Below are 55,957 nucleotides of genomic sequence, written 5' to 3'. Positions count from 1 at the left end.
GACCTCAAGCGGCGAGGAAGCGCAGCATCACCACGGTGTCGAAGTGCCTCGTCTCGGTCAATCGGAGCTGGATGCGCTTGTCCAGCGACGGGAAGAACGGTGTGCCGCCGCCGAGCACCACAGGCGACAGGAAAATCTGGTACTCGTCGATGAGCCCGTGTGGCATCAGCGAGGCGGCGAGGTCTGCGCCGCCGACCTCCATGACGCCATCGCCGCCTGCCTTGAGTCTGCGGACCTCCTCGACCGCGTTCTCGCTGACCAGCGTGCTGTTCCACTGCACCTCGGTGAGCGTGCGAGAGAAGACGACCTTCGGCTTCTCCGTCCACAGCTCGCCGAACTCACGCTCGATGCGCGGCGCGTCCGCGGGCACGTGCGGCCAGTACTCGGCCATCAGCTCATACATCCGGCGGCCGTGCAGCGAGATCTCGAGGTCGCGGAACCGGTCGTTGTGGAACTGGTGCAGTTCGTCATCCGGATCGGTCCAGTCGATGTTGCCGTCGCGATCGTTGACGTAGCCGTCCAGGGACACACCGAACCCGTAAATCAGTTTCCTCATAACCGAGTAGACCTCCCGTGCACTCGAAACTCGTCGGTGCGAGTGTGGTCAATCTTTGGTGTTTTTGCGCTGGTTTGCATTGAAGCGCGCCTTCTTCTGACGATTTCCGCACGTGTTCATGTCACACCATTTGCGGGTGCGGCTCTGGCTGGTGTCGAAGAAGGCGGCCCGGCAGGTCGGCGATGCGCACAAGGCCAATTTTCCGTCGCGTTCGCCTGCGATGATGCTGATCGCGTCGGCGGCGATTACGCCCAGGGCATCTTCTACGCGGGAAGCCGAGCTGAGTCGCCATTGACGATTGCCCTCGTGCGTCAGGACGGCCGCGGCCCGACCATGGATGCTGCAGTCATTGATGACTCGAACAGCAGACGCGGGAAGAGCTTCTCGGTTCGCGGCCGCTGTCGCCGCGGCGTGAATTGCTTCCCTCAGTTCCCGAGCGAGTTCGAGTTGGTCAGTGCTGCAGGACTCCACGGCGAGGCCGTTCACCGCGAGCCAGTCGATGAGTCGCCGCGGCGTGGGAATGCGCTCTACCCGGTCGCCCTGACGCTCTGTCAGCGTCGCCGTGAAGCTGGTCGCCAGCACGCTACCGAGGCGGAAGTCAAGGAACCCAGCAGGCATGGAACCACCTTAGCCGGTTGCACGGGCACACGAAGAGATGCTAGAACCGTCTTAGCCGGTTCACGACAGGCCGTAACCGGCTACCCGACGGCCAGGAGGTCTCATGCCCCGTCCGACCAGCGACGTGCACGCATTCGAAGCCCACGCAACCGACGCCGACCTCGAGGATCTGCGCGCGCGATTGGCCGCGGCGCGACTACCGGAGACCGAGACCGTCTACCGCGCCGTGCCCGACCCGCGCCGATGGGACCAGGGCGTTCCGCTCGCCGACCTCATCGATGTCGTGAATTACTGGCGCACCGAATACAACTGGCGGTCGTTCGAAGAGCGCCTCAACCGCATCGGCCAATTCCGCACGACCATTGATGATCTGAGAATCCACTTCCTGCACCGCCGATCCGCGCGCGCAGATGCCACTCCACTGATCTTGACGCACGGCTGGCCCGACAGCATTGTTCGATTCATCGATGTAGTAGACGAACTGGCAGATCCGAAAGACGCAGCCGCGCCGGCGTTCCACGTCGTGGTCCCGTCGCTGCCGGGCTTCGGTTACAGCGACAAGCCTGCCACCACCGGGTGGGGAACCGAAAAGATCGCGGCCGCATGGGTGGAACTGATGGGCAGGCTCGGCTACCGCAAGTTCGTCGCCCACGGCGGCGACTGGGGCGGCAATATCACTACGGTTCTCGGCGGCAGGTTCCCGGCGCACGTGCTCGGCATCCACTCGACATTCGCGGAGGCGCCGCCCGGGTTGCCGACGGACGGGCTGACGGCGGTCGAGCGCGAGTGGACCGAGGAAACCCGTGACTTCTGGCGCCACCACGCGGGGTACGCGAAGCAGCAGGCCACCCGACCGCAGACCATCGGCTACTCGCTCGTCGACTCACCGGTCGGGTTGCTCGCCTGGATCCTCGACAAGTTCGCCGAGTGGACAGATACCGAAGACAGTCCGTTCGAAACGATTTCCATAGACCGCGTTCTCGACGACGTCACCCTGTACTGGCTGACGCGGACCGGCGCATCGGCGGCCCGGATCTACTACGAAAGCCACAACTCGCTGGACCCCGAACTCCGGGTCGACGTCCCGTCAGCACTCACTATGTATCCCCGCGATGTCGAAAAGTGCCCGCGCCCTTGGGCACAGGAGCGGTACCGGCAGATCGTCCGATGGAGGTCGCCCGAAACCGGGGGCCATTTCCCATCACTGGAGGTTCCCGAGTATTTCGTCAAGGACCTGCAGGAAGGTCTCGCGGCAGTGCTGACCGCTGCTCGGTAGCGATCTGCGCGGAATTCGTATCGATGGTCGGCTCCGGCGGACACTCGGGCGGAACCCGTGCCCGGCGTGAAGTGCTGATTTCAGCCGCGTTCACAGACGAGGCGCCCGAGAGCCCGGAGCGCTAGGGGACTCGGGTGAGCTCCGCGCCCGTCGACACGATTTCGAACAGGTCGCCCCCGAGGTGTTTCACCTGCTCCCCCGAGGCCAGCTCGAAGCTCATGATCGGCGGCGATCCCGGGACAGATACCGCGTGCTGATATTCGTTGACCGAATAGACGCGACCTTCAGCGTCCTTGGTATCGAACTGCCCGACCAGCAATGCTCCCACCGGCCCGTCCCCCAATCGTATTGTCCAACAACAAAATCAGTGCAATCCAGGTCAGTAGCATCTTACGCGCGTCTACGTCCCCAGCGAAGCGTTGCACGGACATCGATCGGAGCCGGCATTTGATGCATCGAACTCAGCGGAGGAATGAGGTCAGCAGCGGGATTGTTTGGGCCGGGCAGTCCTCGTGGACGGTGTGCCCGCAGCCCGGCAGGGTTGTTGCCGTGGCATTCGGAATCCGGGCGGCCAGTGCGTCGGCCTGCGCAGGCGGCAGCCAACTGTCCTGCGCGCCCCAAACCACGAGCGTGGGTGCGGCGACACCGGCCAGTCCGGTGTCGGTGAGCCGGAAGTCCAGGTTGCGCCACAGCGACAGAAACCCGGCGCGGTTCGCGGGGCGGGAGAACGGCGCGTAGAGCTCGTCGATCACCTCTTCGGTGACGAGGTGCTGATTGTGGAAGGTGCCGCGGATGCTCTCGGCGTAGAAGGAGCGGGTGGTGAGGTTCGTGGCCAGCTCCCCGAGCAGCGGTGTGGTGAACAACGGTGTGACAGGCGCCTTTTCGGCGTCGAGCCCCGGCGAATCGAGCAGTGCCAGCCGTTCGACCCGGCTGGGATGCTGTTGAGCGAAGTACAGACTCCACGCACCACCCCAGGAGTGGCCGACGATCGCCACCCGGTCCAGGCCCAGGGCGTCGAGGACGGTTTCGATCGCCTGCGACATCGCGGGCAGGGTGTAGGCGAAGTCGTCGCGATGGAGTTCGGTGAAACCCTGACTGGGCAGATCCACGGCATAGACGGTGTGTTCAGCCGCCAGCGCCGGGATCACCTCACGCCAGGAGTAGCCCCATAGCCCACCACCTGCGACAAGCAGCACGGGAGAGCCGGTGCCGGTGCGGGTGTAGTGGAATCGGGCCAGGTCGGTATCGACGTACCGCGACTCCACCCGGGTCAGATACTGAGATCGATAGTCCGAGGTCGGCGGCTCCCAGGCATAAGCCACGGGAACAGCAATGCTCGCGAATACGCCCAGCAGCGCGACCACCGACAGGGCCAAGCGCCGGAACACCATTCCAGATTTCATGGAGGAACCTTTCGACTAGCAGCTACCGAACAAGACGAGCGAGCAGTCGTGGTTGTGACGGGGTGTGGGGTAGCTCACCGCATCACAACCACGATCCGACCAACCGGGTGAGCCGGGCAGGCGGACTCCGAGTTGCGGAGCCCGCCTGCACCAGGGCCGCATCGCAGGAATCTCGGCGGTCATTTGCGAAGTCGGGCAACCGTCCAGTTCAACTTCGGGCAAATCGGCACTTTCGCCAGCAGAATTGCTGTGAACAGCCGGAACGTTTATCCGCACCGCCGAGACGCGATACTCTTTGCCCCTCTTCGACTTCCACGAGCAAATGCGTGGATTGATCTGTGCCCGGCGCGAATTGCGGTGTACAGTTCAACTACTTTTCCCGAGTCCCGAAGCGCGGCTCGCTGCCTCTGGGTGCCGTCTCTGGAGTGATATATGCCGTTGAGTAGCGATAAGTCCGATGCGCGTTCGGCGCGAAAGCGTTCTGATTACGGGCCGAACGCCGCCGCGCCGAGCCTCGGTGGCGGCCTGGCCAAGCCGCCGGATCTGATGGGTCAGTGGGTGAAGTCGGTGACGTCCGGCCGGGCGACCGTCCAGCGGTTGGGCGGGGAATTCCCCACGGTGTCCGCGGAGGTGATCGACGCCGCCGTCGCTCGGGCGCGCGCCGAACTGCATCCACTTTTGGCCGACTCGCTCACCGAAATGACCGAACTTCTTGCGCGCGAACGCATCCGGCGCATCGAACGGGCCACGAACAGCCGTTCGAGATGAAAAAGCCGCGCCCGGAAAACGGCGCGGCGAATTCGACGGGCGGGCTCGGCAGGGAAGGACCAGTCCCCCACGGCCGAGCCCGACTCGGCGATGCTGGTGGACTTACATGCTCGCCTTCTTGTAGGCGTCCACCACCTCGGCCGAAATCCGCCCGCGGCTCGACACATCAATACCCTTCTGGCGTGCCCATTCACGGATGACACCCGTCTGCTCCCGGCCGGCCGTCGGCCGCGACCCGTTGCTCGTGCCTCGCGGCGCACGTCCGACCTTGCGGGCCGTCGACGTCCACTCCGCGAACAGACCGCGGAGTTGCTTGGCGTTGACTGCCGACAGATCCATCTCGTACGCCACGCCATCCAAGGTGAAGTGCACTGTTTCTTCGGCCTGGGACTTGCCGTCGTAGTCGTCGACCAGTGTCACAACGACCTTGCGTGCCATGGAGTTTCCCCTTCGTAGAATGCTGGAATGTGTAGAAGCGACAATCGTAGACCCACGCAACAACATGTGGTCGCTGCGGTTCCGCGTCGTCGCTGTACTGATCGGCACAACCGAACTCGATGGGAAAATATCCGTGGCTGACACCGCCGGCACCGACGCCGTTCGCAGGCATGATCCCGCCGTACGCGGCTTCGCCAGCGACAACCACGCCGGGATTCACCCCGAGGTGCTCGCGGCGCTGACCCTGGCCAACGGCGGCCATCAAATCGCCTACGGCGGGGACGAGTACACCGCCCACCTCCAGGAAATTTTCGCCGGGCACTTCGGCGAGCGAGCCACGGCGTACCCGGTATTCAACGGGTCCGGTGCCAACGTCGTTGCGCTGCAAGCGCTGCTGCCGCGCTGGGGCGCGGTGATCGCGGCGGAGTCCGCGCACATCAACGTGGACGAGTGCGGCGCGCCGGAGAAGCTCGCCGGAATCAAGATCCACACTGTCGCCACTCCTGACGGCAAGTTGACCCCCGAACTGATCGACCGGCAGGCCTACGGGTGGGGCGACGAGCATCGGGCCCAGCCCTCGGCCGTGTCCGTCACCCAGAGCACCGAGTCCGGCACCGTGTACACCGCCGATGAACTTCGCGCGATCTGCGAACACGCCCACGAGCGGGACATGCTGGTCCATGTCGACGGTGCCCGGCTGGCCAACGCGGCCGCCTCGCTCGGCGTGCCGTTGCGCGCGATCACCACGGATGTGGGGGTCGACGTGCTGTCGTTCGGCGGTACCAAAAATGGTCTGCTGCTCGGCGAATGTGTCGTGGTGCTCGACCAGGAAGCCGTCCGGGATATCCGCTATCTGCGCAAGATGTCGCTGCAATTGGCGTCGAAGATGCGTTTCGTCTCGGTGCAGTTCGAGGCGCTGCTCGGCGGCGATCTCTGGCTGCGCAGTGCCGCGCACGCCAATGCGATGGCAGAGCGCCTCGCGGCCGCGGTTGCCGGTATCGACGGTGTGCGGATCGTGCGCCCGGTGCAAGCCAACGCGGTCTTCGCGATTCTTCCTCGCGAAGTGACCGAGCGATTGCAGAAGCGTTATCGCTTCTATCTGTGGGACGAACGCACCGGCGAGGTCCGTTGGATGTGCGCCTTCGACACCACCACCGACGATGTCGACAGTTTCGCCGAGGCGATCGCCGACGAGATGAGCCGGGTGTGAGCTAACCGCGCACGGGGGTTGCGCGGCGCATCGAGCGGCCTGTTCGCCGTAGCAGCAGCGTATCCCCCGCGAACGCGCCGGGACCGATCATGGCGATGAGGAAGAACGACCAGCAGAACAGCACAGCGGTCTCACCGCCGTTCTGAATCGGCAGAATCGCGCTCTGCTTCACATGCACGAGCAGAAATGCGTACGCCATCGCGCCGGAACAGAGCAACGCGGCGATGCGGGTGCCGATACCCAGCGCCACCAGACCACCCCCGCCGATCTCGATCACCGCAGCCCACCAACTCGGCCAGCTCCCGACCGTCGCGACATGACCGCCGTGCGGGGCCACCGGCCACGCGAACAGCTTGGAAAGCCCGTGCGCGACGAACGAAAGCCCCACGAGAATCCGGAACAAACCGAGCACGATCGCACCGCGACCACCAGGACCAGCCCCGGCACTCGCATCGGTAGCCAACAGATGCATGACACAACCTCGAATCCGGAACGCGGATGATCGCCAAGTGCCACCCGTATCTGTCACTACGATCCGCAGCGATGAATCGTTCAGCAACTGGGATCCGCCACCCCGCTATCCCCAGTTCGCTCGCACGCAATCCAACTACCGTTCCCCCGGTCCACTGGTCAGACGATCAGGAGGAACTGGTGGTGGCATCGAGCGAGACGCCACCAGCCTCGTTTCCTCCTGATCGTTTGCCCAACTGCGCATTTCGGAAAAGCGAAGTCAGCCCCGCGACTGGGGGACGGCTTGGTATACGAGCACCGTATTTCCGTCCCCCACCATGACTCCCATGACGCCCCGCGACTGTGCGGCATCGGCGACGAAGCCTGAGAAACCGCCCGGCAGCGGACCGCGACGGATCTCTGGCTCGAGCTCCGCCGACTCGAGGTCGACGTCGAAGGTGACGTAAATGGCGTTGCCCAGCAACGGATCCAGTAGCTGTGGGAGCGGGCTGTTGGACAAGGCGGCGGTGTCGGATTGGTTGAGATCCACGCCTATGACGCCCAATTCCGGATCATGGAACGGTTCGAGCGCCGCTGCCGGCCCGGCAGCGGCGCCGATCCCGAGCACGGCTAAGCCGAGTGTTGCGACAGCGGTACGAATACGCATCGTCAAGAACTCCAATTGTTCGCTGCGCCAACCGAAATGGTGCTGGCCCCAGTCGCGTCACAGATCGACGCAACGGATAGAACATAGCAACGCGCAGAGCCGAATCGGGTTCCTACACAACACCTCCACAACAGCTACACATTCACCGGCATGCCGCCTGCCCAGCGACCCGAGGGTGTAGATGTCAACCGCACAGCACGAGTTGGGTAAAGGCGTGCATGGCTTCGTCGATGGGGTGGGGCTGGGGCTGCTGCGAGGCGTCGATTCGGTTCCAGCGCTGCATGTTTACCACGAGGGACAGCTGCCGTTTGCCGTCGGCACTGGTCATGGACAACCCGCCGCCACCCCAGACGGAGCCGTCGTGACCCCAGTAGATGCCGCGACCGGGCACCGTTGTCTTGTGCAGGCCGAGACCGTAGTCGATTGTCTTCCCCTCGAACGAGATGACCGGGACGGTGCGTTGCATCTGCGCCAGCGACCCGGGGCTGACGATTTCACCGGCCAGCAGCAGGCCGAAGAAGCGGTTCAGGTCCCCGACGGTAGAGATCAGCGAAGCCGACGGGCCCACCCATGACATATCGAAGACGCTGTAATCGACTGGCGGGTCTATCATTCCGAACCACGCCTCGTAATGCAGTGAGTGCGGTCCGTTGACGTATGGTCCGGTAGGCAGCTCGGTGTCCCGCAGCCCGGCGCGCTCGATGACATTGCTGGTGATGCATTTTTCCGCCGAGGTGCCGGTTACCAACTCCAGAAGTTGGCACAGGAGAAGGTAATTGGTATTCGAGTACACGCCCGGCGTGCCGCCGGGAGTTCCGGTGGCAGGCGCTGCGACTCCCAGCTCGATCAGGTCGGTCCGGTCGAACTTCGTGAACCGGTTGTCGTCCAGGCTCTTCGGTGTCGTCTTCGCCACGACAGGGAAGCCCGCGAGAGATGGGTAGGCATACGGGAGGTACTCGGCGAGACCGCTGGTGTGGTTGATCAACATCCGGACGGTGATCGCCGCACCGCGATCGCCGGGAACCAACTGCGGCAGGTAGTGACCGATCGGTGTGTCGAGCGCTATTTCACCGTTGTCGACCTGCTGCAGCACAGCAGCGGCGGTGAACGCCTTGGTGACGCTGCCGACACGGTGCCGCATGTCGGCCGTCACGGGGCGGCCGGTAGCGACATCCGCGACTCCGGCTGCGCCGCGCCAGCTTTCACCGTCGTCGCGCACCTCGGCGAAGAGTCCGGGCATGCCCGCACGATGCACCGCCGTCAAAGCGGACTGTAGCTCTGCGGGATCGAGGGTGTTGGTCACGATAGGTGTCCTCTCGCTGTCGATAGGGTGACTGCTCGAGTCGCGGCGTGCTCGCCGACGCACCCGAGGTGAACACCACTATCGACCGGGAGGTCACGCTCGGTATTGGAAAAAATTTCCCCAGGCCTGGTACCGCTGCTGGGCGATGGTGGGCAGATAGTGCGTCTTCAGTGCCCCCGGGGTGTGGTCCGAGAATATCGATATGTCTCGGCACAGGTGGGCCTGATCGGTGTATCCGCAGTCCGCCGCGACATCGCACGCCGGTCGGCCCGCCAGTAGACCGTCGACCGCGTGCCGGAATCGGACCAGCATCGCCGCCCGCTTGGGTGTCAGGCCGATCTGCGACTCGAACCGCGACCACAGCCGCTTGTTGCTCCATCCGACAGACGAGGCGAGCGTACCGATCTTCACCTGACCGCGCGCGGAGAGTATGCGGTGCCAACCGGTGAGCACCTCGGGATCGGGCGTCCGGATCGGCCTATCGGACTGTGCCAGAAACGATTTCGTCAGAGCGAACCGCTCGTCCCAGGCGCGGGCGGATGCGAGTTGCTCGCGCAGCCGCCGAGCCCGCGGTCCCCATAGGTCCTCCAGGGCGACAGCGCCCCGGCCCAGATCGATGGGGGCAACACCCAACAGCGAATACGCACGGATCGGCGACAAGCGAACCTCGATGCATTCCACCTGCTCGCTACGGATGCGCATGGGTTCGATGGGAAGCCCGGCAACGAAACCGTCGAGTGACCGACGCCCGTGCGCGTCGTCGACGATCAGCTGGTGGTCCCCGAATCCGATCACCACCGTGACCGCCGCCGTCCCGGCAACCCGAAGGTCCAACCCGGTGCCTGCCGTGTCGCGATAGCCGATCATCGCGGCGCCCCGCGGCACGGCCTCGGCGGGACCGGCGAAGTCCCAGCCCAGCTCGGGCTCGCCGCCGAAATCAACAGCTGTCACCCGTCCAGGCTACGGCTCCCGGCCCTTCGTCCTGGCCGCGGTCAGGGCTGGACCGAACAGCCGGCGGCAAATGAGTGGGCACTCTGCGCTACCCCGGATAGCTTGTGGTTCATGTTGGTTCGCGAGTACACACCGGACGACTGGCCGCAGGTCTGGCCCATCATTCGGGAAATCGTCAGGGCTGGTGAGACGTTCGTCTACGACCCGGCGATGACCGAGGAGCAGGCGCGCGAGATCTGGACGGTGGGTCCGCCCGCGATCTGCGTCGTTGCCGTGACGGATGCGGGCGTGGTGGGTACCGCCAATGCGTATGCCAATCGGCCGGGCCCTGGTGCACACGTGTCGAGCGCCAGCTTCATGGTCGCCGCCGATGCCCGCGGCAAGGGCGCCGGAACGGCGTTGTGCCGGTTCGTGCTGGACTGGGCGAGAGAGCGCGGTTTCGCCGGCATGCAGTTCAACGCCGTAGCGGAATCCAATCACCGGGCCGTCGATCTCTACCAGCGTCTCGGGTTCGAAGTCGTGGGCACCGTACCCGGCGCGTTTCGCCATCCGACCCTCGGCCGGGTCGGTCTCCATGTGATGTACTGCGAGTTCTGAGTCCGCGGTCGTCCGGCCAGCCGGACGTTCAGAAGACGAAGCCGCGCAACGCCAGGAACCGCATACCGCCGACTGCCGCCATGATGGCGATCACCGCGCCCGACTGTGCCAACTCGCCGAGACCAGGGGCCCAGAACTCGAGACCCGCCAGGGCTGCGGTGCTGACCAGCAGGCCGATCAGGGCCAACCCGCCACCTTCCCACTGCGCGGTAAACCAGTCGACCCGTCCGGCCGCATTGAAGGTGAGCCGGCGATGCAGTTCGTTCGCAATCACCGTGCTGACCATCGAGCCGGCGACATTGGCGAGCAGCGGGCCGAACCCGTTCATGGCCAGGAACAACAGGAAATACGCGATATTGCTCGCGCCACCGACCAGGGCGAAGCGGATCAACTGAGCGAAAACATGATCACCACGCAGCACGCGGGAGAGTCGGTCGAGGCATTCCGCGCGCAGCATCGAGTAGGAGCCTGCGCCGATGCCATCGAGGATCGCCGTGTTCTCGTATCCGTTCCGAAATCCGGAAGCCGCAATAGCTGTGCTGTTCACTCGACCACTGTCGCCAGCCCGGCTGACACTGACCTGACGCCGGACTGACATACCGTCTGACACGGCACAATGCCTGGTAACCAGATAAGAACCGCGGGACTGCGGACCGAGCGCGCGCCTGCCCATCGACCGCAGTTACACCTTAGGTCCGACTGGCACGAAATACCCCACCCCACCGGCCTCCGGAGCAGCCAGCAGCTCTGCCTGGAATCGACGTGTCGCGGCTAGCGAATGGGGTTGGCCTGACGGGCGTGGTCGAATAGGTAGGGGTCGTGTGCGTTGACGAGCATCAAGTCCGGTTCGGCGGCTGCCCAGAGTTGGCTCAGGCGTTGGTGATTGGAGCGGACTCTGGGCCAATCGAACGCCATCATTCGCTCCATCGCGGTCATGAGTTTGGGTGCGGAGTTGGTGCCGTCGAGTTGGCCGCGATGGTAGAAGGCGTCCCCTACGTGCAGCACCCAGCGATCGCCGGCGTCGACGGCGATCGCGGCGTGGCCTCGGCTGTGGCCGGGGAGGCTGATCAGCACGATGCCGTCGGCTATGTCGGTGAGTTCCTTGGCGGCGGCGAATCCGCGCCACGGTTCGCTTGCTGCGGGGTCGTGTTCGACGAGCCGGGGTCCATGGATGCGGTGTGGGGCGAGATAGCGCTGTCTTTCGATCAGTGTCCGGGGGTGCTGGGATGCGAGTGCCTCGGCTCGTGTCAGATGCACTTGTGCCCAGGGGAAATCAGCCAACCCGCCGACGTGGTCTGCGTCGAAGTGGGTGAGCACGATGTGGCGAACGTCGTGCGGGTCGAATCCCATGCGCTGGATCTGGTTGATGGCGGCCTCATTCGGGTCGAATATCGGCCGGACGAAGAAGCGGCCGGGACCGAAGCGCCGGCCAGGGGCTTGGGCGTCGTGCACGCCGAGGCCCGAATCCACCAGGACGAGACCGTGTTCGGTTTCGACGAGCAGGACGTGGCAGACGAGTCCGTCGGGAGTGGCGATGGGTCGCATGGTGCCACAGTTGAGGTGATGGACTTTCATCGCGATCCGTCCGAAAGGTCGGCGCGTGCTGTGTTGACCAGCAACGGGTTCGGGTTGCTCGACATCGCGAGTAGTCCACGCAGTGCACGCAGGACCAGCGGCCACTTCCGAGGGTCGCGCAGGTTCACTCCGCCGATGAGTTGTTTGAGCATCGACAGCGCGTCGAAGTAGATGCGCTCGACGATCAGGTTCTCGTTCTCGTCGAAGACGAAGTACGCCGTCATCCTGGTGCGATGCCCGGCCCCGGTGGGCGGGATGCCGCCTAGCGGCCCTAAATGTGTTCCGAGTAGCCAGAATTCGACTATCACGGCATCGGCGCTGTGCCGTAGCGCGATGATCTCGTGGTCCTGGTCGGGGAAGGCGACGCGGGTGTCATGGTAGTAGCCGCGCACCTCCGCGTCGCCGTCGTGCACGGTGAGCGTGGGAATGATTTCGTAGTGCGGGTGCGGGAAGGTGGCCAGCACGTCGTCCCACTGCTGGCGCACCTCGTCGTGGAAGTGGTCGAGGACGAGCTTTTCGCGGGCGCGCAGCACCTCGCGAGACGGGATGGCGAAACGGTCGGTCATGGCGAGCTCCTGAGCGATCAATGATGCGCGAGGTGGCTGCGATGCCCGCCCCGACGCTCTATTCCCACGCCGTGGGAATGTCAGGTAGATTAAACCCACAGCGTGGAAATAATCAAGAGGTGATGAGCAATGACCGGTGTGGTCCCGACCCGCGCAGATCCGCCGCGCCGAGGGCGGCCGCCGAAAGCGCAGGCACAGTTGTCGCGCGCCGCAATCCGGGATGCGGCGCTCGAGGTGATCGACAACGACGGCATCGGTGCGTTGGCAATGCGCTCGGTCAGTCGCGTTCTCGGCGTGGACGCCAAAAGCCTCTACCACCATGTCGCGGGCAAGGACGATCTGCTCGACGCCGTCGCCGAGCACGTACTGGCGCAACTCCGGATCCCCGCGCCGACAGGCTCGATCGAAACGGACCTGCGGGCACTGGCTCACGAATTCCGCCGCGTCACCCTCGCCCACCCCGAGGCCGCGACCCTCGTCCTGACCCGCCAACTCTCGTCGTCGGCCGGACTGGCGCCGATCGAAACGCTGCTCACGGTATTACGCAGCGCCGGAAGCACTCCCGAGGAAGCCGTCCACCTGCTGCGCACGCTACTGGCCACCTTGATCGGCACCTTGCTGCGCGAGGTGTCCGCCGGACCACTCTTCGGCACCACCGACCCCGACGAAATCGCCCAGCGCCAGCACACCCTCGAAAATTCCGGCCTGCCCCAGGTCGCCTCCGCCGCACCACATCTGGCGCGATACGACCGCGATCGAGAATTCGACTACACACTCGATCTCATCATCGACCTCGTCAACGCCCGGCTCGGTCCGCGGAAGTAGTCGCGACAGAACGGAAGCAAGGCTTGCGGGTACTGTCACGGAGTGGGGAACGAATGCCTGATTTGCGACAAGCACCGGGGCGTCGGCCGATTGGTCGGCCCGGTGATCTATGCGAATGATCTAGTGGTGGTAACCCATCGCCCGCTCTCGGAAGGCTCGCCGATGCCGGGCTACCTTTTCGTTGAAACGACCCGCCACGCAGCCACTTTGGCCGATCTGCACGACGCGGAAGCAGCCGCCGTCGGATGGGCGGTCCGCCAGTCCGCCGCCGCCCTGCGAACCGAGCTGGCTCCCGATTTCGTGTTCTCCGCCATCACAGGACGCAGTGTCGCGCACTTCCATCAGCATGTGTTCGTTCGGCCGCAGGGCACCCCCGATGCGGTGGGCTGGTTCGACAGCGACTCCTGGGCCGAGGGACCGCGCATCGACGAGCCGGCGCTGGCTGAGTTATGCGTGCGCCTAGCCACCCACTTCCAGCAAGACAGCGAGCCGAATCAGCAAGGAATCGACCATGTGACAACGGATCAAACAGGGATGTGCTCGCAGCCCTCGCGGGTGCAGTAGAGGCTGCCGACCGGGTTTTCCTGCCCTGCTGCGAACAGCGAGACATCGACACGATGCACGCCACCCTCGGTTTTGACGAAGAAGCGGTATGCGATGGGTTCGGTGCGGCCGGGTTGCGCGGTGGTGCAGTCGCCGCCGGCGCCGAGTTCGCCCGCGCTGCCCGCGTAGCAGATCTTGCCGACGTTGCCGGCCGCCTTGAACCAGCCCGAGGCGTAGGCGGAATAGCCTGAGCCCCAGTAGATGTCGCCTTCGGCGTGCGCACCGGCATGGGACAGCTCCCAGTGCGTTACCCGGTTCGCCGCCGAAGGCTCCGCCTGCGGTTCGGCAGTTGCTGTAAGGCAGACAGAAACCACCGACATCGTGGCCGCCGCGGCTAGGACTACCGACAACTTGCGCATGCTGAGTCCCTCGTTCCATCGAACCTGAAACGTCGGGGTCCGAGCTCTCGAATAGCCTGTCCCCCACCATCACTGATGCCACAACAATATTGCCGACCGCCGATCGTGCATCCCCGGTTACCAAGTGGGGAACAGCACGGTGCGTGCCATCCGGAGGTGACTGCCTGCGTGCCCGTCGACTGCGGCAGACTGTCCGCCAGGGTTGCAGCGCCGCGGCGCCGGAACAGCCGCCGGCCACGATGGAGGCGGCGCCAGCGCTCCATTCGTGCCCGGGACCGCCCGCGCGACTATCGACGACTGAAGCGTTCCACCAGCCGAGCGTAGCTATCGTGCCCGTGACCTGCCTCGAGCGCCTCGGCGACGAGGTTTCTGGTGTAGGTCGGCAGGTCGAGGTCGATTCCGCGCGTACGGCTTTCGGCGATCAAGTCCTCGAGGGAGGGCAGGTGATGCTGGAGTGCGCCGTAAGGTGTGGCGAACTCCGCGCGGTCGATTTCGGTGGCGAGCATCGGGAACAGGGATGGCAGCGCCGACAGGGACGGCTCCGCCAACTGGCTGAAGTCGCCGATCCGGAGACCTGCGTTGCCGAGAAGCGCTGCGGCGTGGAGGAATCCGTTCAGCAGTCCCCACATGATGTCGTGGACCGCCATACCGTACAGCACGGCAACACCAGGGTCGCCGGACACATGGGTGGCGCGCCCGCCGAGCACCTGGAGCAACGCTTCGTATCGGTCGAACACCGGACGAGGACCGCCGTAGAACACCACCGCATCCGGTGAGCCGACGGCCGGCGCGATGGTCATGATCTGACCGTGCAGGTAATCCGCGCCGAGCTCGGTCACCAATTGCCCAGTGGTCCTGGCCTCTTCGGACGTACCGTCGGTCAGATCCACCACGGTCCGTCCCGCCGCTGCCGACCCTGCCCCACGCAGCAGCTCCGCCGCCACCGTGCCACCCTTGACATTGACGATCACTACCTCGGCCGCGGCAACGGCCGCGTCGGGCGTCGCGGCCCACCGCGCCCCCTCGGCCACCAGCGGATCAGCTTTGCTTTCCGACCGGTTCCACACGGTGACCGGATGATCGGCCGCCATCACGGCAGCAGCCAGCGCCGACCCCATCTCACCCAAACCTAGAACCGCGACCGACACTGCTTCTGCATTCTCATGTTCACTCACGAACCGGACACTAGAAGCTGAACCTATGTTCAGGTCAAGGCCGGAAATCGTCCACCTCATCGACCGATCGGCCCCGCACCAGAGGCGTTGGCGGCCAACCGATCACGAATGTCCACCACTCGGGCGGCCCGGATGACAACGATCCTCGACGCGGTACCGCTTGCTGCCGTGGACAGCTCGCAAACAATAAGGATGCGCCCAGAGCCTCGGTTCGACAGCATAGGTGGCATGGGCTGGAACTTCACCGACGATGTCGAGCAGTATCTAGGGGCGGCCGGCGAGTTTCTGCGGTCCCGGCCCGCCGAACACAATGTCGCGTTGACCGTGAGCGCGACCGTTGCCGCCGGCAGCGTGCCGGGGCATCCGAACCCGCCACTGTTCGGCTGGTTGTCGCGCGAGGGTCAGGTAGGCGGAGCGATCGTGCATACCCGCCCGTCCGCACTGGGCCTGTTCGGACTTACCGCCGACGATGCGGCCGAGTTGGTCGCGGCGCTGAAGGACGCCGGCCGGGAAGTTGACGGTGTCGTCGGCCCGATCGGTGTCGTGCAGGCCTTCGCCGAGGCCACCCAACGCGGGTCCGAGGTCGTTGAACAGCAACTTCTCTACCGATTGCGGGAGCTGGTGGCGCCGCGCCCGACGGCCGGGCAAGCCCGGCTCGCCCAGGAGTCCGACCGCGCGGTGCTGGAGGATTTCACCAAGGTGTTCGCGGACGAAGACACCTCGGCGCCGTTCGATGAGGTCGGTGAGCGGCTGTCCTACAACGGCATCTGGTTGTGGGAGGTCGACGGACAGCCGGTGTCGGTCGCATCCCTCTCGCGCAGCGTTGCCGGGATCGTGCGGGTCGGCCTGGTGGCCACCCCACCGGAGCATCGCGGGCATGGCTACGCGGCGGCGGTGACGCACCACGTGTCGCAGGTCGCGGTGGACACCGGAAACCGCGAGATTCTCCTGTTTACCGACAAGTCGAATCCCACGAGCAACGGCATCTACCAGCGGTTGGGTTACGAGGTCGTCGAAGAGCAGATCCAAATGCGGCTCGGCGCAACGTATCAGGACATTGTCGGCCGATAAGCGGTGAACCTCCTCGGTCTGCGGTGGACATGAGATCTCACCCCACAGTCCGATCTCATGTCATACCAGGGGATTACGAGTAACGAGGCGCGAGCGGATAGTTTCGGGGTATCGAAAGCGGCGCTCTGCCATCGATCGGCCAGCAGGGTCGGCGAAAAAGGGGTGGCGTCGCCGAATCACCTCTCAGGAAGATCTATGACGACACCTGCCTTGGCCCCCGAGTCATCGTCCCGGTCAGCACACCGCGGCGACTACGCCCGTCTGTTGCGTCGGATCTCCGAAGCGGGGCTGATGGATCGGCGGCCTGCCTACTACGCCGTTCGGCTCAGTCTTGTCGGAGTCGCATTCGTAGCCGGCTGGGTGGCGTTCGTCCAGATCGGCGATTCGTGGTGGACGCTGCTGGTGGCGGCGTTCATGGCGGTGGCGTTCGCGCAGATCGCGCTGGTCATGCATGATGTCGCGCACCGCCAGGTCTTTCGGCTACGGAAGCCGACGGAGCTGGTGGGACGACTCGTCGGCAACGCGGGCATCGGTCTGGGTTACGGCTGGTGGCAGGACAAGCACACGCGCCATCACGCCAACCCGAACCACGAAGAGCTCGACCCCGATGTCGCGCCGGACATTCTGGTCTGGTCACAGCAGCAGGCGAGGTCCAGCCGCGGTCTGCCGCGTCTCATCGGAAGGGCGCAGGCGTACTTGTTCTTTCCGCTCCTGTTGCTGGAGGGCTTGAACCTTCATGTGGCCGGTGTGCGTGCGCTCAAAGATCGTTCGGTCAAACACCGCGGCTGGGAGGGCGCACTGCTGTTCGGCCACTTCGCCGTCTACCTGGCCGCACTGTTCGCGGTACTGCCCGCCGACAAAGCCTTGGCCTTCTTCGCTGTGCACCAAGGACTTTTCGGCCTGTACATGGGCTGCATCTTCGCCCCGAACCACAAGGGCATGCCGACCCTGACCGGCGACGACCGCCCCGACTACCTCCGCCGCCAGGTGCTGACCTCCCGCAACGTGCGGGGTGGCGCGCTGACCGACTTCGCCCTCGGCGGGCTCAACTATCAGATCGAGCACCATCTGTTCCCGAGCATGCCGACCCCGAACCTGCGGCACGCCCGGTTGATCGTCCTCGACTACTGCAATGAAATCGGCGTGCCCTACCACGAAACGGGTCTGATCGCCTCGTACCGCGAGGCGCTGCGACACATGCACCACGTCGGCGCACCCTTGCGCTCGCCCGATCGGCACTCGGATGCCGAAGTGCCACAACACGATCGCTGAAGCACCGGCTGGGCAGCACGAAAACCGGGTTCCGCAGCGGATGTCGGCCATCACCGAGCAGGCACGAGCTCCTCGATGAGTTTCTCCACCCGCCAGCGGATTTCGTCGCGGATGGGCCGGACGGCGTCGATGCCTTTGCCCGCAGGATCGTCGAGTTTCCAGTCGCGGTAGTCGACGCCAGGAAAATACGGGCAGGCGTCGCCGCAGCCCATGGTGATGACCACGGTGGACGCTTCGACGGTGTCCGGGTCGAGGATTTTCGGTGCTTGGCCGGTGATATCGATGCCGACCTCGCGCATGGCCTCGACCGCGGCGGGATTGAGGGTGTTGCCGGGAGCGGACCCGGCGGACCGGACCTCGATCGCGTCGCCGGCGAGGTGGGACAGAAAGCCTTGCGCCATCTGGGAACGTCCGGCGTTGTGCACGCACACGAACAGCACACTGGGCACGGTCATGATCGGGTCACCTGTTCGGTCTCGGTAGGTAGGTCCGGGGATACATTGGGCCGGAAGCGCTTTCGCAGCGCGAGGGAGACATAGACCAGTCCGACGAGGACGGGCACCTCGATGAGCGGGCCGACAACCCCGGCCAGTGCTTGTCCTGAGGACGCGCCGTAAGTGGCGATGGCGACGGCGATGGCCAGTTCGAAGTTGTTGCCCGCCGCGGTGAATGCGAGCGTGGTGGTGCGTGCGTAGCCCAGGCCCATCAGCGCGCCGAGGGCGTAGCCGCCGCCCCACATGAGCGCGAAGTACGCCAGCAGCGGGACAGCGATGCGTACGACATCGAGGGGCTGGGAGGTGATCTGCTTACCCTGCAGAGCGAACAGGATCACGATGGTGAACAGCAGCCCGTAGAGCGCCCACGGCCCGATCGTTGGCAGCAGGCTCGATTCGTACCAGGCGCGCCCTTTGGCCCGCTCGCCGAAGCGCCGGGTCAGGTATCCGGCCAGCAGCGGAATGCCGAGGAAGATCAGCACCGATTTGGCGATCTGCCACGGCGAAGTGTCGATGTGGGTTTGCTCGAGACCGAGCCAGCCCGGCAGCACCGACAGATAGAACCAGCCGAGCACCGCGAACATCACCACCTGGAACAGCGAGTTCACCGCGACCAGCACAGCGGCGGCTTCGCGGTCACCGCAGGCCAGGTCGTTCCAGATGATCACCATCGCGATGCAGCGAGCCAGCCCGACAATGATCAGCCCGGTGCGATATTCCGGCAGATCCGGCAGCAGCAGCCAGGCCAGGGCGAACATCAGCGCGGGCCCGACGACCCAGTTCAAGATCAGCGATCCCCCCAGCATCCGCCGGTCACCGGTGACACTGTCGAGGCGGTCGTAGCGCACCTTGGCCAGCACCGGATACATCATCACCAGCAACCCGAGGGCGATCGGCAGCGAGATCCCGTCGATCTCGACCGCGGACAGCGCGTCACCGAGCCCTGGGATCAGCCGGCCCAGCAACAGTCCGGCCACCATCGCCGCACCGATCCAGACCGGCAGGAACCGGTCCAGCGTGGACAGCTTGCCGACGACGGGCGGATGGTCGGGCGTGGCGCTCACGCGGATACCACCAGACCGGCCTCGGTCGCCAGCACATCCGAAAGCCGTTGCAGTGCTTCGGGAACCGCCCGGTAGTACACCCACGACGCACGGCGTTCGCTGGTCAGCAGTCCCGCCTCGCGCAGCACCTTCAGGTGATGGGAGATCGTCGGCTGGGTCACGTCGATACCCTCGGAGACCTCACACACGCAGGCCTCACCGCCGGCCCGCGCCGCGACCGCGGACAACACCCGCAACCGCACCGGATCGGCCAGCGCCTTGAACTGCGCGGCCAGCTCGACGGCGGCCGCAGCGGTCAATGGCTGACGAGCGAGCGGCGTGGCCGCGCATCCGGGCGCGGCCAACGGCAGCGCGGGTCCCTGATTCGACATGCATCGATATTGACGGATATCGAATCAGGAACGCAAGCGAACTTCCGGTGAACTCCCCCACTCCGGCGTGAGCGCTGGATGCCGGTCAGCCGCAGCAGCCCGCACCCGACGCGACGGCCTTGCCCTTGGCCTCGGTACCGCAGCACGCCCCCTCGGCAGCGGCCTCCTCGGCCGTGCCGCAGCACACCGCCGTCGCCGCGGCGTCCGTGGTCGCGAGTTCGGGTGCGGTGCCGAAGGTTTCGCTATTGGACAGCACCGTGTACACCTCCCACCGCTCGGCATCCGGGGCGGTGACCCACACCTTGTCCTGGGTGGCGAAACAACATGTCGTGGCGATCTGCTCCTCGGTGAACAGCCCGGCCTGCGACAGTCGCGCGATCTCACCGTGCACGCGCTCGGAGGATTCGACCTCTACCCCGAGGTGGTTGAGGCTGCCGCCCGAACCCGGGTTCTCGATGAGCACCAGCTTCAGCGGCGGCTCGGCGACGGCGAAGTTCGCATACCCCGGCTTGCGCTTGGCCGGCGCGGTATTGAACAGGGTGGAGTAGAAGGCGATTGCCTGGTCGAGGTCGTCGACGTTGAGTGCGAGCTGAATACGGGACATGGCAGCAACCTCCAGGTTGTGAGACATATATCGAAGAAGTGGTACGGCCGAGTCTGCACCACCTTTTCGACATATGTCAATAAGCTCGGTAGAGTTGTCGCCATGCCCAAGGCACTGCCCGTCATCGACATGTCCGCCCCGGTGTGCTGCGCCCCCGTCGCCGCCGGACCGGTAGACGACGACGCGGCCCTGCAGGTCGCGCTCCGACTGAAGGCCATCGCCGACCCGGTTCGCGTGAAGCTCATGTCACTGCTGCTCACCTCCCCGCACGGCGAGGAGAACACCGGCGACCTCGCCGGCACCGCCGGGCTAGCCGAGTCCACCATCAGCCACCATCTCACCCAGCTGCGCAACGCCGGACTGATCGCCTCCGAGCGCCGCGGCATGAACACCTACCACCGCGCGCGCCGAGACGCCCTGTCCGCGTTATGCCTGGTGCTCGATCCGAACTGCTGCCCCTAACCGCGCGAGGAGATCTGCTGCACGCCCCAGCTGTTGCCGTCCGGGTCCTCGAAGAAGACGAAGCCGACATTGTCGAGGGGATCCGGTGTGGGCGAAGGGTTTTCGCCGAGCACCTGGATATCGCTCACCGCGACACCGCGCGCAACGAGCTCCCGGTGCGCCTGCTCGATGTCGGGCACAACCAGCTGAAGACCCTTCACCGAGCCCGGTTCCATCCTCGGAACCGCACCTTCGCCGATGACGATGGAGCAGCCGGAGCCCGGTGGCGTGAGCTGCACGATGCGCATGCCGTCGCCGACCTTCGTGTCGTGGTCGACGGCGAATCCCAGCCGCTCGCTGTAGAAGTCCTTCGCCCGATCGATATCCGATACGGGGACGATGACGACCTCGAGGGTCCAGTTCATGACGCTTCCTTCCGAAGGGGTACAGACCTCAGCGGTAGAGACGACCCGACGCCGCGAAATTCATCGTCCGGCCCGGTCCTGTTACCTTCTCCCGCCGCCACTCGTCATAGGTGTGTCGACCGCATACGCGCGGCAGGCGCACCGACGAAACCGGAGAACAAGATGCTGACCAACATTATGTACGTGACGATCAACGTCACCGATCAGGACCGCGCACTGGAGTTCTACACCGCGGGGCTCGGCCTGGAGAAGCGGATCGACTTCCCGGGACCCGAGGGACGCTTCCTCACCGTCGGGGTTCCCGATAGCCCGGTGCAGATCATTCTGTGGCGGCATGCGGCGGGCCTGGCGCAGCCGGGCAACGGGGGACAGCCCGCGCCCGGCACTGTCGTACTCGAATCCGAAGATCTGCGAAAGGATTTCGAGATCCTGCGCGAGCGCGGCGTCACCTTCACCCAGCCCGAACCCGAGGACTACCCGTTCGGGATCCGCGTCGAGGCGACGGACCCGGACGGTAACCGGATCTCGCTCCGTCAACCGCCGAAGTCGTGACCGCCCACCCCTCCGTACCGATGGCCGAAGCGTTCGAGGCCCAGCGCGACCGGCTGCGCGCCGTCGCGTACCGCGTGCTTGGCTCGCACGCCGACGCCGAGGACGTGGTGCAGGAAGCCTGGATGCGCCTCGTCCGCCAGGACGCGGCGACCATCGGCAACCTGGCGGGCTGGCTGACCACGGGGGTCGGCCGAATCAGCCTTGACCTCCTACGCTCCCGCCAGGCGCACCCCGAAACCCATTATGGGCAGGAGTTTTCGGACTTCGTGGTGACGCCCGACGACCGCCCGGCACCGGACGAGCAAGTGGCGCTGGCCGATTCGGTCGGCCTCGCCCTGCTCGTGGTGCTCGATTCGCTCACCCCGAGCGAGCGCCTCGCGTTCGTCCTGCACGACATGTTCGCGGTGCCGTTCCACGAAATCGGCCACATCCTCGGCAAATCCGCCGACGCCAGCAAGATGATCGCCAGCCGCGCCCGCCGCAAGGTCCAGTCCACGGACCGGCCGGCGGGCCCCGGCCGCGAACACGATGCGGTCGTCCAAGCCTTCCGTGCCGCCGCCCTCGGCGGCGACTTCGAAGCGCTGCTGCGCGTCCTGGACCCGGATGTGCGGCTGACCGTCGACACCGCCGACGGCGTGGTCGTCAGACTCGGCGCCACCGAGGTCGCGGCCGGTGCTCGCATGTTCTCCGGCGAGGTCGCTCGCTACCGACCGGTGCTGGTCAACGGTGTCCCCGGTCAGATGGCCTGGCGCCCCGACGGAACTCCGCTGTCCGTCATCGCCTGCACAGTCGTCGCAGCCCGAATCACCGCCATCCACATCGTCACCGACCCGGCCAAACTCGCCTCGATCCATCTGCCGGATCCGGCCTGAGTCGGTGTCGGCTCGGACACACCCGATGCTGTGCGGTAGCGGAGACCGCATAGCATGGGTGATGCGGCGGTGGGGCTCGCCGCTCCGGACACTGGATCCGGAACAACCGCGGCATCGCCGGCCAACAGTCCCTACCCCATCACTCCGCTTTCGGGCGGCTTTGGAGTAGGAGACAGCCGTGCGCATCGAACCGCCGCCGACCCTTTCGGTCGAATCCGATATCGAGCTGCGCGACATCGACCAACAGCGCGAGGATGGCGACAAGCACGGCGCGATACTCGCCGTGATCGCCATTGGCGGCGCGCTCGGCAGTGTGGCCCGGTACGGCCTGACCCTGGCCTGGCCCACGCCGCCCGGTGGGTTCCCGTGGGCTGTGTTCACCATCAATGTCGTGGGCTGTTTCCTGCTGGGCATACTGATGGTGGTGGTCACCGAAATCCGCCCGGCGCACCCGCTGGTCCGCCCGTTTCTCGGCGTCGGCGTGCTCGGTGGATTCACCACCTTCTCCACCTACACCAACGACATTCACGCGCTGCTCGACCTGCACACGGTCATCGTCGCCGTCGCCTACCTGGTCGCTACGCTGGTGGTGGCGCTGACCGCCACCGCTCTCGCGGTCACGCTCACCCGAGTGGCGGCACGCTTCGCCCGGGTTTCGCGATGAGCAACGCATCCGGTCGGCCCTCGAGGAGAATTCGGCCCGCACCGCTTGGCCCTCGCTCCTTCGGTTCCCCGCTACGGCATGTTTACTGCCCATTTGCTTCCGGCCGAAAATATCGCAGGTGGTTATAGCAACCGAACATTCTTTGCTCTGCACGTCGACACATGTCGGATCGAGAGGGATGCTGTGCCCGAGGTAGGTCCAGGTTTTCCAAGGCGGCGATTCATCGGCGGGGCGCTCGGTGCGGCAGCGTTGAGCGGCGGACTACAGGGCTTGCCGTCCGGCATGGCCGAGTCGTTCGCGGCGCCGAGCAGCAAAGGATCGCTGAACGACGTCGAGCATGTGGTGATCCTGATGCAGGAGAACCGTTCGTTCGACCACTATTTCGGCACGATGCGCGGGGTACGCGGACTGGGCGACGCAACCGCCGTGGTCAAGGCGGACGGCCGCAATGTCTACTTCCAGCCGGACCCCGGCCGCTCCGACGGCGGCTACCTGCTGCCTTTCCACGTGGACACCGCAGTCGTCGACGGCCAGGACCTCGGCGACCTGCCGCACGGCTGGGACGATCAGCACCGCGCGGTCCGCGACGGCTGGAGCGACGGCTGGACCGCGGCGAAGGGCGAGATGGCCATGGGCTATTTCACCGAGGCCGACATCCCGTTCCACCGCGCCCTGGCCGACGCGTTCACCGTCTGCGACCACTATTTCTGTTCCGTCCTCGGGCCGACCACACCCAACCGGCTCTATCAGTGGACCGGAACCATCGATCCCGCCGGACAGTACGGCGGGCCCGCGATCAGCAACCCGGCCAACTACAAGCCGGTCTATCGCTGGACCACGTATCCGGAACGCCTGTCGGACAAGGGAATCAGCTGGCAGGTCTACGCCAACGACGAGGTGGGTGACGACTCCGGCGGCCACCCCTTCGTCGGCGACTACGGCGACAACCCGCTGTGGCTGTTCAACGCCTACCACGATCCGAAGAACACCGAACTCGCCGCGCGCGCAAAGGTATTCGGCGAACAGAACTGGAAGCCCGATTCAGGGCAGGGCAAGAAGGTCGACCACGTCCTGGCGGACTTCATCGCCGACTGTTCCGGCGGACGCCTCCCCCAGGTCTCCTGGGTCGTCGCCCCCTACGGATACTCCGAACACCCGGCCGCCCGGCCCGCCGACGGCGCCGCCTACACCCAGGCCGTACTGAAAGCGTTGTGGGCCAACCAGAAACTCTGGAACTCCACCGCCCTGCTGATCAACTTCGACGAAAACGACGGCTTCTTCGATCACGTCCCCCCGCCGATGGCACCGCCGGGCACCCCGGGCGAATACGTCAACGGCCGGCCTATCGGCCTCGGGCCCCGCGTGCCGATGCTGGTGATCTCCCCGTGGAGCCGCGGCGGCTGGGTGAATTCGCAAGTGTACGACCACACTTCGGTGATCCGCTTCCTGGAGAAGTGGACCGGCGTCGACGAACCCAACATCTCCGCATGGCGCCGCTCCATCTGCGGCGATCTCACCGGCTGCTTCGATTTCGGCAAGGCCGACACCACCGTGCCGATGCTCCCCGACGCCAATGCCCTTCGGGCGCAAGCCGATGCGACCCAGAGCAAACTGCCCAAGCCCGCACCGCCCGCGCCAGGCAGCCAGCGACCGCCGGAACAGGAATCGGGCACGAGACATGCCCGGCCCCTACCTTATGCCGCCGTCGCGTACGGAACACTCACCGCCAGTGGCGCACTGACCACGACCTTCCGCAACACCGGGACGGCCGACATCCAATTGGCCGCGTATCGGGCCGATGGCCGCACCGACGGTCCGTGGCGCTATGACGTGAAAACGGGGGCCACGGTCACCGATACCTGGAGCGTCCAGAGCTACTCCGACAAGAAGTACGGCATCGCGATACACGGACCGAATCGTTTTCTGTGGCGGATGAACGGCACCTCGACGTCGCCGCTGGAGGTGACCGCCGCCTACTCCACCGACAACAAACTGCAACTGTCGATGACGAACAAGGGCACGGCACCGGCCGTGGTCACGGTCAAGGCGAACAGCTACCGCAACGACGGACCGTGGACCTTCAAGCTCGCGCCCGGAAAAACCACCACCGACACCTGGAACGCGCTCAAGTACGGCAACGGCTGGTACGACCTCTCGCTGACCGTGGACATCGATCCGGCCTACCAGCGCCACTTCCGCGGGCACATCGAGAGCGGGCAGCCGAGCGTCACCGGCTGAGCGGTCAGTGGCGATGCGCCGCGTCGTACCACTGATGTGGAATGGACCAGTCCCAGCACTCCGCCGACGGCCGATGCACGGGGTTCGCGCGCGCCCATTCGGTGTAGCAGCGGGCCGACCCACCGGCGCACGCGCCGCAAAGGACCAGGCCACGCAGCACATGGCGCCACAGCAGGCGGAGTGAGATGCGTCGCCGCATTGCGACCTCCTCGGCGGGAAGCGGTTCCGAGCAGAGGCAGTGCCTCAGGTCCGCCGACGATACCGCCGCGTCGGCCGGCGCGGACGAGAATCGCGGGACCGCTCCAGGAAACGCACGCAGACAACGCAAAAGCCCCGCACCCAAGGGGTGCGGGGCTCTGTCAAGCTGCGCCGATCAGATTGCGCGGACGTCCTGGGCCTGCGGCCCCTTCTGTCCCTGTCCGACCTCGAACTCCACGCGCTGTCCTTCTTCAAGGGACTTGAATCCCGAGCCGGACACGGCGGAGTAATGGACGAACACGTCAGCGCCGCCACCGTCTTGTGCGATAAAGCCGAAGCCCTTTTCGCTGTTGAACCACTTCACACTGCCTTGAGCCATTGTGTTACTTCATCTTTTCTGTAGATGAGCCAAACGAATCAGGTCGATAAGCTTGATCTCACTGGACTACCATGTCACGGATCGGCCGGAAACCCTACGAAATAGACCCGTATGTGAGCTAACCGACACTGATCGGTGCGCGACGGTGGCCGCGTGCAGCCACGTAGATCACGCGATCGATGTCGGTATCTTCCAGCGGCCCAAGGCATTTCGACCCCCGAACGCCAGGCTCCGCGGCCGTGAGCGGCGAATCAGGCTGTCCTCTCAGCATTTTCACAGTCCAGGGCAGCCGCGCGGGCGGGTCGGGCTGTCGGCGAGCACGCCTACAGTGCGCCCGTCGTTCGCGCTTCGTTCCGTTCCGTTCCGCAGCGGCGCTCGGGCCAACGGTCGCGTGCACGCACTTCGGACGCTCGTTTCTGCTCCGCCTATGCGGATCCACCGCTGCTACACAGCGAGCCGACGTTCACCATCTGCGCCGCCTACCGGGCGGAACGTCACTGTCCGTAGGTTTTCCGCAGATATGACAGCGTATTGCTCATTCGGATGCAGAGTGCACCGAAGATCTTGACAGCATGTTCAGCTCGCGATGCACTGTGTGACGCAAGATTGGGTGGGGAATGCTAGCCGATCGAGGTCGACCACGTTCCCGCGTTGCCGTGCGGAGCGACCCTCACCTTTTTCAGCAGGGCGATCGGCGCGACACGCTGGAGGCACAAGTGAGTCGAATGCATTCCACACAACATCCGACTTGCCCGGCAGGGTCCGCGCTGCCGCCCGGGGTCGCGCTGCACCGTCCCGAACGCCTCGGCTCGAATGGCAACGCCCGCTTGCCGATCGGTGATCTCGAGATGCGGCGGGTCGCGCAAGCGATCGCCGTGCTCGACGAGTCGGCCACTCTCGCACGCGTCGCCAGACTGCTCGAGGCCGCGGAATCCGCCATCCGGCCCGTCCTCGGTCGCCTGACCGCCGCAGGCCTGATCGACGCCACGACCACCCGGTTCCATCAGTCCGAATTTCGCGAGCGCGTGCTCCGGCACACCGCGGTCGACGCCCGCAAGAGACTTTCCCATCGGGCCGCCGGACTGCTGCACCTCGACGGCGAATCCCCGCGCACGGTGGCCGGACTCCTGCTCGACGCCGGCTATGCGCGGTACCCATGGGCGGCGGCGGTGCTGCTCGCCGCCGCCGATGACGCGATGCTGCAGAACCAGATCTATCGCGCGGTCCAATGCTTGACACTCGCCTATCGCGTCAGCCTGCACGCCGCCGATCGTGCGGACATCTCCGCTCGCATGTTGTCGATCGAGTGGCAGGTCAAGCCCTCCCCTACCACCCGGGCCTATCTGCGGACCACCGCCGCCGCTCGAGCCGGACTGCTCGATGAGCGTGTGCTGCGCTTCCTGGTCCGCTACGCACTGTGGCACGGGCAGGTCGACGACGCGCAGGTCGCGCTCGAAGCACTCGAACGCTCGGCGTCCTCCGACGCGAACTCCGACGAGGTGGCCTTCTTCTATGCCTGGCTGGCCTATACCCATCCGGATATGGCGGCCCGGGGCCCGCGCGAGATCGAGCCCGCCAAGGACACCGGTGCCCCCGCATCGGCCGACCGGCAGGCCGCGACGGTGCTGTCCGCGATCACCACCCGAGAACCCATCGGCCACATCGCGATTGCCGCTCAGGAGCTGTTGACCGAGCATCGGTTGAACCCCGCGACCGTCGAACCGCTCGCCACCGCAATCGACGGACTGGTGCACGCCGAACGGCTCGACCTCGCACAGACCTGGTGTGATGTTTTGCTGGCCGAGGCGAACGCGCGCTCCGCGCCCACTTGGCAGTCGGTGTTCGCGGGATTGCGCGCCGAAGTGTCGCTGCGCCGCGGCGACCTGACCGCGGCCGAGCACTACGCCCAGCGCGCGTTGAATCAGGTGGCTGCCAAGAATCTCGGCACCTGGGTCGGGAGTCCCGTTGCCACGCTGATCCGCACGTTGACCGCGGCCGGGCGGTATCGCGAGGCACAAACGCAGCTCGATCGCGCCATGCCGCTGCCGATGTTCGCGTCCCGGTTCGGGCTGCGCTACCTCCATGCCCGCGGCCATCTCCATCTGGCGACGCACCGGTTCCATGACGCCATCGAGGACTTCCGCACCTGCGGTGAACTCATGCAGCGCTGGCAGATCGACCTGCCCGTCATGGTGCCGTGGCGAAACGATCTGGCGCAGGCGTACTCGGCGATGGGTGACAAGGACAACGCCCGTACCTACGCGCGGTTGCACATCAGCCATTTGGGGCGAGCCGACGCCCACCGGACCGGCGGTGTTTCGTTGCGTCTGCTGGCGGCGGCCAGCACGCGACAACAAGACAGACTCGTCCTGCTTCGCGAGTCGGAAGCGATCGCCCGGGTATACGACGATCAGCTCGAAATCGCGCTGGTACTACAGGATCTGGCCGACGCCTACCAGCGCACGGGCCAGCCGGATCGGGCGCGCGCCCTGCACCGCAACGCCGACCGCTTGGCCCGCCGGTGTGGCGTGAAGCCGTTGTCCGGCAGCGCCGCAACCGAGGAGCCGCCCGTCGCTGTTCGATCGTCGGCGGAGATCCGGTCCGCACTGAGCCCGGCCGAGCTGCGAGTGGCCACCCTCGCGGCGGACGGCGAACGCAACCGGGACATCGCCGATCAGCTAGGCATCACGACGAGCACCGTCGAACAACACCTCACCCGAGCATTCCGAAAGTTGCACGTGGGCAGCCGATCCGAGTTGCGCTTCGCGATGCGCACGGATGACCTGCTCAGCTGAGACACCCACGCCGTAACGGTCTCCGTGGTCGCCTGCTCGGTCACCGTCTTTTCGGACGGCGCCGTGGTGGTCATGCTCAGCGTCGCGAGCTCGCTGTCGAATGTGGTCGGCGCGATCATGGGGCATGCCCTGCTCCGGATCCCGGGAGAGAGCGGCTGTTCTAGGGGAGGGCGGGGGTCTAGTGGGTGGTTTGGAGGGGGTCGGGGGACTTCCAATCGGTGGTTGGCTCCGCGGTCGAAGAGGGTTGGGGGCGTAGGACGTTGGCGGTGGTTGTGGCTAGGACGCAGAAGGCTACGGGGAGTAGGAGGATGATGTTGAGGGGGGCTAGGTGGGTTAGGGGGCCGATTATGGCGGGGCCGGCTAGGACGCCTAGGTAGCCGAGGCCTGCTACTCGGGCTACGTTGGCGCCTGCGGCGGTTCGGTCGGCATGGCCTGCGGCGCTGAAGAGTTGGGGGACGCAGCCGGAGAGGCCGGCACCGAAGACGGTCCAGCCGAGCAGGGCCAGGGGAATCCACGGGGACAGGGCGGCGGTCAGCAGGCCGAGGGCTGCCAGGGCTGAGCCGTAGCGCAGGACGGCGATGGAGCCGAAGCGGGTGGCGATGCGGTCGGCGAGGAGTCTGCCGACGGTCATGGCGGTGGCGAAGGCGCCGTAGGCCAAGGCGGCAGTGGCGGCGGGTGCTGCGAGGACGTCGCGGAGGTGCAGGGCGCTCCAGTCGTTGGCTACGCCCTCGCACAGCATCAGCAGGAGGGCGAGACCGGCGAGGAACCAGATCCGCCGGGGTGTCGTCCGCCGCTCCCCTGCCGCGGAAACTTCGACGGCAGAAGAAGTTTCGGTTCGGAGCAAGGCTGGTGCGGCCGCTGCGGCGCCGACCAGGCCGAGCAATGCCGCAAGACCTAGCGCGGTCGCGGGGCTCCAACCCCAGCTGAGGGTGCGGGCGCCGACCAGTGCTGCCAGTACACCGCCGAGCGAATAGGTGGCGTGGAACGCGGACATGACCGAACGCTGGTATTCGTGTTCGACCTGGACGGCGTGGGCGTTCATGGCGACGTCCAGGCAGCCGTTGCCGAAGCCGAGAGCGAGCAGCGCCGCCCCTAAGGTCCAGGCGTTCGTCGACATGCCGGGTAGGACAACCGCGGCCGCGCACAGTGCCGCGCTGACCGGGACGACGATGCGGGCGCCGAAGCGATCGGCGAGCGGACCCACCAGCCGCATGCCTGCGAAAGCTCCCGCGCCGAGCAGCAGCAACAACCAGCCGAGCGTCGCGTGCCCGATCCCGACCCGCTGCTCGACGGCGGGAATGTGGACGACCCAGATCCCGATCAGGAAGCCGTTCAACGCGAAGTAGGCGAACGTGGCCAGTCGAGCTGCCCGCAACGATCTCTGCATGGTTTCGAACATAACGCACAGATTTGATGTTTGAAAGATTGATTTTCCAACATGAAAAGTGTTCTATGACAGCTGTGGCGAGCGTAGACCGACTGAAACAGATCACCGAGGCCGTGCGTGCAGCGGGCCAGCTCGGAGTGGCCGAACTAGCCGAACGCACCGGCGCCTCGGAGATGACCATCCGCCGCGACCTGGAGACGTTGGCCAGCCAGGGCATCCTCGAGCGCTATCGCGGCGGCGCCCGCACCCTGCTGCTGCGCGGCGACGAACCCCCCTTCGCCATGCGCGTGCATGAGGGTCTGGAACTCAAGCAGCGCATTGCCGCCGAGGTCGCCGGGCTCATCGCCGACGGCGAGTCGGTCGTTCTCGACAGCGGCACCACCTGCCTCGAAGTCGCCCGCGCGCTGGCGCACCGACGGCTGACCGTGCTGCCGCTGTCGTTGCACGCGGTGAACGCACTCACCGACGCACCCCAACTGACACTGCTGGTGCCCGGCGGCAAGCCACGCCCCGGCGAGCTGGCATTGACCGGCCCGCTCACCTTGGCATCACTGGCCGCCTTGCGATTCGACACCGCGATCCTCGGCTGCTGCGGATTGACCGCGACCGACGGACTCACCGCTTACGACCTGGACGACGCCGCCGTCAAACGCACCGCGATCGCCTCGTCCCGCCGCGTCATCGCGGTCGCGGACGCCGCGAAGCTCTCGCGCACCGCCCTCGCCTTCGTCGCACCGGCCGCCGCCCTGCACGCCGTCGTCACCGACCACACCGCCGCGCCCGAGGACACCGACGCGCTGGCCGCCGCCGGCGTCACCGTGCGACGAGTGTGAACAAACCTCAGACGATTTCGAGGTCGTAGGTGACCTCGACCCAGAATCCACCGGGCTCGTACTCGCCGCCGAGGGTGAGGATGTAGTCGCCGCGGCGCAGATCGTCCAGTCTGCACCAGAGCCCCCAGGCGTTCGCCCGGTAGCGGCCCGCCGGACCGAACGGCGCGTCGGGCACCGCGTCGACCAGGAACGGGCTGCGATTGGCGACTTCGCGCAGCGGCAGGGTGACGCCGTTCAGCTCCGCGTGCCCGCTCGCCGTGGGAATCACCGGAACCCGCCGCGCGAACAGCGACGACTTCTGCAGGATATTGAAGGCGGGGAAGAAGATCGGGCGACCGAACGGCACCGAGCACTTCCTGCTGACCTTGCCGCCGAACGTGCCTGCGAGAAACCAGACGTCCGCAGGCTGCTCCTCGCCCGCGAACTCTCCGGTCTCGTCACTGACCGGATTTCGGTCGGCGGGTATCGCCATGGCCCACTGCCACCATCGAGCCGCGAACTCGATGTCCCTACTCTGCATAGCCACCCACCTTGATCAACAAGCCTTGAACGATGGTCAGGATAGCCAGGTGCCCCGTTTGGGCCCGAGGCCGCCGGGTAGGCGGGGGCCATGACTGTGAGAACGACACATCGCGCCACGAGGCCGCGTTTGGAGCGGGGCACAGCATCACTCGAATCGCTGCTCAGCGCGATCGTCACCGCCGGCGTACTGATCATCAACTCGGTCGGGGCGACCGCGACCGCCGGTCTCGGCATCATCTCGGCGCTGGTCCTGATGCTATGAACCGGTAGGTTGCCGCGTCCGCGTGAGCGGCGCGGGTTCACGCGGGCGCATGATCACGTTCACACCGTGTTTACGATGTCCGAATGCTTATTCACGACGCGCCGGGAAGTTCGCCCCCACCCGCCGAGCCAGCGGGTGCCGCGCGGCTCCCGGAACGTCGCGTCCGACCCTCGACCATCTGGTGTGGCATTGCCGCCGCGGTGCTGGTGCTGGTGGCGGGTGAGCTCATCGCCGCGCACATCAACGCGCTCGGTCCGCTGACGAGTCTGTTCCGCGATTACGTGGGCAGGCCGAAGTCCGCGACCACCTCGTGGGCGGGGTTCCTGCTCGCGCTCGTCGGCGTCACCACCCGCGTGCGGGTGACCGCGCTGGCCGCGGCGATCGCCATCGACGTGGTGTTCGTGGCGATCCGGGCCGTCGAGGGCAGGCTGTTCACCGTCGGCAACGGTCCGACCATCGTGCTCACCGCGCTCGCGGTGATCGCCGCGGTGCGCTGGTCCGGCGAGCGGCGTCGAACGGCGTTGCGCGCCATCACTTTCGGCGCCTTACTGATCCTCGCGACCAAGGTCGGCGAGATCTGGCTGGACATCACCGCGTGGGCCTGCCCGCGGGTGCTCGATCCCTACGCGCAGCTGGCCGACCATGCGCTCGGCAATCCCTCCTGGCTCGTCGGGCATGCGCTCGACATCGCGGGACCGGTACCGCTGAGTGTGGTGCGCTGGGTGTATTTCGAGCTTCCGGTCGCGGCCATCGTCGTCGCCGTCTGGCAGCTGCGCAACGTGACCACCGGCGAATGGCCGCGGCACCATCTGGTGCGAACCTTCTTGGCGCTCGGCCTGATCGGCCCGCTCTTCTACGTGATCTTCCCGATCGTCGGGCCGATTCTCGCCTTCGGGCCGCAGGGCAACGGCCTGGAGATCGCCGACGTCTGGCCGAATATCGTTCCACCGCTGCCGTTTTCCGTCGGGCCGATGCCGTTCGACGGCATCACTCCACGCAACTGCATGCCGTCGCTGCACACCGCGTGGGCACTGTCGCTGTTCATCCACTCCCGCCGCGGCCCACGGTGGTTGCGCTACGGCGGCGCCTTCTGGCTGGTCTGCACGCTCATCGCGACCCTCGGGCTCGGCGCCCACTACGGCGTCGATCTCATCGCGGGCGCCGCGCTGTGCCTCACCGTCGAATCGGTCCTGCGCGACCCCGACCGCGGCTGGGACCACTACCGAATCCGCGTGGTGGCCTTGGGTATCGCCACCTTCGCCGCCACCCTCCTCGCCACCCGCTACCTGGCCCCCACCATGGCCGCCCACCCGCTCATCGCCGGCTTTGCCCTGCTGGCCATGCTCGCCGCTCTGTCGGCCACCTTCTACGCCACCTGGTTCGCGCCGACACGTCCCGGGAAAGCGCAAGCGGCGCAAGCCGAACCGGCAGCGGCCGAAAATTCGGTGGTGCGCTGAGCTGAATGCGCTGGTGCGCGGGCACGCATCGCCGGTGGCGGCACTCGTCGGAGCCGCTGTCTGCTGACGTGCCGCCCGGGTTCTGGTGCCCGATGTTCTGAGGGCTTGTTCCGATGCGGGGGCGCACGTTCACTTGTCGTGGATTGTGTCGAGTCGAGACGAGTGATCGTGAGACCTGTGCGCCGCTGGTCGGTGCGCCGCCTATGCCCACGGTTGCGGGGTTGGAGGTGCTGTGGCCGGGCAGCGTGGGACGACTTTGCTGGGGATACTGGGCGATCGAGCGGCGGAAACGCCTGATCGGGCGGCGTATACGTATCTGTCCGACGGCGGTAAGGCGCAGACGCTCACCTATCGCGAGGTATACACCGCAGCGGCGGATCTGGCGACGAAGGTACAGGCGGTCGGTGCGCCGGGTGACCGGGTGCTGGTTGTCTCGGTATTCGGGCCGCAATTTCTGACGTCGTTCTTCGCTTGCGTAGTGGCGGGGAGAATTCCGGTTCCGGTCGCGAATCATCAGCCCGGAGCGGTTTTCTCGGACATGTCGGCGTTTGCGGCGTTGGCGGTGGATTGTGCACCGTCGGCGATTCTGGCACCGCGCGCCGTGCTGGATGAGTTGCGCGCGGCGAGCGCGGAGTACCCGCCGCTGAGCCGGCTGGCGTGGCTCAGCAGCGACGAACCGTCGGGCCACATCCTGGGGCAGGCGGCGGCGCCGGCGCCCGACGAAATCGCCTTCCTGCAATACACATCCGGTTCGACGCGCGCCCCGCGCGGGGTGCTGGTGAGCCACGCGAACCTGACGCACAATCTCGCCCTGATCGAGGACGCGTTCGGACACACGCCGGAGAGCAAGGGCGTCATCTGGTTGCCGGCGCACCACGACATGGGGCTCATCGGCGGGCTGTTGGAGCCGCTCTACGCGGGCTTCCCGGTGGTGCTGATGTCGCCGGAAGCCTTCATCCGCGACCCGCTCACCTGGTTGCGCGCCATCTCCGAGCACGGCGGCACCACCAGCGGCGGACCGAATGTCTGCTACGACTACAGCGTTCGGCGGGTGTCTTCCGACGACGTCGCGACGCTGGATCTGAGCCGGTGGGAGGTCGCGTTCGTGGCCGCCGAGCCGATCAATCCTCGTGCGCTGCAACGCTTTGCCGACCATTTCGCGCCGGCCGGGTTCCGGCCGGAGAGTCTGCTGCCCGGGTACGGTTTGGCGGAATCGACCCTGTTCGTCAGCGTGACGCCGCGCGGTGCGGGTGTGCGGTCGACGCGGCTCGCCGGACGCGATGTGGTCAGCTGCGGGGTGGTCTCGGGTGGCCGCGCGATCATCGCCGATCTGGACGGGCGCACCCGCCTGGAACCCGGTGAGATCGGCGAGATCTGGCTGACCGGGCCGAGTGTCGCCGGCGGGTACTGGGGCAAGCCGGCGGAGACCGAGGAGGCGTTCCACGCCCGGCTGCCCGGCGATACGGTCACTTATCTGCGCACTGGAGATCTCGGGTTCCTGCACGGCGACGAGCTCTTCGTGACCGGGCGGGTGAAGGAGCTGATCATCATCCGCGGGCGCAATATCGCCCCGCAGGACGTCGAATGGTCCATCGAGACACAGCATCCGGCACTGCGCCGTGGGCGGTGCGCGGCGGTCGGGCTCGAGGTCGACGGTGATGAAGTGCTCGCGGTGCTGCTGGAGGTCGACGCGGGCAAGCTCGACGTGACGCTCGCGGAGCTGGAAACGTCTATCCGGCATACGATCTCGCACGCTTATGGGCTCGACACCCACCGCGTCGTCTTCCTCTCGCCCGGGCAGTTGCCGAGAACGACCAGTGGCAAGGTGCAGCGACTGAAGGCCCGAGATATGTTCCTCGGTGAACCCGAGAGCGTTGCGGCAGAGCCTTCTTCTGTGCTCGACCAACTCACCCGGTGGATGGCGAACCAAATAGGTGTCGAGCCTGCCGCATTGGCTGCAGAGAAGCCGATGACCGCGCTGGGATTGGATTCGGTGAAGGCCAGCGAGTTCGGCAGTTATGTCGAGCGCGAGTTCGGCTATCCGGTCTCAGCCGAGAAATTGTTCGAAGGGCTGACCATCGCCGGCCTGGCGGCTGAAATCCTCGGCGAGGTTTCGGGTAAGGAATCGACGCCCGATACCTCTGCTCGCACCGAACCACCCAGCGCTCCAGTCGAATTCAGCCTGTTCTTCTTCGCCAGCGATGCGAACCCGGAGAACGCGAACCGATACGGACTCTTTCTCGACTGCGCCACTTTCGCCGACGAGCACGACTTCCGTGCGGTGTGGTTGCCCGAGCGGCACTTCCACCGGTTCGGCGGGCTGTTCCCGAACCCAGCGGTGCTGGGCGGGGTGCTCGCGCGGACGACCGAGCGGATTCGGATCCGCGCGGGCAGCGTCGTGCTGCCGCTGCACGATCCGGTGCGCGTCGCCGAGGACTGGTCCGTGGTCGACAATCTCTCCGGTGGTCGCGTCGACATCGCGTTCGCCACCGGCTGGAATCCCGACGACTTCGTCTTGGCCGCAGCGGATTACCCCGACCGCGAGCAGGTGATGCTGTCCGGTGCGGACAAGGTCCGGCGGCTGTGGCGGCGCGAAGCGCTCACCCTGCCCAATGGCAAGGGCGAGCAGATCGAGGTTCGGACCTTCCCGCCGCCGATCCAGCCCGAATTGCCGCTGTGGATCACTTGCAGCGGCGGGATCGGCCGCTTCGAACAGGCCGGGGAGCTCGGCGCCAATGTGCTCACCGCGCTGCTGTTCCAGGATGTCGACAAGTTGCGTACCAAGATCCAGGCCTACCGCAAAGCCCGTGCGGCGCACGGGCACGACCCGCAGGCCGGCCATGTCACCCTGATGCTGCACACGTTCCTGGACCCCGATGAGCAGACGGCCAGGCAGGTGGTCGAGCAGCCGTTCAAGGACTACCTTCGCGACTCGGTCGACCTGTGGCGGCGGGGCGCGGAACCGTTGAACAACCTGAGCGAGGCCGAGCAGGATCGTGTGCTCGACTATGCGTTCGCTCGGTACTTCCACACCAGCGCTCTGCTGGGCACCCCGGAACATGCTGCCGAACTGATCGATGAACTGGTCGCGGCAGGCGTGAACGAGATCGCCTGCCTGGTCGATTTCGGGGTCGACCAGGCGCAGGTGCTCGGCGGGCTGCGTCATCTCGCCGAGTTGCGAAAGCGGTGGCCCGCCAGCACATCTCAGCCCACCGACCCGACGCAGGCCGACCCCACGCCGAACCAGCCCGCCAGCACGGCGATCCAGTCCCCCACGGCGCTCAGCCGGCCCGGCCACACGCCGATCCAGCCGACCTCGACACCGAACCTGTCCGACCACACGGCAATCCAGTCCGACCGCACGACGGCACCGCCCGGCCCGGCCCAGCAGGACCTCGGCGAGTCCATCCGTAACCGGCACGCCTTGGCTCACCGCAACAGCGGCGGCGTCCTGGCCAAGGCCCGCGATTTCGACCTCGCCCGCCGGTTGCGCGAGGCCGACCTGTTGCCGTTCTATCCGGACCTGAGCGACTCCGACGGCGCCACCTGCCGCTACGAAGGCCGCGAGCTGATCATGCTCGGCTCCAACAACTATCTCGGCCTCACAGCGGACCCACGGGTCAGACAGGCAACGGCCGACGCGGCACTCCAGGACGGCCCGAGCGTCACCGGTTCCCGCCTCATGAACGGATCGACCCCGGCGCACGGCGCCCTCGAACGCAAGCTCGCCCGCTTCCTCGGCCGACCGGACGCGCTGCTGTTCACCACCGGCTATCAGGCCAACCTCGGCTTCCTGTCGGCCTTCATGGGCGCGGGCACCGTGCTGGTGGTCGACGAGGAATGCCACGCCTCCATCTACGACGGCGCCGCCATCGGCGGATGCAGGCTGATCCAGTTCCGGCACAACGACATCGCCGATCTCGACCGCCGACTCCGCACCGAGCTGGGCGGACGCCCGGCCATGGTCATGGTCGACGGCGTGTACTCGATGTCCGGCGATATCGCCCGCCTGGCCGAGATTCGCGACGTCTGCGACCGCCATGACGTACCGCTGGCGGTCGACGACGCCCACGGCCTCGGCATGATCGGACGGACCGGTCGCGGCGTCGAGGAGGAACTAGGCCTCCCCGGCACCGCCGACATCCTCACCGGCACCTTCTCCAAAAGCCTCGCCTCCGTGGGCGGCTGGCTGGCGGGCCCACAAGACCTGATGGACTGGGTGCGCTATTACGGCCGCTCCCAACTCTTCTCGGCCTCCATACCACCCCCCGCGGTCGCCGCCGCAGCCGCCGCGCTCGACATCCTCGAAGCCGAACCCGCCCGCATGACGAAACTCCGCGCGCTCTCCGCACACTGGCGCAAAGGCCTGTCCGAGTTGGGTTTCGACACTGGAACCTCGCGCACCACGATCGTCCCGGTATTCATCGGCGACGAACTCCAATGCCTCCGCTTCGCCAAACACCTACTCGACGAAGGCGTCTACGCCAACTGCGTCCTCTCCCCAGCCGTCCCCGCCAACCGCGCCATGATCCGCACCACCGTCACCGCCGTCCACGACCTCCACCATCTCGACCGCGCTCTCGCGGTCTTCGCCGAGGTCGGCCGCGAATTGGGCGTCATCGGCGAGTAGCTGCGGCAAGGCGGATTGCCGAGCGGACTCTTACAGCGCGGCGAGTTCGGTGACGAGGTCGTCGAGGCCGAGGGAGCCTTGGGAGAGGGCGGCCATGTGCCAGTCCTTCAGGTCGAAGGTTTCTCCGCGGGCTTCGGCGGCGGCTGCTGCGGCGGCGCGTCCGCGTAGCCAGGCGCGTTCGCCGAGTTTGTAGCCGATTGCTTGGCCTGGCCAGCCGAGGTAGCGGGTGAATTCGCTGTCGAGATAGTCGTCGGTTTGGCCGAAGTAGCGGCCGAAGAACTCTCTGGCGTTGCCGGGTTCCATCGGCTCGCCGGGGCGGTATGGGGAGTCGGGTGGGTAGTCGAGGCCGACGTGCAGGCCGATGTCCAGGATTACCCGCAGGACGCGCAGCATCTGCACGTTGAGGTAGCCGAGCCGGTGGCCGGAGTCGGTGAGGTAGCCGAGTTCATCCATCAGGCGCTCGGCGTACAGCGCCCAGCCTTCGGAATTGGCGCTCACATTGCCGACGGAGACCTGATAGACCGAGAGCTGGTCGGCTACGTAGATCCATTGCGCGAGTTGGAGGTGGTGACCGGGGACGCCCTCGTGGTACCAGGTGGAGATCAGGCTCCACACCGGGATTCGGGTGCGGCCGAGGGTCGGTAGCCAGGTACGGCCCGGGCGGGTGAAGTCGAGGGAGGGCTCGGTGTAGTACGGGGCGGCCGCACTGCCGGGCGGCGCGATCATCGACTCGACCCGCAGCAGTGGTTCGGCGAGATCGAAGTGGGTGCCTTGTAGATCGTTGATGGCTTTGTCGATCAGGTCCTGGAGGAAGCGACGAGCGTTTTCCGCACCGTCGAGCGCTTGACCTTCTTCCTCCAGCCAGTGCATGGCTTCCATCGGAGTCGAGCCCGGCAGTACCTTGTCCGCCTCGGCCCGCATCTGGGCGTCGACCTCGTGGAATTGCTCCCATGCCCAGTGGTAGGCCTCGTCGAGGTCGAGGTCGGCGCCGTTCCAATAGCGGGCCCACCGCTGATAACGCTCCCGGCCTACCGTGTCCGGAACGCCGACGGCTTTGGGGCCGTAGACATCTCGCAGCCAGTCACGCAGTTCCGACACCGCGGTCGTGGCTTCGACTGCGGCCGAAGCCAATTCGGCACGTACCGATTCCGGGGCCGCGCCGACGAAATCGCCGAACCAGCCACCCGGCTCGTCCCCCACCCACTCGCCCAATTGCTGTACCACGGTGCTGACCTGCCGAGGTGCGGCTTGCAGTCCGCGATCGATGCCTTCGGCCAGGGTGGACCGATACTGGCCCAGTGCGGTCGGCACGCGGCGCAGTCGGCGGCCGACGGCCTGCCACTGCGCCTCGGTGCCGGTCGGCAGCAGGGTGAACAATTCGCGAAGCTCGTGCACCGGCGATGCCAGGTTGCGGATCGCACGGAAATGTTCGCCCGCGTCGTGCACGGCCAGTTCAGCCGTCAGGCGCTCGCGCAACAGCTTGGCACAGCGCCGTTCGACCGCGTCGGTAAAGCCGCCGGACGGCTCGGTGGCGTCGAGCTCTGCCAGGGCGGCGCGAGCGAGTGCGGCGGTCGCTTCGAGTCCGGCCGGGGAAAGGTCGGGGAGCCGATCGTCTTCGGGGTGGCGTCCCAGGCGCGCCGCGACCAGCGGATTGTGCTGGGCCAGGGCGTCGACATACGCGTCCGCGATGCGGCGCGCGGTACGCGTGTGAGTCGAATCGATTGTGGTCTCGTCCATTTCATCGACTCTGCTCGAAACAGGCGCTCATGACAAGGTCAGCCGCGACCGTAGAGCACTCGGGCCAGTGCGGTGAGCACCCGATTGTCGAGCGGGCGACGCGTGAAGGTCGTCGTCCGCACCGGACTCGAAAACCGCTGGCGAGTAATGGCTTTGGCAGCGGTCCACTCGCGCAACCCGTCCGGTCCGTGGATGCGGCCGAAACCCGAGTTGCCGACCCCGCCGTACGGGAGCGCGGGCACACCGGCGTAGGCGACCACCGAGTTCACCGACGTCATCCCGGACCGCATGCGCCGCGCGATATCCATGCCGTGGGCACGACCGAATACCGCACCGCCGAGGCCGAAGCCGGTGGCGTTGGTCTTGGCCAGCGCCTCCGCCATGTCGGCGACCTTGGTGATGACCAGCACCGGCCCGAAGGTCTCCGCGCGGACAACCAGTGCGTCTTCCGGCACATCCACCAGCACCGTCGGCTGAATGTAACGCTCACCGATCCCGTCGAGTCCGCCGACCACTGCCCGGCCACCGCGCTCCACCGCGTCGGCGATGTGCTGCCGGACGACCGCCACCTGCTCGGGCATGGTGATCGGCCCGATCGGTTGTCCCGCACCGGCTTTCAGACTCCCGGCAATCGCGACGACCTTGTCCAGGAACGCCTCGTAAACCCGCTCGTGGACGTACGCGCGCTCCACCGAGATACACACCTGACCGGCATTGCTCATCGCGCCCCACACCGCCGCGTCGGCCGCCGCCGCCAGGTCGGCGTCCGCATCGACCACCAGCGCGTCCGAAGCACCGGCGTCGACCAGCACGGGCGTGAGCGTCTCGGCGCAGGCGGCCAACACCTTTCGCGCGGTGGGCAACGACCCGGTGAAACTGATCTTGTCGACACCGGACCGGCACAGCGCCTCCCCGGTCGCGTCGGCGCCGGTCACCGTCTGGAACAGCCGATCGTCCCCGGCGACGCGACCGAAACTCTCGGCCAGCCACTCCCCGATCCCCGGCGTGTACTCACTGTGCTTGAGCACCACGGTATTTCCGCCGGCGAGCGCGTAGGCGGCCGTCCCGACCGGACCGAACACGGGAAAGTCCCACGGCCCCAGGATGCCGATCACCCCGAGCGGCCGATACTCCAGCCAGGCCGCCTGATTCACCATGAACGGCCCGGACGCCACGCGCCGCGGGCCGAGCACCTTGCGCGCGTGCTTGGCGGCCCAGTCGATGTGCTGGACCGCGACGATCACCTCGATCGTCGCGTCCGCCCGCGACTTTCCGTTCTCCGCGTGCACGAGATCTTCCAGCTCCGCGCGACGCCGCAGCAGCGCCGACCGCCACGCGGTGAGTACCCGCCTGCGCTCGTCGAACCCGGTGTCGGCCCACGACGCCTGCGCCTCGCGGGCCCGCCGCACCGCCGCGCCGACCTCGGCGGCGGAGTGGACCGGATAGGTGCCGATCACCGCGCCGCGGGCCGGATCGAACGACGCGAAACTCTCCCCGACCGCGGCGGTGAAACCCTCGACCGCCACCTCGGACTGTCTCTCGATCACTCTCGCAGTGTTATCGACCGCTCCGCTGTGCGAAAGACGTCAGTCGAAGGGGCTCAGCCGCAGACGGCACCATAGGACGCCGACCCGACCAGCTTCGAATACTTGGCAAGCACACCGCGGGTGTAGCGGGGCGGCAACGGACCCCAGCCCTCGCCGCGGCGCGCGAGCTCGTCCGCCTCGACGAGCAGGTCGAGGGTGCCCGCGCCGACATCGAGCCGGATCTGGTCGCCGTCGCGCACGAACGCGATCGGACCGCCGTCCACCGCCTCCGGTGCCACGTGTCCGACGCACAGCCCGGTGGTGCCGCCGGAGAACCGTCCATCGGTGAGCAGCAGCACGTCCTTGCCGAGACCGGCGCCCTTGATGGCCGCGGTGATCGCGAGCATCTCGCGCATGCCCGGACCACCCTTGGGGCCCTCGTAGCGGATGACCACCACGTCACCCGCCGCGATGGTGCCGTCCTCGAGCGCGTCCATCGCCGCCCGCTCACGGTCGAATACCCGTGCGGTGCCGGTGAATACATCGGAGTCGAAGCCCGCCGACTTGACCACGGCGCCGCCGGGCGCGAGCGAGCCCTCGAGGATGGTGATGCCGCCGGTCGGGTGGATCGGCGAGGTCATCGCGCGCACCACCTTGCCGTCGGGGTCCGGCGGCGCGATCTCGGCCAGGTTCTCCGCGACCGTCCGCCCGGTCACGGTCAGGCAATCCCCGTGCAGCAGACCGGCATCGAGCAGCGCCTTCATCATCACCGGCACGCCGCCGACCCGGTCCACGTCTGTCATCACGTGCTGCCCAAAGGGTTTCACGTCGGCCAGGTGCGGCACGCGACGGCCGATGCGCGCGAAGTCCGCCAGCTTCAGGTCGACGTTCGCCTCGTGCGCGATCGCGAGCAGGTGCAGCACGGCATTGGTGGAACCGCCGAACGCCATCACCACGGCGATGGCGTTCTCGAACGCCTCCATGGTCAGGATGTCCGAGGTCGTGATGCCGCGCCGCAGCAGCTCCACCACCGCTTCACCGCTGCGCCTGGCGTAGCCGTCGCGGCGGCGGTCGGTCGCCGGCGGTGCCGCGCTGCCCGGCAGCGACATGCCGAGCGCCTCGGCCGCACTGGCCATGGTGTTGGCGGTGTACATGCCGCCACAGGCGCCCTCGCCGGGACAGATGGCCCGCTCGATGGCGTCCACGTCCTCGCGGCTCATCAGCCCGCGCGAGCAGGCGCCGACCGCCTCGAACGCGTCGATGATCGTCACCTCGCGCTCGGTGCCGTCGGACATCTTCGCGATGCCGGGCAGGATCGAACCGGCGTAGAGGAACACGCTCGCCAGGTCCAGCCGTGCGGCGGCCATCAGCATGCCCGGCAGCGATTTGTCGCAGCCCGCGAGCAGCACCGAACCGTCGAGCCGCTCGGCCTGCATCACCGTCTCGACGCTGTCCGCGATCACCTCGCGCGACACCAGCGAGAAGTGCATCCCCTCGTGGCCCATGGAGATGCCGTCGGACACCGAGATAGTGCCGAACTGCATCGGATAGCCGCCGCCCGCGAACACGCCGTCCTTGGAGGCCCTGGCGAGCCGATCCAGCGACAGGTTGCACGGGGTGATCTCGTTCCACGAGGACGCCACCCCGATCTGTGGCTTCTCCCAGTCGTCGTCGCCCATCCCGACCGCGCGCAACATGCCGCGAGCAGCGGTTTTCTCGAGGCCGTCGGTGACGTCGCGGCTACGTGGCTTGATATCGGGGGCGTTCGGATCAGTGGACACGATCCCCCATCATCCTCTCCCCGCCTCGCAACCTCACCACCCCACGCCCGAAACTGCACACCGCACGACGTGCACACCCTTTCGATAGCCCGCACACCCGCCTAGAGGACAGCGGGTATGCGGCCTCGGTGGGTCACTCGCCGGACTCGCCTCCGAATCTTCCGAGGGCGGGCAGGCTAGCGGGCGGGATTGTCTTGCGCGTGCGCCCGCTGATCGGCGGCGAGAGCTTCGGCGAGGGCTTGCCGGTCGAGTTTGCCGCGTGGCGTGCGCGGCAAACTGTGCAGCGTGAGCAACTGGACCGGGATGCTGGGGCTGGGCAGGGTTGCGCGCAGGTGCCGCCAGATCTCGTCGGTGGTCGGTGCGTAGGCGTCCACCACGATCGCTGCGGCAGGAGCCTCGCCCATGCGGGCGTCGGGGATGCCGATACAGGCGGCTTCGGCGATCCCCGGCAGCGCGGTGAGTGCGGCCTCGATCGCGGCAGGTTCGACGTTCAGGCCGGCTCGGATCAGCATTTCGCTCTCCCGGCCGAACAGGCGCAGCCGATTGTCGGCGACCGCGCCCCGGTCGCCCACCGTCATCCATCCGTCGACGGGTCCGCCGGTCACGCCGTGCTCGGTCAGGTAACCGTCGAACAGCATGTCGCTGCGCACGAATACCAGTCCGTCCCGGATATCGGCTTCGACGCCGTCGAACAGTTCGCCCGCCGATTTCTCGTCGGTGTCACCGAGTCCCCGGTCGAAGGATACGAAGCTCAGCTCGGAGGCACCGTAGAAATGCACCAGGGACGCGTTGGGCAGGATCTCTTGCAGCGCTTGCCTTCCCGTGCGCGGCCACCGTGCCGCCGAGGACAGCACCTCGCGGACACTACCGATCGGGCCGGTCCCCGACCGCACCACGTCCCAAGCGATCGTCGGGACCGAATACAGATGTGTCGCACCGTCGTTCAGCGACTGCACGACCGGTCGCAAGTCCACCGTCGCCCCTCGGGTCAGGGCATGCAGCGCGCCGTACAGGAAGTGCGTGTGATCGAGCACGCCTGGCGCCGAGACAAGGTCTCCGTTGCCGATGTCGAAGGTGGCGTCGGAGCGGTCGAGGGTTGTCGCCCACGATCGCTGGTTGCGCACGAACAGTTTCGGCGCGCCGGTGGTGCCGGAGGTGATGCCGACCAGCAGCTCGGTGCCGGGTCGGGCACGACCGGGCACTCCCGCCGATGCCAGCGTGGCAACGGTCTGAATGTCGCCCTCGAACCCCATCTTCCGCAGCCGACGATGCTGCGGTGCCGACGCGACGACGGCACCGGGTTTCGCGAGCTCGAGCACCGCGCTGAGCTGGTCCGCCAGCAGATGCCGGTGCAGCAGCACGATACTGACACCCGCGTACGCGGCGGCCGCCACGGCGACCAGCGACTCGACATCCGAAGTCGGCAGCACCGCAACACGATTCATGCCGCCGAGTCCCGCCGCGGTCCGGGTGGCCCGAGACCAGAACTCCTGATAGTCGATGCTCTCACGAGCGGATATCACCGCGGACGAGGCCGGATACTCGGCGGCGCACCGGGCGATGCGCTCGGCCAGCAGCTCACTCATCATCCACTCCGCGCGCAGCAAGCGCGTCACCCATCGCGTCCGCGGTGCGCAACGCCCGCACCAGCACCGGCGTCACCAAGGCCGTCATCGACCATTGCAGCCCGCGGGCCCGCCGTGCCTCGCCCACCTCGTGCACGATGCCCGCCAGCAAGGGCACACACCGAATGGCAAGCGCGAGTAGCAAACCGACCCGCTCCGGGTCGACACCGATCCGGCGCAGCGGCCCGAGCGCCCGCGTCACGGTGTCGAGCAGGTCGGTCACCCGCGTAGTGAGCGTGACCAGCGCCGCGAGCGCCACCGAGATCAACAGCACGCCGCACACGACGACGGCCCTGGCGGGCGAGGTGATCAGCACCTGGAACACCGCGATGATCACCAACATCCACACCATCGGCCGCAGTTGCGCCACAGCCACGCCGAACGGAATGCGCGCCAGCGCGAACAACCCCGCGACCACCACCCCGACCAAGCCGACTTGAATCGGGCTGCGCACCAACACCGTTGCCGTCACGATCGACACGATCAACAGCAACAACTTCACCCCGGCGGGCAACCGGTGCAGCAACGAGTCACCGGGCCGGTACAGCCCGATCATTCGACCAGTTCCCGATAGGCGGGGACGGCGGCGGCCGGCGTTCCGTCGAAGGCCACGAGACCGTCATCGATCACGATGACCCGCTCGAAACTGTCCAGCAGCGCCAGCTGGTGCGTCACGACGATCACCTGCTGATCCATCGCATCCAGCGCGTCGGCGACCACCCGGGCGTTGCGCAGGTCGAGCAGGGTCGTCGGCTCGTCCGCGATGATCACCTCGGGCCTGCGGATGAGCACCGCGCCGATGGCGAGCAACTGCTTCTGCCCACCGGACAGCAGGTGCGAGGGGTGGTCGCCGTGTTCGTGCAGGCCGAACCGGACCAGCATCTCCTCCACGCGCGCGGCGATCTCCTGCTTGCTCAAACCTGTTCGGCGTAGCGAGAAGGCGAGGTCTTCCGCGACCGTCGGCATCACGATCTGGGTGTCCGGGTCGGTGAACACGAACCCGACCTTGCGCCGCACCTGCGCGCCCTTGCGCGCCGCGTCGACACCGTCCACGGTGACGGTCCCCGACGCCGGTGCGAGCAACCCGTTGATCATGCGCGCCAGTGTCGATTTACCCGAGCCGTTGGCGCCGATGATGCCGACCCGACGCTCGGTGATCCGAAGGTCGATGCCGCGCAACACCTTGCGCTCGCCGAAGTGATGACTCACCGACGAGAAGACGATCTCGCTCATGACTGCGCCTCGATGACCCGTGGTTCGCTCACGACACCCGCTCCACCAACATGGCGATCCCCTGCCCACCACCGATGGCGCACGCCGCGAGCCCCAGCGCGGGCCCGCCCGCACCCAACATCTGACTTGCCAACCGCACCAACAAAATAGCGCCCGACGCGCCCCACGGATGCCCCATCGCGATGGCACCCCCCTGCGGGCAGATCCGCGATTCGTCCAATCCCAGTTCGTCCGACACCGCCAGCACCACGGTAGCGAAAGCCTCGGTGATCTCGATGATCCCGAGCTCGCTCACCTCGACCCCGGTGCGCCGCAGCAGCTTCCGTATCGCGGGAACCGGCCCGAGACCGGGGTATGCGGGATCGGATCCGGCCACCGCCGACCCGACTATCCGCAGCGCGGGCAGACCGGAGGCCAGCGCCTCGCTGGTCACCGCCAGCACCGCCGCACCGTCGGAGATGCCACACGAGTTGCCCGCCGTCGCCGTCCCCTCGACGCCGAAACTGGGCCGCAACCGTGCGAGCCGAGCCTCGGTGAGCCCCGCGCGAATCCGTTCGTCGCGGCGCACCTCGCCGATCGGCACGATCTCCGCCGAGAAGTCGGTCGCCGCCGCGAGGCTGTGCGAACGCGCCGCATACGCGTCCTGCCGCTCCCGGCTGATGCCACGCACGCGCGCGAGATCGTCGGCGGCCGCCCCCATGTCGGGATCCGGAAAACCGTGTGGCGCAAAAGGAGCCCGGGTGTAGCGCACCGGCTCGACATCCGCGACCGGCGGCCAGAACCGCCACGGCGCGGTGCTCGCCGACTCGACGCCGCCCGCGAGAATCAGCTGGTCGGCCCCGCTGCGCACCCGCAGCGCCGCCTGCATCACCGCGTCGAGACCGGACCCGCATTGCCGATCCACCGTCACACCCGGCACCTGCACACCGAGCCCCGCGTGCAACGCCGCGATCCGCGCCGGATTGCCGCCGGGCCCGAGGCAGTTGCCGAGGACGACATCGTCCACCTCGGCTGCCACGCCCGCGCCGCGCAGCGTCGAGAGCACCTCGCGCAAGACCGGCGCCGCCAGGTCGGTGGTCGTCAGCTCGGCGAACCCGTGCCCGGCATTGCCGATCGGCGTCCGACGCGGCGCAACCAGAACGGGAACCGAATTCATGCCAGCAAGTCTTTCAGCTGACCTCTGGCCACTTTCCCGCTGGCCGTCCTCGGCAGCGTCGGCAGCGGCACCCAGCGCCGCGGCATGGCCTCCTTCATCAGCAGGCCGCGCGCCTGCGACCGCACCGCATCGATCCCGACGCCGTCGAGTTGTACTGCGGCCGTGACGATCTCGCCGAACACCGCGTGCGGTGCCCCGACCACCGCGACCGCGGCGACACCGTCGAGCGTCCCGAGGACGCGTTCGACATCCTCGGCGACGACCGTCGTGCCGCCGACGTTGATCGCGGATTCCCCCCTGCCCCGGACCGTGAGCTCGCGGTTCGGGCCGAGCTCGGCGAGGTCGCCCACGCTGAACCATTCGGGAGCGCCGAGCACGCGGTACGGGGTGCGGACATAGAGCAATCCGTCCCGAATATCGGCATCGACGCCGTCGAGCAGGCGCAGCGGCTCGGGCACCCGCCGTGCCGCGACGAGCGAGACCTCCGCGGATCCGTAGTACTCGATGAGCTCCAGGCCGTCAGCCGCCGCTTGCGCGCCGTCGTCCAGGGCAATGCCCGCCACGATCGCCGTTCGCAACCTCGGCGCCTTGCGCACCACGTCCCGAAGCACCGCGGGCACCGCGTGCACAACCGTGGCCCGCGACGGATCGTCGGTGACGCACGCGCCGCGCCACAGCGCGTGCAGCGCACCGAAAAGGTGCATCGTCGCGTGCAAGGGACCGGTGATGAGCACGCGGTCGGTGGCCTCGACGCCGGTGATCGCGGTGAACGCGGGAAAGCTGTCGAACCAGGACGCCGCGGTGCGGGCCAGCGGGCGCGGGCGGCCGGTGGAGCCCGAGGTCGTCACCAGCAGGAACGCCGAGGACGGAATATCCGAGCGCGCGGGACGCGCCTCGGGATTCTCCACGAGCACCGGGACACCGCGCCGAGCCGCCGCGCAGATACAGATCAACGCGTCCGGCACCGGCAGCGCCGACGCGTCGTAGACGGGCGCACGGTCGCGTTCGACCCACTGCTCGATCGCAGCGTCGAGTTGGCCGTAAGTGTAAGTGCGGCCGTCGATTTCGAGGGCGGGCCGATCTGCGGCGCCGCCGAGTTCCGGACTACGCACGGATCAGGCCGGGGTACGCGCGATGCACACCCTTGGCGACGACCGTCGCGACGACAACCTTGGCCAGGTCGCCGGGGATGAACGCGAAGTTGGTGCTGATCGCGTGCGGGAAGTCCAAGTCGGTGCGCAACAACAGCCCGATGGTGCCGAAGAGGTAGATGACCAGAATCCCGCCGAACGCGTTGATCAGCAGACCGAGCGCCAGTGGGTACTTCGGCAGAATCCGCGCGGTCAGCAGGCCGATGACCAGCGCCGCGGGCGCCCACCCGACGAGGTATCCGGCACTGGGCCCGGCCATCGCGGTCAGTCCGGTGCGGCCGCCCGACAGCAGCGGCAGGCCGATCATCGTCAACGCGAGAAAGACCAGCACAGCGGCCGTTCCCTTGCGCGCGCCGAGCACCGCGCCGGCCAGGATCACGCCTAGCGTCTGCACCGTGATCGGCACACCGCTGAAGCCGACGGTGATGGCGCCGGGCAGGCCCATCGCCGCGATCAGCGCTGCGAATACGGCGATCTGTGCGATATCGCGCGCCGAAAAGGCGACCCTCGACCCCCGAGAGTTCTCGACTCCGTCCACGACGACTTCCTCCCGCTACCAGCTTGAACGATGTTCAAGATAGCAGGCGCGCCGCTAGCGGGCACACGCGCGCAGGGCGTCGGCGAGCGCGCGGTCAGTCGTGCGAGTGCGCCCTGGCCTGGATCCGCGCCTGCACCTCGGGTCGGCGCAGTGGCGGCACCGACTTCGGCGGCACCTTGCGATCCGGCAGTTGCGCGAGCAGCCGGGCCGTGACCGCCGCGATGTCGGCGACGGCGGCATCGACCGCGGGCTGGGTCGCGGCCGAGATGCTGGACAGCCCGCCGACCTTGCGTACGTACTGCAGCGCGGCGGCCTGGATCTCCTCCGGCGTCGCCGCGGGCTCTAGTCCCCGCAGGGCAGTGATGTTTCGACACATACCTCGAGGCTAATCCGCCTGCGCCCCGCGCACCTGATACCCGAGCACTCGAGACTCGGCCGGATCGGGCGGACGACCGCTGTCGCGCACACTGCACGGCGATGTGACCTGCACCGTCGCACGACGCCATTGCCGTCGGGTAGCCAGCGCACTGCCGAGCCCCGCGCGGCTCGACAGCTAGAAGATAGCTGCCGACCGCCATTTTGTCTCGACTTTCCGGAACCGCGACGAAGCGTTATCAACCGTTGTCCCAATCGAATACGTGTCGCAACCATCCGAATAATAACGACTAATCTTCGAATTTTCGCTGCGTCCAACAGGTTCCGCGCCTTAAGATCGACAGCGTCTGAAATGCACTGTCATATCGCAACATTCGCTCGAGTGACCGTCCGCACCCGGCCTATCGCCGCCTGCCGACCTGCCGTGCACAACCGTCGAATCTGAACGATCACCTATTCGGACTTTCAGCGCCGACCGTCCATGGTGACCATTTCGAGGTGAGGATCAAATATGACAATCGAAACGCCAGTGTCTGCTTCCGCTGAGACCAATGGACGCAAGAGTCTCAGTACCACCGCCGCGCACCAATTGGCGACCACCACCAAATCCGAACCCCAGATGCAGGGCATCACCTCCCGCTGGCTGACCAGAATGCTGCCGTGGACGCAGGTCAACGGTGGTGTCTACCGGGTGAACCGCCGACTGACCCACACCATCGGAAACGGCCGGATCGAGTTTTCGGTCGACGGCTCACAGGCCCGGGTGATCCCGATGGAGCTGCGGGAGATGGCGGCGCTGCGCGATATCGACGACGAGGAAGTACTGCGCGCACTCGCGCGGCGATTCGAACAGCGCGAATTCGAACCGGGTGCGGTGGTAGCCGAATTCGGGTATCCGATGAATCAAGTGATACTGATCGTGCACGGCAAACTGGCCAAAATGGGCTCCGGCGAATACGGCGAGCCGACCATGCTCGGCACCCTGGCCGGCGGCAACTATGTCGGCGAGCAGAGTTTCACCGACTCCTCGGCCATTTGGCCGGCCACCGTCAAGGCGATCACCAAGAGCATCGTGCTGGTCCTGCCGCGGCAGGCGCTGGACGAAGTGCTCGACCACGTACCCGCACTCCGCACGCAACTTTCCCAGGTCGCCGCCGCAGCCGCTCGACCACAGAACAAACAGGGCGAAGCGAATATCCAGATCACCTCGGGCCACGCGGGTGAACCCGAAATCGACGGCACCTTCGTGGACTACGACGTCCGTCCGCGCGAGTACGAGCTCAGCCTCGCGCAGAGCGTGCTGCGCGTGCACACCCGCGTCGCCGATCTGTTCAACGACCCGATGAACCAGACCCAGCAGCAGCTGCGGCTGACCATCGAGGCGCTCTACGAACGCCGCGAGGACGACCTCGTCAACAGCCCCGACTTCGGCCTGCTGCGCAATTGCGATCTGAAGCAGCGCATCTACTCCGAGTCGGGCCCGCCCACCCCGGACGACATGGACGAGCTGCTCAGCATGCGGCGCAGCACCAAACTCTTTCTCGCACACCCGAAAGCGATCGCCGCGTTCGGTCGCGAATGCAGCAAACGCGGCCTGTACCCGGACACCATCGATATCGACGGTAACCGGGTACCCGCATGGCGCGGAGTGCCGATCTTCCCGTGCAGCAAGATCCCGGTCAGCACCAACCAGACCACCTCGATTATGGCCATGCGCACCGGCGAAAAGGATCAGGGCGTCATCGGTCTGCACCAAACCGGGCTTCCCGACGAATTCGAGCCGAGCCTCAACGTCCGTTTCAAAGGCATCGACGACCAGTCGATCATTTCCTACCTGGTCAGTTGCTACTACTCGGCGGCGATCCTGGTGCCCGACGCGCTCGGCATTCTCGACAACGTTCTGGTCGCGCGCCAAGCGGACTGACCCGACGATCAGCGACCTCGATGTCTTCGACGCCGCGGCGGCCGAATGCCGAGCAGCCGCGGCGTTCCCGGTCGTCGGACCCGGACTCCGTGTCCACGACACCGCTAGGGAAGGTGTATGTGCTGATGATCGAGAGCACCTCGGCGGCGACGAGCCGCCGGGCCACAGAGATTTTGTCCAACGCTCGCGAGCTATGCGATCCGCAACTGCGCGAGGCGATTTCGTCGTTACCCGAACCGCTGCGCCGGATGGGCGGCTACCACCTCGGCTGGTGGGACGCCGACGGCACCGCGACTCCGCAACCAGTCGGTAAGGTCCTGCGGCCTGCCTTGACGGTCTGCTCGGCCGTCGCGTGCGGGGCCGGCCCACCCACCGCACTCGCCGCGGCGGCCGCCGTGGAACTGGTCCACAATTTCACGCTCCTGCACGACGACATCATGGACGCCGACCAGGTCCGCCGTGGCAGGCCCGCCGTGTGGACGGTGTGGGGCATTCCCGACGCGATGCTGCTCGGTGACGCGCTGCACGCCCTCGCGGTGCGCGTGCTGGTGGACGGTCTGCCCGCACCGACGGCCACGGCGGCGGTCGCCAGGCTGGAAACGACCGTGATCGAGATGTGTCACGGCCAGCACGCCGATTGCCGGTTCCGCTCGGGCGGGCACGTCGATGTCGAGGAGTACGCGCGCATGGCCATGGGCAAGACCGGCGCGCTGATGGGCTGTGCGTGCGCGCTGGGGGCCCTGTGTGCGGGGGCGGAGCCACCCACCGTCGCGGCGATGGACACGTTCGGGCGCGAGCTCGGCATGGCCTTCCAGTTCGTCGACGACCTGATCGGGATCTGGGGTGACCCGCAGGTCACCGGCAAACCCGCGAGCGACCTTGCCCGCCACACCATGTCGCTGCCAGTGGTCTCGGCGCTCGGCTCCGGCACCGAGGCGGCCGCCGAGCTGGCGACGATGTTCGGCCGCGATCCGGGCACCGATGCGATGGACACCGCTCGGGCCGCGGCATTGGTCGAGTCGGCGGGCGGGCGGCAGTGCGCCCAGCAACTCGCCGAGCGCCGGGTGCGCGCGGCGATCGCGGCGCTCGCCGATCCCGCCGCCGCCGCGGACCTGATGGTGCTGGCAGGCATGGTATCCCGCCGCAACCACTGAGCCGCGCGCGTCGATCGTAAGGAGATGACATGCAGCCCTTCGAACTTCCCGACTTCTACATGCCGTACCCGGCCCGGCTCAATCCGCACGTGGACATCGCCCGCGAGCACACCAGGGTCTGGTCCGAGACCATGGGGTTCTTCGAACCCCAAGAGGGACACCACATTTGGGACGAGACCGACCTGGAGCGGCACGACTACGGCCTGCTGTGCGCCTACACCCACCCGGACTGCGACAGCCAGGAGCTGTCGCTCATCACCGACTGGTACGTGTGGGTGTTCTATTTCGATGATCACTTCCTCGAGCTGTTCAAACGGACCAGGGACACCGAGGGCGCGCGAAAGTATCTGGAGCGGCTGCGCGAGTTCATGCCGCTGGCCGGCGCTCCGATGCCGGAGCCGACGAACCCGGTGGAGCGCGGCCTCGCCGATCTGTGGGTGCGCACCGTGCCCGCGATGGAGCTGGACTGGCGGCAGCGTTTCGTCGCGACAACCACTGCGCTGCTGGAGGAGTCGCGGTGGGAGCTGGCCAACATCACCGAGGGCCGGATCGCGAATCCGATCGAGTACATCGAGATGCGCCGCAAGGTCGGCGGCGCACCGTGGTCGGCCAACCTGGTCGAACACGCGGTCGGCGCGGCGGTCCCGCCCGAACTGGCCGCGACCCGGCCGCTGGAGGTGTTGCGCGACACCTTCGCCGACGGCGTGCACCTGCGCAACGACATCTTCTCCTATGAGCGCGAGGTACGTCAGGAGGGCGAGAACGCCAACGGGATCCTGGTGGTGGAGCGGTTTTTCGGCTACGAGACCCAGCGCGCCGCCGACGTCGTCAACGATCTGCTGACCTCCCGCCTGCAACAGTTCGAGCACACCGCGCTCACCGAACTGCCCATGCTGTTCGCCGAGTACGCCGTCGAGCCGCGGGACCAGGCCGCGGTGGTCGCCTACGCGAAAGGCTTGCAGGACTGGCAATCCGGCGGCCACGAATGGCACATGCGGTCGAGCCGGTACATGAACAAGGGCGGCACGGTGGCGAGCGATCCCTTGTCGCGCCTGTTCAAACCCATCGGGCTCGGCAGCACCGCGGTGCATCTGTTCACCCCGACGGCGCTCGGCGCGAACCGGGTCAAGAACTTCACGCGCCCGCGCTTCGAGCAGGTCGGACCAACCGCGTTGCCCGAGCTCTACCTGCCTTACCAGCTCCAGCTGAATCCACTCGTCGACGTCGCGCGCAAGAACCTGCTGGAGTGGGGTGCGCAGATCGGCTTCCATGAGCCGGTGCCCGCGCTGGGCGGCCGCGCGCTGTGGCGGCCGGTCGATCTCGCCGAGTTCGATTTCGCGCTGTGCTCAGCGGGTCTGGACCCCGACGCCACCCTCGCGGAGCTCGATCTGTCGGCCAACTGGCTGGCCTGGGGTACCTACATCGACGATTACTACCCGCAGGTGTTCGCGGCACGCAAGGACATGGTCGCGGCCAAGCTACAGGGCAAACGATTCGCGGCGTTCATGCCGCTCGATTCCGAGGCCACGCCGCCCGCCGCCAACGCGATGGAGCGCGCCCTCGCCGATCTGTGGCACCGGACGACCAGCGTCCTGGATGCCGAGCAGCGGCGCGAATTCCACCGCGCTGTCACGGCTTTCCTGGCGAGCTGCGAATGGGAGGTGGCCAACGACATCGCCAATCGCATTCCCGACCCGGTCGACTACGTCGAAATGCGCCGCCGCACTTTCGGTTCCGATCTCACCATGGCATTGTCGCGGTTCTCGCACGGCCACCTGGTTCCGCCGGAGGTCTATCGCACCCAGACGATCCTAGATTTGGAACACACCGCGAGTGATTACGCCACGATGGTGAACGACCTGTTCTCGTATCACAAAGAGACACAGTACGAAGGGGACTTCCACAACGCGGTCCGCGTCATGCAGAACTTCTTCGACTGCGGGCCCGAGGACGGCGTCGCCATCGTCAACGACCTGCTGACCGCGCGGATGCAGCAGTTCGAACGCATAGTCGGCAGCGAATTGCCCGCCCTCTACGACGAATACGAGCTCGGGCAGGACGTGCGTGATTCGCTGGACCGCCGCGCCGTCGAACTCCAGGACTGGATGGCCGGAATCGTGCACTGGCACATCTCGTGTGGCCGCTACAAGGAGGCGCAGCTCGAGGATCGCTATCGCCGCGTGGACGTCCCCGAGCCGCCGGCCACCGAGGATCCGGCGCCCGAGCCCACGACGCCCGCTGCGCCCTACCTGCGACCAACCGGACTCGGCACCGGGGCCGTGCACATCGACGGACTCGGTCGCCTGCCGGCCAATCCCGCACTGAGCACGGTGTCGCCATGACCGCCGTGCGTGCCAGGACCGTGCTGCTCGCCGCGCCACGCTCTTTCTGCGCGGGCGTGGAACGGGCGATCGAGACGGTGGAACGCTTGCTGGCCGCGCCCGATCGCCAGGGGCCGGTCTACGTACGCAAGCAGATCGTGCACAACACTCACGTGGTCGCCGATCTGGCCGCGCGCGGTGCGGTGTTCGTCGAGGAGCTCGACGAGGTGCCGATGGGCGCGCTGGTCGTCTTCTCCGCGCACGGCGTCTCCCCCGCGGTGCGCGAACAGGCCGCACGGCGCGGACTCACCGTGGTCGACGCCACCTGCCCGCTGGTCACCAAAGTGCATGCCGAGGCCCGGCGTTTCGCGGCGCGCGGCGACACCGTCGTGCTCGTCGGCCACGCCGGACACGAGGAGGTCGAAGGCACCGCGGGCGAGGCGCCGGAGGTGACCGTGGTGGTCGACGGTCCGGCCGAGGCGGCCGCGCTCCAGGTCCCCGACGAGAGCCGGGTCGCGTATCTGACGCAGACCACCCTGTCGGTCGACGAGGCCGAGCAGACCATTCAGGCGCTGCGCCAACGCTTTCCCGCATTGCACGGACCGGGCAGCGCCGACATCTGCTACGCCAGCACCAACCGGCAGGAGGCCGTCGAGGCGGTCGCCCGGCACAGCGACGTCGTGCTCGTCATCGGCTCGGACAACTCGTCCAATTCGCATCGCCTCGTGGAAGTTGCTCAGCGCCAGGGCATTCCGGCCTATCTCATCGACGACGCGTCCGCCGTCACGCCCGACTGGATCGTCGGCGCGAACACCATCGGCCTGTCCGCGGGCGCCTCCGCACCGGCCGCGCTGGTCGACGCGGTCATCGAGGCGCTACGTGCCTGGGGCCCGGTCACGGTTCGCGAGCTCACCACCGCCGTCGAGGACATCACCTTCGCCCCGCCACCCCACGTCAGGCACCTGTCATGACCACCGCACCGGCCGCTGCCCACACCGATCCGGAGGGTCGCGATGACCAGCAATGATCTCGGCCTGCCGACCATGCCGACCCGCCATCGCACCCGCCGGCTGAACATCGGCGGCGTCCCGGTCGGCGGTGGCGCGCCGATCTCCGTGCAGACGATGACCACCACCCGCACCGCCGACATCGACGGCACGCTGCAACAGATCGCCGCGGTGACCGCCGCGGGCTGCGACATCGTCCGGGTCGCGGTGCCGACCCCGGAGGACGCGGCCGCGTTGCCCGCCCTCGTCGCCCGCTCCCCGCTGCCGGTCATCGCCGACATCCACTTCCAGCCGCGCTATGTCTTCGCCGCGATCGACGCCGGTTGCGCGGCGGTGCGGGTCAATCCGGGCAACATCAAACAATTCGATGATCGCGTCGGTGACATCGCGAAAGCGGCAGCGGCCGCAGGCATTCCGATCCGGGTCGGGGTCAATGCCGGCTCGCTCGACCCAAGGGTGCTCGCCAAGCACGGCTCCGCGACCGCGGCCGCCCTCGTCGAATCGGCGCTCTGGGAGGCCGCGCTGTTCGAGGAGCACGGGTTCACCGACCTCAAGATC

General features: G+C 66.9%; 56 protein-coding genes (1 of these 56 cut by a window edge). 23 read left to right on the top strand and 33 right to left on the bottom strand.

Annotation, left to right across the window (positions count from 1 at the left end; genetic code table 11):
- Nucleotides 1-4: 4 nt before the first annotated feature.
- Both DMB37_RS34760 and DMB37_RS34755 read right to left on the bottom strand, forming a co-directional pair.
- Complete coding sequence (locus tag DMB37_RS34760) at nt 5-556, bottom strand: dihydrofolate reductase family protein (RefSeq protein ID WP_135236304.1); 552 nt, start codon at nt 554-556, stop codon at nt 5-7.
- Between the two features lie 48 nt (nt 557-604).
- Nucleotides 605-1,174, bottom strand: a complete 570-nt coding sequence (locus DMB37_RS34755) for an ABATE domain-containing protein (RefSeq protein ID WP_135236303.1) — start codon at nt 1,172-1,174, stop codon at nt 605-607.
- A gap of 103 nt (nt 1,175-1,277) precedes the next feature.
- On the opposite strand from DMB37_RS34755, the gene DMB37_RS34750 reads away from it, so the two are divergent.
- Nucleotides 1,278-2,450, top strand: coding sequence for an epoxide hydrolase family protein (locus DMB37_RS34750; protein ID WP_135236302.1), 1,173 nt, complete (start codon nt 1,278-1,280; stop codon nt 2,448-2,450).
- Nucleotides 2,451-2,571: 121 nt separating this feature from the next.
- Here the strand turns inward: DMB37_RS34750 and DMB37_RS34745 are convergent, their stop codons facing one another.
- Both DMB37_RS34745 and DMB37_RS34740 read right to left on the bottom strand, forming a co-directional pair.
- Nucleotides 2,572-2,778 (bottom strand): hypothetical protein, encoded by a 207-nt coding sequence (locus tag DMB37_RS34745; RefSeq protein ID WP_135236301.1) that lies wholly within the window; start codon nt 2,776-2,778, stop codon nt 2,572-2,574.
- A 133-nt stretch (nt 2,779-2,911) separates the two neighbouring features.
- Nucleotides 2,912-3,853 (bottom strand): alpha/beta fold hydrolase, encoded by a 942-nt coding sequence (locus tag DMB37_RS34740; RefSeq protein ID WP_135236300.1) that lies wholly within the window; start codon nt 3,851-3,853, stop codon nt 2,912-2,914.
- Between the two features lie 432 nt (nt 3,854-4,285).
- Between DMB37_RS34740 and DMB37_RS34735 the strand changes: the two genes are divergently transcribed.
- A complete protein-coding gene (locus DMB37_RS34735) occupies nt 4,286-4,621 on the top strand; it encodes a hypothetical protein (RefSeq protein WP_135236299.1) in 336 nt (111 codons plus the stop codon).
- Nucleotides 4,622-4,723: 102 nt separating this feature from the next.
- On the opposite strand, the gene DMB37_RS34730 is transcribed toward DMB37_RS34735, so the two are convergent.
- Nucleotides 4,724-5,059: an Lsr2 family protein gene (locus DMB37_RS34730; RefSeq protein WP_107655543.1), complete on the bottom strand. Its 336-nt coding sequence runs from the start codon at nt 5,057-5,059 to the stop codon at nt 4,724-4,726.
- 133 nt (nt 5,060-5,192) lie between these two features.
- Between DMB37_RS34730 and DMB37_RS34725 the strand changes: the two genes are divergently transcribed.
- The gene (locus DMB37_RS34725) at nt 5,193-6,269 is read left to right on the top strand and encodes a low specificity L-threonine aldolase (RefSeq protein ID WP_240771789.1); all 1,077 of its coding nucleotides are present in this window, start codon (nt 5,193-5,195) and stop codon (nt 6,267-6,269) included.
- Nucleotide 6,270: 1 nt separating this feature from the next.
- Here the strand turns inward: DMB37_RS34725 and DMB37_RS34720 are convergent, their stop codons facing one another.
- From DMB37_RS34720 to DMB37_RS34705, 4 genes are all read right to left on the bottom strand, one after another.
- On the bottom strand, nt 6,271-6,741 hold the full coding sequence (locus DMB37_RS34720; RefSeq protein ID WP_135236298.1) for a DoxX family protein: 471 nt from the start codon (nt 6,739-6,741) through the stop codon (nt 6,271-6,273).
- Nucleotides 6,742-6,999: 258 nt separating this feature from the next.
- Nucleotides 7,000-7,386 carry a hypothetical protein gene (locus tag DMB37_RS34715; RefSeq protein WP_135236297.1) on the bottom strand — a complete coding sequence of 129 codons (387 nt, stop codon included), beginning with the start codon at nt 7,384-7,386 and terminating at the stop codon, nt 7,000-7,002.
- A gap of 184 nt (nt 7,387-7,570) precedes the next feature.
- The gene (locus DMB37_RS34710) at nt 7,571-8,689 is read right to left on the bottom strand and encodes a beta-lactamase family protein (protein ID WP_240771788.1); all 1,119 of its coding nucleotides are present in this window, start codon (nt 8,687-8,689) and stop codon (nt 7,571-7,573) included.
- 93 nt (nt 8,690-8,782) lie between these two features.
- Nucleotides 8,783-9,640: an AraC family transcriptional regulator gene (locus DMB37_RS34705; protein WP_240771787.1), complete on the bottom strand. Its 858-nt coding sequence runs from the start codon at nt 9,638-9,640 to the stop codon at nt 8,783-8,785.
- Between the two features lie 111 nt (nt 9,641-9,751).
- On the opposite strand from DMB37_RS34705, the gene DMB37_RS34700 reads away from it, so the two are divergent.
- Nucleotides 9,752-10,237 carry a GNAT family N-acetyltransferase gene (locus tag DMB37_RS34700; RefSeq protein WP_135236296.1) on the top strand — a complete coding sequence of 162 codons (486 nt, stop codon included), beginning with the start codon at nt 9,752-9,754 and terminating at the stop codon, nt 10,235-10,237.
- A 28-nt stretch (nt 10,238-10,265) separates the two neighbouring features.
- Here the strand turns inward: DMB37_RS34700 and DMB37_RS34695 are convergent, their stop codons facing one another.
- The 3 genes from DMB37_RS34695 to DMB37_RS34685 all read right to left on the bottom strand — a co-directional run bounded on the left by DMB37_RS34695 (nt 10,266) and on the right by DMB37_RS34685 (nt 12,378).
- Nucleotides 10,266-10,694, bottom strand: coding sequence for a GtrA family protein (locus DMB37_RS34695; protein ID WP_135238000.1), 429 nt, complete (start codon nt 10,692-10,694; stop codon nt 10,266-10,268).
- Between the two features lie 314 nt (nt 10,695-11,008).
- Nucleotides 11,009-11,812, bottom strand: a complete 804-nt coding sequence (locus DMB37_RS34690; protein ID WP_135236295.1) for an MBL fold metallo-hydrolase — start codon at nt 11,810-11,812, stop codon at nt 11,009-11,011.
- A complete protein-coding gene (locus tag DMB37_RS34685) occupies nt 11,809-12,378 on the bottom strand; it encodes an ester cyclase (protein WP_135236294.1) in 570 nt (189 codons plus the stop codon). The genes DMB37_RS34690 and DMB37_RS34685 overlap by 4 nt, the downstream gene beginning before the upstream one ends.
- 129 nt (nt 12,379-12,507) lie before the next feature.
- On the opposite strand from DMB37_RS34685, the gene DMB37_RS34680 reads away from it, so the two are divergent.
- A complete protein-coding gene (locus DMB37_RS34680) occupies nt 12,508-13,203 on the top strand; it encodes a TetR/AcrR family transcriptional regulator C-terminal domain-containing protein (RefSeq protein ID WP_135236293.1) in 696 nt (231 codons plus the stop codon).
- 42 nt (nt 13,204-13,245) lie between these two features.
- Nucleotides 13,246-13,767 (top strand): HIT family protein, encoded by a 522-nt coding sequence (locus DMB37_RS34675; RefSeq protein WP_206055074.1) that lies wholly within the window; start codon nt 13,246-13,248, stop codon nt 13,765-13,767.
- On the opposite strand, the gene DMB37_RS34670 is transcribed toward DMB37_RS34675, so the two are convergent.
- Both DMB37_RS34670 and DMB37_RS34665 read right to left on the bottom strand, forming a co-directional pair.
- A complete protein-coding gene (locus DMB37_RS34670; RefSeq protein ID WP_135236292.1) occupies nt 13,728-14,165 on the bottom strand; it encodes a hypothetical protein in 438 nt (145 codons plus the stop codon). The genes DMB37_RS34675 and DMB37_RS34670 overlap by 40 nt on opposite strands.
- A 287-nt stretch (nt 14,166-14,452) precedes the next feature.
- Nucleotides 14,453-15,340, bottom strand: a complete 888-nt coding sequence (locus DMB37_RS34665) for an NAD(P)-dependent oxidoreductase (protein ID WP_167769023.1) — start codon at nt 15,338-15,340, stop codon at nt 14,453-14,455.
- Nucleotides 15,341-15,568: 228 nt separating this feature from the next.
- Here DMB37_RS34665 and DMB37_RS34660 point away from each other — a divergent pair, with 228 nt between their 5' ends.
- Nucleotides 15,569-16,411 (top strand): GNAT family N-acetyltransferase, encoded by an 843-nt coding sequence (locus DMB37_RS34660; RefSeq protein WP_135236290.1) that lies wholly within the window; start codon nt 15,569-15,571, stop codon nt 16,409-16,411.
- Nucleotides 16,412-16,606: 195 nt separating this feature from the next.
- Complete coding sequence (locus DMB37_RS34655) at nt 16,607-17,683, top strand: acyl-CoA desaturase (protein ID WP_135236289.1); 1,077 nt, start codon at nt 16,607-16,609, stop codon at nt 17,681-17,683.
- A 50-nt stretch (nt 17,684-17,733) separates the two neighbouring features.
- Here DMB37_RS34655 and DMB37_RS34650 read toward each other — a convergent pair whose 3' ends face one another.
- From DMB37_RS34650 to DMB37_RS34635, 4 genes are all read right to left on the bottom strand, one after another.
- A complete protein-coding gene (locus DMB37_RS34650) occupies nt 17,734-18,138 on the bottom strand; it encodes an arsenate reductase ArsC (protein WP_135236288.1) in 405 nt (134 codons plus the stop codon).
- Nucleotides 18,135-19,241, bottom strand: coding sequence for an ACR3 family arsenite efflux transporter (gene arsB, locus DMB37_RS34645; RefSeq protein ID WP_135236287.1), 1,107 nt, complete (start codon nt 19,239-19,241; stop codon nt 18,135-18,137). The genes DMB37_RS34650 and arsB overlap by 4 nt, the downstream gene beginning before the upstream one ends.
- Nucleotides 19,238-19,612 (bottom strand): metalloregulator ArsR/SmtB family transcription factor, encoded by a 375-nt coding sequence (locus tag DMB37_RS34640; RefSeq protein ID WP_135236286.1) that lies wholly within the window; start codon nt 19,610-19,612, stop codon nt 19,238-19,240. Before DMB37_RS34640 ends, arsB begins: the two co-directional genes overlap by 4 nt.
- 85 nt (nt 19,613-19,697) lie before the next feature.
- Entirely contained in the window at nt 19,698-20,216 is a 519-nt protein-coding gene (locus DMB37_RS34635) for an ArsI/CadI family heavy metal resistance metalloenzyme (RefSeq protein ID WP_135236285.1), read from the bottom strand.
- A gap of 102 nt (nt 20,217-20,318) precedes the next feature.
- Here DMB37_RS34635 and DMB37_RS34630 point away from each other — a divergent pair, with 102 nt between their 5' ends.
- On the top strand, nt 20,319-20,678 hold the full coding sequence (locus DMB37_RS34630; protein WP_135236284.1) for an Rv2640c family ArsR-like transcriptional regulator: 360 nt from the start codon (nt 20,319-20,321) through the stop codon (nt 20,676-20,678).
- On the opposite strand, the gene DMB37_RS34625 is transcribed toward DMB37_RS34630, so the two are convergent.
- Complete coding sequence (locus DMB37_RS34625; RefSeq protein ID WP_135236283.1) at nt 20,675-21,082, bottom strand: VOC family protein; 408 nt, start codon at nt 21,080-21,082, stop codon at nt 20,675-20,677. The genes DMB37_RS34630 and DMB37_RS34625 overlap by 4 nt on opposite strands.
- Before the next feature lie 162 nt (nt 21,083-21,244).
- On the opposite strand from DMB37_RS34625, the gene DMB37_RS34620 reads away from it, so the two are divergent.
- From DMB37_RS34620 to DMB37_RS34605, 4 genes are all read left to right on the top strand, one after another.
- Nucleotides 21,245-21,634, top strand: coding sequence for a VOC family protein (locus DMB37_RS34620; protein WP_135236282.1), 390 nt, complete (start codon nt 21,245-21,247; stop codon nt 21,632-21,634).
- A gap of 20 nt (nt 21,635-21,654) precedes the next feature.
- Entirely contained in the window at nt 21,655-22,506 is an 852-nt protein-coding gene (locus tag DMB37_RS34615) for a sigma-70 family RNA polymerase sigma factor (protein WP_135236281.1), read from the top strand.
- A gap of 178 nt (nt 22,507-22,684) precedes the next feature.
- Nucleotides 22,685-23,170, top strand: coding sequence for a fluoride efflux transporter CrcB (gene crcB / locus DMB37_RS34610; RefSeq protein WP_135236280.1), 486 nt, complete (start codon nt 22,685-22,687; stop codon nt 23,168-23,170).
- Between the two features lie 183 nt (nt 23,171-23,353).
- Entirely contained in the window at nt 23,354-25,408 is a 2,055-nt protein-coding gene (locus DMB37_RS34605) for a phosphocholine-specific phospholipase C (protein WP_240771786.1), read from the top strand.
- 4 nt (nt 25,409-25,412) lie between these two features.
- Here DMB37_RS34605 and DMB37_RS34600 read toward each other — a convergent pair whose 3' ends face one another.
- Together DMB37_RS34600 and DMB37_RS34595 are read right to left on the bottom strand one after the other, a co-directional pair.
- Nucleotides 25,413-25,607, bottom strand: coding sequence for a hypothetical protein (locus tag DMB37_RS34600; protein ID WP_135236279.1), 195 nt, complete (start codon nt 25,605-25,607; stop codon nt 25,413-25,415).
- 174 nt (nt 25,608-25,781) lie between these two features.
- Entirely contained in the window at nt 25,782-25,985 is a 204-nt protein-coding gene (locus tag DMB37_RS34595) for a cold-shock protein (protein ID WP_107655522.1), read from the bottom strand.
- A 725-nt stretch (nt 25,986-26,710) separates the two neighbouring features.
- Between DMB37_RS34595 and DMB37_RS34590 the strand changes: the two genes are divergently transcribed.
- The gene (locus DMB37_RS34590; RefSeq protein WP_135236278.1) at nt 26,711-28,780 is read left to right on the top strand and encodes a LuxR C-terminal-related transcriptional regulator; all 2,070 of its coding nucleotides are present in this window, start codon (nt 26,711-26,713) and stop codon (nt 28,778-28,780) included.
- A gap of 178 nt (nt 28,781-28,958) precedes the next feature.
- On the opposite strand, the gene DMB37_RS34585 is transcribed toward DMB37_RS34590, so the two are convergent.
- The gene (locus DMB37_RS34585; RefSeq protein WP_135236277.1) at nt 28,959-30,167 is read right to left on the bottom strand and encodes an MFS transporter; all 1,209 of its coding nucleotides are present in this window, start codon (nt 30,165-30,167) and stop codon (nt 28,959-28,961) included.
- Between the two features lie 74 nt (nt 30,168-30,241).
- Between DMB37_RS34585 and DMB37_RS34580 the strand changes: the two genes are divergently transcribed.
- On the top strand, nt 30,242-31,000 hold the full coding sequence (locus DMB37_RS34580; protein ID WP_135236276.1) for a DeoR/GlpR family DNA-binding transcription regulator: 759 nt from the start codon (nt 30,242-30,244) through the stop codon (nt 30,998-31,000).
- Between the two features lie 7 nt (nt 31,001-31,007).
- Here the strand turns inward: DMB37_RS34580 and DMB37_RS34575 are convergent, their stop codons facing one another.
- Entirely contained in the window at nt 31,008-31,520 is a 513-nt protein-coding gene (locus tag DMB37_RS34575; RefSeq protein ID WP_135236275.1) for a hypothetical protein, read from the bottom strand.
- Between the two features lie 90 nt (nt 31,521-31,610).
- Between DMB37_RS34575 and DMB37_RS40805 the strand changes: the two genes are divergently transcribed.
- From DMB37_RS40805 to DMB37_RS34565, 3 genes are all read left to right on the top strand, one after another.
- Nucleotides 31,611-31,784 (top strand): hypothetical protein, encoded by a 174-nt coding sequence (locus DMB37_RS40805; protein ID WP_167769021.1) that lies wholly within the window; start codon nt 31,611-31,613, stop codon nt 31,782-31,784.
- Between the two features lie 83 nt (nt 31,785-31,867).
- Nucleotides 31,868-33,241, top strand: coding sequence for a DUF5933 domain-containing protein (locus DMB37_RS34570; protein ID WP_135236274.1), 1,374 nt, complete (start codon nt 31,868-31,870; stop codon nt 33,239-33,241).
- 232 nt (nt 33,242-33,473) lie between these two features.
- Nucleotides 33,474-37,871 carry a MupA/Atu3671 family FMN-dependent luciferase-like monooxygenase gene (locus DMB37_RS34565; RefSeq protein ID WP_135236273.1) on the top strand — a complete coding sequence of 1,466 codons (4,398 nt, stop codon included), beginning with the start codon at nt 33,474-33,476 and terminating at the stop codon, nt 37,869-37,871.
- Between the two features lie 30 nt (nt 37,872-37,901).
- On the opposite strand, the gene DMB37_RS34560 is transcribed toward DMB37_RS34565, so the two are convergent.
- From DMB37_RS34560 to DMB37_RS34515, 10 genes are all read right to left on the bottom strand, one after another.
- Nucleotides 37,902-39,608 (bottom strand): DUF885 domain-containing protein, encoded by a 1,707-nt coding sequence (locus tag DMB37_RS34560; protein ID WP_135236272.1) that lies wholly within the window; start codon nt 39,606-39,608, stop codon nt 37,902-37,904.
- 38 nt (nt 39,609-39,646) lie between these two features.
- A complete protein-coding gene (locus tag DMB37_RS34555; protein ID WP_135236271.1) occupies nt 39,647-41,155 on the bottom strand; it encodes an aldehyde dehydrogenase family protein in 1,509 nt (502 codons plus the stop codon).
- Between the two features lie 53 nt (nt 41,156-41,208).
- The gene (ilvD, locus tag DMB37_RS34550; protein ID WP_135236270.1) at nt 41,209-42,915 is read right to left on the bottom strand and encodes a dihydroxy-acid dehydratase; all 1,707 of its coding nucleotides are present in this window, start codon (nt 42,913-42,915) and stop codon (nt 41,209-41,211) included.
- 176 nt (nt 42,916-43,091) lie between these two features.
- Nucleotides 43,092-44,501 carry an AMP-binding protein gene (locus DMB37_RS34545; protein WP_135237998.1) on the bottom strand — a complete coding sequence of 470 codons (1,410 nt, stop codon included), beginning with the start codon at nt 44,499-44,501 and terminating at the stop codon, nt 43,092-43,094.
- The gene (locus tag DMB37_RS34540; protein WP_135236269.1) at nt 44,494-45,096 is read right to left on the bottom strand and encodes an energy-coupling factor transporter transmembrane protein EcfT; all 603 of its coding nucleotides are present in this window, start codon (nt 45,094-45,096) and stop codon (nt 44,494-44,496) included. The genes DMB37_RS34545 and DMB37_RS34540 overlap by 8 nt, the downstream gene beginning before the upstream one ends.
- A complete protein-coding gene (locus DMB37_RS34535; protein ID WP_135236268.1) occupies nt 45,093-45,773 on the bottom strand; it encodes an energy-coupling factor ABC transporter ATP-binding protein in 681 nt (226 codons plus the stop codon). Before DMB37_RS34535 ends, DMB37_RS34540 begins: the two co-directional genes overlap by 4 nt.
- Nucleotides 45,774-45,801: 28 nt before the next feature.
- A complete protein-coding gene (locus DMB37_RS34530) occupies nt 45,802-46,929 on the bottom strand; it encodes a thiolase family protein (protein ID WP_135236267.1) in 1,128 nt (375 codons plus the stop codon).
- A complete protein-coding gene (locus DMB37_RS34525; RefSeq protein WP_135236266.1) occupies nt 46,926-48,041 on the bottom strand; it encodes a class I adenylate-forming enzyme family protein in 1,116 nt (371 codons plus the stop codon). The genes DMB37_RS34530 and DMB37_RS34525 overlap by 4 nt, the downstream gene beginning before the upstream one ends.
- Nucleotides 48,034-48,618, bottom strand: a complete 585-nt coding sequence (locus tag DMB37_RS34520) for a biotin transporter BioY (protein WP_206055072.1) — start codon at nt 48,616-48,618, stop codon at nt 48,034-48,036. The genes DMB37_RS34525 and DMB37_RS34520 overlap by 8 nt, the downstream gene beginning before the upstream one ends.
- 94 nt (nt 48,619-48,712) lie before the next feature.
- Entirely contained in the window at nt 48,713-48,994 is a 282-nt protein-coding gene (locus DMB37_RS34515; RefSeq protein WP_107655509.1) for a DUF2277 domain-containing protein, read from the bottom strand.
- A 510-nt stretch (nt 48,995-49,504) separates the two neighbouring features.
- Between DMB37_RS34515 and DMB37_RS34510 the strand changes: the two genes are divergently transcribed.
- The 5 genes from DMB37_RS34510 to ispG form a co-directional block, all read left to right on the top strand.
- A complete protein-coding gene (locus tag DMB37_RS34510) occupies nt 49,505-50,917 on the top strand; it encodes a family 2B encapsulin nanocompartment shell protein (protein ID WP_135236265.1) in 1,413 nt (470 codons plus the stop codon).
- A 125-nt stretch (nt 50,918-51,042) separates the two neighbouring features.
- On the top strand, nt 51,043-52,071 hold the full coding sequence (locus DMB37_RS34505) for a polyprenyl synthetase family protein (protein WP_135236264.1): 1,029 nt from the start codon (nt 51,043-51,045) through the stop codon (nt 52,069-52,071).
- Nucleotides 52,072-52,100: 29 nt separating this feature from the next.
- Nucleotides 52,101-54,413: a germacradienol/geosmin synthase gene (locus tag DMB37_RS34500; RefSeq protein ID WP_135236263.1), complete on the top strand. Its 2,313-nt coding sequence runs from the start codon at nt 52,101-52,103 to the stop codon at nt 54,411-54,413.
- Entirely contained in the window at nt 54,410-55,363 is a 954-nt protein-coding gene (ispH, locus tag DMB37_RS34495) for a 4-hydroxy-3-methylbut-2-enyl diphosphate reductase (protein WP_135236262.1), read from the top strand. The genes DMB37_RS34500 and ispH overlap by 4 nt, the downstream gene beginning before the upstream one ends.
- Nucleotides 55,364-55,405: 42 nt before the next feature.
- On the top strand, nt 55,406-55,957 hold the start of the coding sequence (ispG, locus tag DMB37_RS34490; protein WP_135236261.1) for a flavodoxin-dependent (E)-4-hydroxy-3-methylbut-2-enyl-diphosphate synthase. It continues 573 nt past the right edge of the window; 552 of the gene's 1,125 nt are visible here — the first part of the coding sequence; the start codon lies at nt 55,406-55,408; its stop codon lies beyond the right edge, outside the window.

The organism is Nocardia sp. CS682 (assembly GCF_004634405.1).
Lineage (GTDB): Bacteria > Actinomycetota > Actinomycetes > Mycobacteriales > Mycobacteriaceae > Nocardia > Nocardia ninae.
This window is presented reverse-complemented; position numbering and strand designations above follow the sequence as displayed.

What these genes read in the sequence shown, in the direction of transcription:
- DMB37_RS34760 (WP_135236304.1), bottom strand. Translation starts at nt 556, where the DNA reads ATGAGGAAACTGATTTACGGGTTCGGTGTGTCCCTGGACGGCTACGTC.
- DMB37_RS34755 (WP_135236303.1), bottom strand. Translation starts at nt 1,174, where the DNA reads ATGCCTGCTGGGTTCCTTGACTTCCGCCTCGGTAGCGTGCTGGCGACC.
- DMB37_RS34750 (WP_135236302.1), top strand. Translation starts at nt 1,278, where the DNA reads ATGCCCCGTCCGACCAGCGACGTGCACGCATTCGAAGCCCACGCAACC.
- DMB37_RS34740 (WP_135236300.1), bottom strand. Translation starts at nt 3,853, where the DNA reads ATGAAATCTGGAATGGTGTTCCGGCGCTTGGCCCTGTCGGTGGTCGCG.
- DMB37_RS34735 (WP_135236299.1), top strand. Translation starts at nt 4,286, where the DNA reads ATGCCGTTGAGTAGCGATAAGTCCGATGCGCGTTCGGCGCGAAAGCGT.
- DMB37_RS34730 (WP_107655543.1), bottom strand. Translation starts at nt 5,059, where the DNA reads ATGGCACGCAAGGTCGTTGTGACACTGGTCGACGACTACGACGGCAAG.
- DMB37_RS34720 (WP_135236298.1), bottom strand. Translation starts at nt 6,741, where the DNA reads ATGCATCTGTTGGCTACCGATGCGAGTGCCGGGGCTGGTCCTGGTGGT.
- DMB37_RS34715 (WP_135236297.1), bottom strand. Translation starts at nt 7,386, where the DNA reads ATGCGTATTCGTACCGCTGTCGCAACACTCGGCTTAGCCGTGCTCGGG.
- DMB37_RS34700 (WP_135236296.1), top strand. Translation starts at nt 9,752, where the DNA reads ATGTTGGTTCGCGAGTACACACCGGACGACTGGCCGCAGGTCTGGCCC.
- DMB37_RS34695 (WP_135238000.1), bottom strand. Translation starts at nt 10,694, where the DNA reads ATGCTGCGCGCGGAATGCCTCGACCGACTCTCCCGCGTGCTGCGTGGT.
- DMB37_RS34690 (WP_135236295.1), bottom strand. Translation starts at nt 11,812, where the DNA reads ATGAAAGTCCATCACCTCAACTGTGGCACCATGCGACCCATCGCCACT.
- DMB37_RS34685 (WP_135236294.1), bottom strand. Translation starts at nt 12,378, where the DNA reads ATGACCGACCGTTTCGCCATCCCGTCTCGCGAGGTGCTGCGCGCCCGC.
- DMB37_RS34680 (WP_135236293.1), top strand. Translation starts at nt 12,508, where the DNA reads ATGACCGGTGTGGTCCCGACCCGCGCAGATCCGCCGCGCCGAGGGCGG.
- DMB37_RS34670 (WP_135236292.1), bottom strand. Translation starts at nt 14,165, where the DNA reads ATGCGCAAGTTGTCGGTAGTCCTAGCCGCGGCGGCCACGATGTCGGTG.
- DMB37_RS34660 (WP_135236290.1), top strand. Translation starts at nt 15,569, where the DNA reads ATGGGCTGGAACTTCACCGACGATGTCGAGCAGTATCTAGGGGCGGCC.
- DMB37_RS34655 (WP_135236289.1), top strand. Translation starts at nt 16,607, where the DNA reads ATGACGACACCTGCCTTGGCCCCCGAGTCATCGTCCCGGTCAGCACAC.
- DMB37_RS34650 (WP_135236288.1), bottom strand. Translation starts at nt 18,138, where the DNA reads ATGACCGTGCCCAGTGTGCTGTTCGTGTGCGTGCACAACGCCGGACGT.
- DMB37_RS34640 (WP_135236286.1), bottom strand. Translation starts at nt 19,612, where the DNA reads ATGTCGAATCAGGGACCCGCGCTGCCGTTGGCCGCGCCCGGATGCGCG.
- DMB37_RS34635 (WP_135236285.1), bottom strand. Translation starts at nt 20,216, where the DNA reads ATGTCCCGTATTCAGCTCGCACTCAACGTCGACGACCTCGACCAGGCA.
- DMB37_RS34630 (WP_135236284.1), top strand. Translation starts at nt 20,319, where the DNA reads ATGCCCAAGGCACTGCCCGTCATCGACATGTCCGCCCCGGTGTGCTGC.
- DMB37_RS34625 (WP_135236283.1), bottom strand. Translation starts at nt 21,082, where the DNA reads ATGAACTGGACCCTCGAGGTCGTCATCGTCCCCGTATCGGATATCGAT.
- DMB37_RS34620 (WP_135236282.1), top strand. Translation starts at nt 21,245, where the DNA reads ATGCTGACCAACATTATGTACGTGACGATCAACGTCACCGATCAGGAC.
- DMB37_RS34615 (WP_135236281.1), top strand. Translation starts at nt 21,655, where the DNA reads ATGGCCGAAGCGTTCGAGGCCCAGCGCGACCGGCTGCGCGCCGTCGCG.
- DMB37_RS34600 (WP_135236279.1), bottom strand. Translation starts at nt 25,607, where the DNA reads ATGCGGCGACGCATCTCACTCCGCCTGCTGTGGCGCCATGTGCTGCGT.
- DMB37_RS34595 (WP_107655522.1), bottom strand. Translation starts at nt 25,985, where the DNA reads ATGGCTCAAGGCAGTGTGAAGTGGTTCAACAGCGAAAAGGGCTTCGGC.
- DMB37_RS34590 (WP_135236278.1), top strand. Translation starts at nt 26,711, where the DNA reads ATGCATTCCACACAACATCCGACTTGCCCGGCAGGGTCCGCGCTGCCG.
- DMB37_RS34585 (WP_135236277.1), bottom strand. Translation starts at nt 30,167, where the DNA reads ATGCAGAGATCGTTGCGGGCAGCTCGACTGGCCACGTTCGCCTACTTC.
- DMB37_RS34575 (WP_135236275.1), bottom strand. Translation starts at nt 31,520, where the DNA reads ATGCAGAGTAGGGACATCGAGTTCGCGGCTCGATGGTGGCAGTGGGCC.
- DMB37_RS40805 (WP_167769021.1), top strand. Translation starts at nt 31,611, where the DNA reads ATGACTGTGAGAACGACACATCGCGCCACGAGGCCGCGTTTGGAGCGG.
- DMB37_RS34570 (WP_135236274.1), top strand. Translation starts at nt 31,868, where the DNA reads ATGCTTATTCACGACGCGCCGGGAAGTTCGCCCCCACCCGCCGAGCCA.
- DMB37_RS34560 (WP_135236272.1), bottom strand. Translation starts at nt 39,608, where the DNA reads ATGGACGAGACCACAATCGATTCGACTCACACGCGTACCGCGCGCCGC.
- DMB37_RS34545 (WP_135237998.1), bottom strand. Translation starts at nt 44,501, where the DNA reads ATGAGTGAGCTGCTGGCCGAGCGCATCGCCCGGTGCGCCGCCGAGTAT.
- DMB37_RS34540 (WP_135236269.1), bottom strand. Translation starts at nt 45,096, where the DNA reads ATGATCGGGCTGTACCGGCCCGGTGACTCGTTGCTGCACCGGTTGCCC.
- DMB37_RS34535 (WP_135236268.1), bottom strand. Translation starts at nt 45,773, where the DNA reads ATGAGCGAGATCGTCTTCTCGTCGGTGAGTCATCACTTCGGCGAGCGC.
- DMB37_RS34530 (WP_135236267.1), bottom strand. Translation starts at nt 46,929, where the DNA reads ATGAATTCGGTTCCCGTTCTGGTTGCGCCGCGTCGGACGCCGATCGGC.
- DMB37_RS34515 (WP_107655509.1), bottom strand. Translation starts at nt 48,994, where the DNA reads ATGTGTCGAAACATCACTGCCCTGCGGGGACTAGAGCCCGCGGCGACG.
- DMB37_RS34510 (WP_135236265.1), top strand. Translation starts at nt 49,505, where the DNA reads ATGACAATCGAAACGCCAGTGTCTGCTTCCGCTGAGACCAATGGACGC.
- DMB37_RS34505 (WP_135236264.1), top strand. Translation starts at nt 51,043, where the DNA reads ATGATCGAGAGCACCTCGGCGGCGACGAGCCGCCGGGCCACAGAGATT.
- DMB37_RS34500 (WP_135236263.1), top strand. Translation starts at nt 52,101, where the DNA reads ATGCAGCCCTTCGAACTTCCCGACTTCTACATGCCGTACCCGGCCCGG.
- ispH (WP_135236262.1), top strand. Translation starts at nt 54,410, where the DNA reads ATGACCGCCGTGCGTGCCAGGACCGTGCTGCTCGCCGCGCCACGCTCT.